Genomic DNA, 56,771 nt, shown 5'->3' with positions numbered 1-56,771 from the left:
GAAAATTAGCATCTGATTTATCTATTAGATAATCACCTACGTGTAAAGGTCTAAGAAAATTATTTTCTCCTCCAAGGTTGACCATTTGGAAGCCTGTAATGTAGTTGATTCATTCTTGTTACATAATTAATTTTTTAAGAATATATTGAAAAAACAAGCCTATATTTATTATAATAACAGAAAGGATTTATAGAGGAGGATCTAATGGACACCCACAGGAGTAAAAGGATATCCAAGTTATACCGAAAGTTGATTACTTCTGATGCAACACAAGCTTTCCTTATTTATAAAGGCCTAGATGAGACAACGAAAGCAGAATTACTCGATTTAGTGGCAGAGATGGGCTCTCAGCACTCAGAAAAACTTTTGAATAAAATAAGCTAACATACATTAACCGAGTTTAAGACCTGGAGATTTATTTCTCCAGGTCTTTTTCTATGAAAAGGGTTGTTGGGGGTAAGGGTAAATAAAAAAGGATTTTCAGGTTTATAAGCGAAATATGAAATATTTCAATGAAGTGAACCTGGGTCATTTATCCTTCAACCAGCACTCAAAGCCAAGTACTATAACATATGTATAAACAAAAGGTGCGGTGTGATTTCGATTATGAAATCCATCGCATTTTTAATTTTTTATTAGATTTGATGATTCTAATTAACTATTTGTTGACTGAAATGATGAAAAAACCTTCTGAACGAAACAAAACATAGTCCAATATTCCTTTTTTTATGAAAATAGGGATAAATTCCTTTTTATTCAAAAAATTGTTGTAATTAGGCGGATTAATATTTATAATATTAAGAAAATTTAATAAATATTTCCTAGGAAAGGGGGTTACTATATGAATGTATATATGTCGGTGGATATGGAAGGAATCACAGGTTTGGTTGATCATACACACGTAGATTCGAGCAAGCATAATTATGAACGTGGGAGAATCATGATGACGGAGGAAGCGAATGCGGTAATATCTGCTGCCTTTGAGTCAGGTTGCGCTGAAGTACTGGTAAATGACAGTCATTCACAAATGAACAATCTATTAATTGAAAAGCTGCATCCAGAAACAAAGTTGATATCCGGAGGAGTGAAACCATATTCCATGGTTCAAGGGCTGGATGAGACGATCGATGGGGCTTTTTTTGTGGGTTATCACGCACGGGCTTCTACGAAGGGGGTGATGTCCCATTCGATGATCTTCGGCGTTCGCAACATGTATATCAATGATGTTGCCGTGGGTGAGCTGGGCTTTAATGCGTATGTTGCAGGATTTTACGGGGTTCCAGTGTTGATGGTTGCCGGAGATGATCAGGCAGCACTTGAGGCAGAAGCATTGATCCCTAATGTGACGACAGCCGTCGTAAAGGAAACGGTATCCCGTTCTGTGGCAAAAAGCCTGACACCCCAGAAATCAGCTCAATTATTAAAGGAGAAAACCGAAGAAGCGATACATAATAAAGAAAACGTAAAACCCCTCACTCCACCTGAACATCCGACATTGCGAATCGAATTTGCGAATTATGGACAAGCGGAGTGGGCAAGTCTTATGCCAGGAACAGAACTGGAAGCAGGCACAACCATTGTACGATTTGAGGCGAAGGATATCCTGGAAGCCTATAGAGCCATGCTTGTGATGACTGAACTGGCGATGCGAACAACATTCTGTTAGAAAGTGTGAGATCAATGGGTACATATTTGCTGAAACGGCTTCTGGCCATGGTGATTACGTTATGGCTGATTGTGACATTAACATTTTTCTTAATGCATGCCATACCAGGGTCACCGTTTAATGAAGAGAGAAATACAAGTGAGATAGTACAACAAAATTTAGAAGCTCATTATCATTTGAATGAGCCTTTGATGGTTCAATATTTTCTCTATTTAAAGTCCCTTGTTTCATTAGACTTCGGGCCATCTATTACACAACCATCACAAACCGTAAATGACTTATTAGGAAGGGGATTCCCTATTTCCTTTGAATTAGGAATGATTACTCTCGTAATTGCAGTATTGTCTGGCATTATTTTAGGGATATTGGCTGCTCTCAGACATAACGGGATCATCGATTACATGGCAATGACCTTCGCTGTACTCGGGATTTCGATCCCAAACTTTGTGATGGCGACATTACTTATTCAGGAATTGGCTGTCAACCGGGGAATCTTCCCTGTAGCCACATGGACGAGCTGGCGTCACATGGTTCTTCCGACCTTGGCACTAGCAACAGGACCAATGGCCATCATTGCCCGTCTGACTCGTTCTAGTATGTTGGAAGTGTTAACACAGGATTATATTCGAACAGCCCGTGCTAAAGGGTTGTCACCGATCAAGATTGTTTTTAAGCATGCCCTGCGAAATGCCTTACTTCCGGTTGTGACTGTACTGGGTACTTTAGCTGCAGGAATATTAACAGGTACATTCGTTATAGAACAAATCTTTGCGATTCCCGGAATGGGAAAGTATTTCGTGGAGAGCATCAATCAGCGTGATTATCCTGTCATTATGGGGACGACTGTATTTTACAGTGCATTTCTCATACTTATGCTGTTTCTAGTAGATTTAGCTTATGGTTACCTTGATCCCCGAATTAAGTTACATAAGAAGGAGGCGAAATAATGGGAGTTCCAAAACACCAAGAACCCAGTGTGACTCCAGAGGTACTGGATGAGTGGTTTACACCCAAGAAGAGGAATAAAGGTGATGCGGAAGCAGTGGTCCGACCGAGTCTTTCCTATTGGCAGGATGCTTGGAAGCGTCTTGTGAAAAATAAGCTGGCAATGCTTGGCTTTGTTTTTTTAATCGGATTAATTGTGATGGCGGTCTTTGGCCCCATTATTTCTCCCCATGACGTAACGAAGCAAACACTTTCGAGCCAAAACCTGCCACCTTCCTCTGATCACTGGTTCGGTACCGACGATATGGGACGAGATGTCTTTACCCGTACGTGGTACGGTGCACGTATATCGTTGTTTGTGGGCTTTATGGCCGCCCTCATTGATTTTGTTATCGGGATTGTATATGGAGGCATAGCAGGTTATAAGGGTGGTAAAACCGATAACGTTATGATGCGTATTGTTGAAATTCTATACGGATTACCTTACCTGCTGGTTGTGATTTTATTAATGGTCGTGATGGGGCCGGGCCTGCTCACTATTATCGTTGCCTTAACCGTGACGGGCTGGATCGGGATGGCCCGAATTGTAAGGGGACAAGTGCTCCAAATTAAAAACTATGAGTTCATTCTTGCCTCTAAAACGTTTGGAACGAAAACAGCCCGTATCATAAGGAAGAATCTCCTGCCTAATACGATGGGACCGATTATCGTTCAGATGACACTGACCGTACCAAGCGCTATTTTTGCCGAAGCATTCTTAAGTTTCCTTGGATTGGGAATTCAAGCTCCTTATGCTAGTTGGGGAGTCATGGCTAATGACGGCTTATCTACGATTCTATCAGGCTATTGGTGGCGATTATTCTTCCCGGCTTTATTTATTTCATTAACTATGTTCTCATTTAACGTTTTAGGTGACGGACTACAAGATGCACTTGATCCTAAGCTAAGGAGGTAATCATCATGAATCAAGTATTATCAGTCCAAGATCTACATGTACATTTCTCGACATATGGGGGAGAAGTCAAAGCGGTTCGGGGAGTGAGCTTTGATTTACATAAGGGGGAGACGCTTGCCATTGTCGGCGAATCTGGATGCGGAAAGAGTGTAACGTCTCAAAGTATTATGAGATTAATTCCGAGTCCTCCTGGGAGAGTGACGAACGGCAGGATACTATTTAAAGGAAAAGACCTTTTAAATGTAACCGAACCGCAAATGAGAAAGATTCGAGGGGCCGATATCTCGATGATCTTTCAGGATCCCATGACGGCTCTGAATCCGACCCTGACAATCGGGGAGCAAATAATAGAAGGAATTCTGCAGCATAACGATGTTTCCAAGAAACAGGCCAGACATAGAGCTATTGAGATGCTGAAACTCGTTAGTATTCCAAACCCGGAAGAACGATTAAAGCAATATCCTCATCAATTTAGTGGGGGAATGAGGCAGCGGATTGTTATTGCGATGTCACTCGTATGCGAACCAGACGTGTTAATCGCTGATGAGCCAACGACAGCTCTCGATGTTACGATTCAGGCGCAGATTTTGGAATTATTCAAAAAAATCCAGCAGAAAACAGGAGTCTCGATTATTTTGATCACCCACGATTTGGGTGTAGTGGCTCAAGTTGCTGATCGGATCGCCGTCATGTATGCCGGGAAAATTGTTGAGGAAGGAAGCAGGAGAGAGATTTTCTATCACCCTCAACATCCGTATACACAGGGATTACTGAAATCAGTTCCAAGACTTGATCTTGATGGGGAAGATCTGATTCCGATACCCGGTTCACCGCCTGATTTATTTTCACCACCTGTTGGATGTCCTTTCGTTCCCCGGTGTGAAAAGGCGATGGAAGTGTGCGACCGTGTATATCCATCGAAAACACAGGTATCAGTTGATCACCGCGTTGACTGCTGGCTTCAGGATAAACGTGCCAAAAAAGCGATGCTTTCATCGATTAGCTTAACCATCCGTTAGGTTAATTGTTTGATAGATAAAAAGAATAAGAGGGGGAAGAACATGAAGAAGCTATTATCAGTTTTTTTAGTAGGAATGCTCTTGTTTGTGTTGGCAGCTTGTACAGCTACGAAGGATGCAGGCAGTGAGTCAAGCAGTGGAGACAATAAGAAAGAAAATGCAGGAAAGGTTCTTCACTTGAATAATGGTGCTGAACCCACGTCTTTTGATCCTCCCATTGGATTCGACTCTTATTCCTGGACAGCATTAAACAACTTAATGGAAGGGATGACGCGTTTAAACGCCAATCATGAACCCGAAGCGGCAATGGCAGAAAAATGGGATGTGTCTGAAGACGGAAAAGTATACACATTCCATATTCGTGACAATGCCAAATGGTCTAATGGAGATGATGTAACCGCTGGAGACTTCGTTTTTGCTTGGAAACGTCTGTTGAATCCGGAAACGGGATCACCGGCTGCCTTCTTAGGTTATTTCATTGAAGGTGGAGAAGCCTTCAATACAGGTAAAGGATCGGCTGATGAAGTGAAAGTAGCAGCGAAGGACGAGAAAACATTTGAGGTCACTCTGACTAGTCCACAAGCATATTTCTTAAGTGTCATTGCGAATCCTGCGTTCTTCCCAATCAATGAGAAGGTTGCTACTGAAAACCCTGAGTGGTTTGCAGAAGCTGATACATTCGTTGCAAATGGGCCTTTTAAATTGACTGAATGGGAGCATGACAGCCACTTTGTTATGGAAAAGAATGATCAGTATTGGGATAAAGATTCAGTGAAATTGGATAAAGTTCACTGGGCCATGGTGAACGATACAAACACGGACTATCAATTATTCAAAACAGGTGAGCTGGATACAGCAGACGTACCAGCCGATTTAAGTAAACAGTTATTCGAAGAAGGCAAAGTGAATGTAGAAGATCAAGCAGGAACCTACTTCTACCGTTTCAATTTAGAAAAAGAGCCTTTCCAAAATCAAAACATCCGTAAAGCCTTTGCCATGGCGGTAGATCAACAGCAAATGGTCGACTTTGTGACAAAGAATAAGGAAAAAGCAGCTTACGGCTTCGTATCAAAAGGGTTCAAAGATCCTTCTGGAAAAGATTTCAGGGAAGCAAATGGAGATTTAGTGAAAACAGATATCGAAGAAGCGAAAGCACTTCTGAAAAAAGGAATGGAAGAAGAAGGATACGATAAGCTTCCTGAAGTAACTTTAACGTACAGCACTAGTGATACACATCAGAAAATCGCTGAAGCCCTCCAACAAATGTTCAAGGAAAACTTAGAGGTTGACGTTAAATTAGCCAATATGGAATGGAACGTATTCCAGGATGAGCAAAAAGCATTGAAGTTCCAATTATCACGAAGCTCATTCCTGGCAGATTACGCTGACCCGATCAACTTCCTGGAGAACTTCCAAACAGGCCACTCAATGAACCGAACAGGTTGGAGTAACGAAAAGTTTGACAGCTTAATCAAAGAAGCCATGAATGAAGCCGATGAAGCGAAGCGCTTCGAATTAATGTATGAAGCAGAGAAAATCTTAATGGATGAAATGCCGATCATTCCAATCCACTTCTACAACCACGTGTACTTACAAAATGAAGATGTGTCCGGCATCGTACGTCATCCAGTTGGATACATGGAATTAAAATGGGCAGACAAGAAGAAATAAGTACTTGAACTAATAGTGAGTGGAGAAGACGCAAGGTTCCTTGAAGCCTTGCGTTTGCTCCCTCTTTTTCTACGAAAGGGGAAGTGAATGGTGATAAAAGCTTCAAAACTCAAAGTAGGGGATACAATAGGAGTCATTGCTCCTGCAAGCCCTCCTAAACCTGAACCATTAAAAAAAGCCTTATCATTTCTAGAAGAATTAGGTTTGGACATAAAACTGGGGAAATCTGTCCATAAGAAATATGGATACCTGGCAGGTTATGATCAAGAGCGGATAGAAGATATACATATGATGTTCAAAGACAGTGATGTTAAAGCCATCATTTGTGCCTGCGGCGGTTTCGGCACCGGTCGGATTGTTTCTCAATTGGATTACAACTTGATAAAGGAAAACCCGAAAATCTTTTGGGGATATAGTGATATCACCTTTTTACATACAGCCATTCATCAAAAAACAGGAATCGTGACTTTTCATGGTCCCATGTTAAGTTCTGATATTGGTCTTTCGGATGTACATAATTTAACTAGGAAGTCTTTTGAACAGTTGTTTCATGCGAAAGACATCCAGTATACAAACAAGCTATCGCCGTTGGAAACAGTTGCAGAAGGCATAGCAAGCGGTCCTGTAGTCGGTGGGAACCTTACCTTATTGGTAAGCACATTAGGAACTCCTTTTGAAGTAGATACAAAAGGTAAAATCCTATTTATCGAGGATATCGATGAAAAACCTTATAAAGTGGACCGAATGATGAATCAGCTGAAAATGGCGGGGAAATTTGATGACGCATCTGGAATCATAATCGGTGATTTCAAAAACTGTGTGGCAGAAAAACACGAACAATCTCTGACTCTTGATGAGGTGCTCAAAGAACATATTTTAGATGCAGGTAAACCTGTTTTAAAAGGATTTCATATCGGCCATTCTTCCCCAAGTATCGCCATACCATTAGGAAGCATGGGACGAATGAATACTTATAACCAAACATTTATCGTAGAAACCGGCATAAGAGAGGATGAGAATAATTGAAAATCCATCAACTGGAAACATCCCGAATAGCTGTCCCGCTGCATACCCCTTTTAAAACTGCGTTACGCACCGTTGAAGTGGCAGAAGCCATCGTTGTGAAATTAACGTGTGATGACGGGACTGTTGGATGGGGAGAAGCACCGCCAACAGCCGTCATTACAGGGGAAAGCTTATCAAGCATTGAATGGGCCATCCAACAAGTGGTTAAGCCGGCCATCATTGGTAAGAGTCTCTTGAATTATGAACAGCTTTTTCAACACTTACATTCCTTACTTGTCCGTAATTCAAGCGCAAAGGCAGCTGTAGATATGGCTTTATATGATTGCCTTTCTAAGTACTGCAAACTTCCACTCTATCAATTTCTTGGAGGGTACCGTCATGAGCTGGAGACCGATTATACTGTAAGCGTCAATAGCCCACAGGAAATGGGTGAGGACGCAGAAGCCTATGTGAAGAAAGGCTTTAACGTATTGAAGGTCAAAGTGGGAAAAGATGATATAGAGTCGGATATTAAAAGAATCCATGAGATCCGCCAACGAATCGGGTACGATATCAAAATTCGACTGGATGCCAATCAAGGCTGGGAATCGAAAGCTGCTATTAAAGCGATTCGTAAACTGGAAGACCTTGATCTTAATATTGAGTTAGTCGAGCAGCCTGTACCCGCTCATGACATTGAAGGGCTGAAGAGAGTCACGGATGGAGTGGATACACTGATTATGGCAGATGAGAGTGTTTTTACACCATATCAAGCATTTGAGGTACTAAAAACCCGAAGTGCAGACCTGATCAATATCAAGCTCATGAAAGCCGGGGGCATTTATTACGCTCAGAAAATTAATGATCTTGCGGAGGTTTGTGGTGTCGAATGTATGGTAGGGAGCATGATTGAAACGCGTCTCGGAATTACGGCGGCAGCTCATTTTGCAGCAAGCAAGAAAAACGTGACGCGATTTGATTTCGACGCCCCTCTTATGTTGGCAAAAGATATTGTAATGGGAGGCATAGAATATAACGGTCGAAAGATCACGATGCCCACCCAACCTGGATTAGGGATAAAAGGAGTACTAGTTTAAATGAATGCGAGGGGGAAGTAATATGACGACAAAAGCACTAATAGCAGTACCTGTATCAACCGTTTGGACATCCAAGGACTCCGCCCGTGATTTGGATTCACCTGCCATTTCCAATCCCGTGCAAATCAACGAATGGTTAGATTCCTTGACACATGAAACCCGGTTGGCTCTCTGTGATGAAAACCGAATACAATCTCAAGCTTTATTCGGCCAGGAAGTTTTGGTGATGGAAGAGGAGGACGGTTGGTCTCATGTGATCATTCCAGAGCAAGCTACATCTAAGGACAAGCTAGGATACCCTGGTTGGGTCCCAAGCGCTCAACTTTCCCACGGGGAGTTACCTCAAACGGATACATATGCCATAATCACAAGCAAATTTGCGGATTTAATCAATATAGATAATGAGATAGAATTGGAACTAAGTTTCCAAACGATTTTACCCGTTGTGAAAGAGCATGATCATGTTATCGAAGTTATGACTCCGTTAGGTCCACGCTTCTTAAAACAGAAAGATGCAATCATTTCAACCACGAAGGTTAAAGACCAAAAGGGTGGCGGCCAAGACATCGTCACTTCAGGAGAAGCTTTTCTTGATCTTCCTTATCTGTGGGGAGGGATGACGAGCTATGGGTTTGATTGCTCAGGCTTCAGCTATACCATGTGCAAGGCGAATGGTTATCTGATTCCCCGTGATGCAAATGACCAGGCAAAAGATGGAAAAGAAGTAAAACTGGATCAATTAGAGCCTGGTGATCTCTTATTCTTTGCATATGAAGAAGGCAAGGGGAGCATTCATCACGTTGGAATCTATCATGGTGACGGACAGATGATCCACTCTCCCAATACTGGGAAAACGATTGAAATTCTTTCCCTGAAAGGTACCTACTACGAGAAAGAGTTGTGTAAAGCAAGGCGCTACTGGGAGGAAACGGAGGAATCATCATGACGATTGACAAACTACTAGAAGTAAAGGAATTAAAAAAATACTTTCAGCTTGAAAAAGGCAAAACCTTAAAGGCAGTGGATCGTATTTCATTTGATATATATAAAGGTGAGACATTCGGTTTAGTTGGGGAATCCGGTTGCGGGAAGTCGACTACCGGCCGCACCATTATCGGTTTGTATGACAGGACAGAAGGGGAAGTCCTGTATGACGGGAAGAACGTTCATACACTCTCTGAAAAAGAAAAGCTATCCTTTTATCGAAACATGCAGATGATTTTCCAGGATCCGTACGCTTCTCTTAACCCACGTTCAACGGTACGTGAAATCATTGCAGAACCGATGGAGGCCCACAATTTATACCGGGATAAAAAAGAGCAGATGGAACGTATTTATCAGCTCTTGGAAGATGTCGGGCTGAATAGGGATCATGCTAATCGCTATCCCCATGAATTCAGTGGCGGACAGCGTCAGCGAATTGGCATTGCACGAGCCCTTGCCCTTAATCCAGATTTCATCATCGCCGATGAACCTATTTCTGCTCTTGATGTTTCCGTTCAAGCTCAAATCGTAAACTTATTGAAAAAGCTTCAAAAAGAAAAGGGGTTGACCTTTTTATTCATTGCTCATGATCTTTCTATGGTAAAGCATATCAGTAACCGAATCGGAGTGATGTATCTGGGTCATATGGTTGAATTAACCGAGAGTAAAGAGCTTTATAACAAACCTCTTCACCCTTATACCCAAGCATTACTTTCAGCTATCCCCATCCCTGATCCCGATGTAGAGGATGAGCGTGAACGAATGATCATTCAAGGAGAAATCCCCAGTCCTATCAATCCACCAAGTGGCTGTGTATTCAGAACCCGTTGTCCTGTAGCCATGGAAGCATGCGCGAGCCATAAACCTAAATGGAAGGAAGTGGAAGAAAAGCACTTTGTTGCTTGCCACTTGTACGACAATGAAATTACCAAGGATCATGACGAAGTAGCGGTCACAAAGTAAAGGATGAATAGTGGATGAATGAGAAATTACTAGAGGAAAAGATTCTGGACGCTATTGATAAATGTATAGGCAGGATCAGTGTAGCCATTGACCTGCCTTCACACTCCATCCAAATCAATAGTGACACTCCTTATTCTGCCGCAAGTTTAATCAAGGTTCCGATCTTACTAGAAGGCTTTCGGCAGTCAGAGCAAGGGAAAGTCGATTTAGATGAAACGTTGATGGTGCCTAACGAGTATAGAGTGGGAGGGGCAGGGGTGTTGTCAAAACTATCACAAAAAATTTTTTTGACGGTAGAAGACCTCCTTACACTCATGATCATTGTGTCGGATAACACCGCGACGAATCTCATTATCGACCGTATAGGGTCAGAAGCAATAAATAACCTTTGTAACTCTTTAGCATTAAAACAAACTTATCTTAGTCGGAAAATGATGGATTTTCATGCAAAGGAACAAGGGAATGACAACATCACCTCTGCTTCTGATATCATCACCTGCTTACGTATACTAGACCAGAGCCCACTATTCAGTCAGCAAAGCCGGGAAAAAATGCTATATATATTGCATCATCAGCAATTTGATACTAAGCTCCCTGCTAGGATGGACAAAGAAAAAATCTATATAGCCAACAAAACAGGGGAGTTACCTGGGGTTGAACATGATTGTGCAATTGTTCGGTGTGAAGAGAAAACTGCCTACATAGCTGTATTAATCGACGAAATTGACGACAACGAATATGCGCGAGATACAATTGCCGAAATCGGAAAGCTTTTAAATGATTATTTAACTAAGGCTGATTAAAGTTTTCACTATACCTAAAAACCCTTACCTTAAGAAAAGCATCCTAAATATTCAGGATGCTTTTTGACTTTTGCAAATGTAAAAGCGCCGTATGAAGACTGGCGAACGTCGGAATATGCTTTATTACGATGCCAAGATTGACCATGGTTTGAGCGATTTCCGGCCTTATGCCTGTCAGGATTGCTTGAATACCAGCTAATTTAAGTGCAGCTACAACTTTGATGAGTTGATCTGCTACCATTGTATCCACAATCGATACTCCGGACAAATCAATAATCAGATGATTCAGCTCCAATGAAGATCCTTCTGAGAGTGCCCTTTCCATTAAATCCTTTGCACGTCCTGAATTTATATCTCCTATTAGAGGAAGAATGGCAATCGTTTTTGTCACTTTCACAATCGGTATAGAAAGCTCAGAGCTGACCGTTCCTGCAAAGGAATGAGAATAGGAAACCGTAAGACGATAATTTATTCGATCCAATCCAGAATGAAAAAGAGAAAGAATGTCATAAAACGTTTCTAAGGACAGTTCATTCTCTATTGCGTGAGCTTTAATTATTTTTGCAATTTCATGCCTGAAGTATTGAAGATCTGCCAGCGCGACATCAAGAGAAACTTCCATCTGTTTAAATAAAGTGACAGAAGAACATGCCCATCTCTCAATTGATCCATGACTCTCATGGGAACTCAATGATTGGGCTACAAGCTCAATCAATTCTCCTCTCCATTTCTCCAGCGATACATTTACAATATTCGGGTAAGAAGTATCTCCTTTTGTCCTTTCTTGAATCAATTTCATTTTTGAATCTACTATGTTGTTAATGAATTCAAGATACTTGTTTTCGCCATGAATTGCCTTCATCGACATCTGATAACCTCCCACTATGATCAAAACTGGAGTTTCACATTTATGTAAATATATTTGGAAAAAGGATAGAGGAAACACTGGATATTATGTTATGCTTTTCAATAAGGAGTACATAAGCAATGATACTAAATGAGGACGGATAGATGTCTCATGAAGAGATCACTCTACAATAAGAAGATTCACAACATGATGAAGATAAATGAGTAGATCATTTTTTTAATACTTTCCTACTATTCTATTATATCGAATATAACCATTTGGGAATGTTTCTGTATAGCCACCCTTTAATAGAGTTTATACATTGCTTTTCTGCCATTAAGGTTCAGAAAGGGGTACTGAGGATTGAATAAAAGAACTTGGCTTATTAAGTTGAGAAAAAGGAAGAAGATGACCCAACAGGAAGTGGCTTCGAAAGCTTTTATTGAAAGGTCCTACTATGCTCAGATCGAGAACGGGATCCGCAAACCGAGCAGCGAGGTCACCGCCAAGCTAGGAGAAGTATTGGACTTTCACGCATCCAGCTTTAATCTCGAGGAAAATCCATTCTCGATTGCCTTAAAAAATGCACCTGTCGTGCTCGCTCATTGTGATACACAATTACGCTATACATGGATTTTCAATACTCCTGATCTTGTTCCAGATGAACACATTGGAAAAACCGACATAGAGCTTGATAATAATGAAGGGAATAGGGCATTAATGAAGTTGAAACAGGATGTATTAGAGGAAAAGGCACCCATTAATCGAGTGGTGTCGATTCCTTTAAAAACAGGAACGATTTCCTATAATGTATATGCCCATCCCTTATTGAATGAAGAAGGCACCATTATCGGTGTCGCCACTGCCTCTACTGAAATATATACCTCCAACCCAAAAGAGGGCCTCAATAAGCATACATAATGATAAGATTTTATAGGCGTGGATCCCAATATGGTGACACGCTTTTTTAAATAAATCAGATTCCTTTACATACCATAATGGGGTATAGTATATTGAAAGCGAGGAGGTGGGATGATGACCACTGAAAAGTATGAGACAGATACTGAGATTAAACCATCCGTGATTCAAGAAGAAGAGCGTGTGATGGACCATGCTGCATGCTCTGATGAAGGTGCTCGGAAAAGCCATCACTCTGATAAAGTTAAGAAAAACCTTGTAACGCGATTAAATCGGATTGAAGGTCAAATAAGAGGAATTAAAGGCTTGATTGAGCGCGATACGTATTGTGACGACGTCATTACGCAAATATCCGCCACTCAATCAGCCCTCAACAGCGTAGCTAAAATTCTATTAGAAGGTCATATGAAAACGTGTGTTCTTGATCGGATTCAAGAAGGAGACACCGAAGTATTAGATGAAGTTTTGGTTACAATCCAAAAACTCATGAAAAAATAAAGGGGAGTTTACAGATGCAAAAAGAAACGTTAACAGTGGAAGGCATGTCTTGTGGACATTGTGTTAAAGCGATTGAAGACAGTGTGGGGAAATTAGACGGTGTGAAATCGGTGCAAGTAAGTTTGGAAGACAAGAAAGTAGAAGTTGAATTCAATGGTTCACAAGTAATGCTAGATGACATCAAAGAAGCAATCGATGATCAGGGATATGATGTCATGTAAGGATACTGTGCTATCTCAGCACGGTTTTCTTTTACAATAACGCATACCCCATATAGGTATGGAGGGTTGAGAAATGGTTCAGTATAAAGAAACCAATATAGATATAACAGGAATGACTTGCGCTGCTTGTGCGAATCGAGTCGAAAAAGGTTTAAATAAAATGGACGGTGTAGATAATGCAGCGGTCAACTTCGCGATGGAGAAAGCAGCGGTAAAATACAATCCGGAAGTAGTGAAACCAATTGAACTTCAAAAAAGGATTCGGGATCTAGGTTATGACGTACAGCTTGAAAAAACCGAGTTTGATATTACCGGAATGACCTGTGCTGCGTGTTCTGCAAGAATCGAGAAAGTATTGAATAAGCAAGATGGTATACAACATGCAACGGTTAATTTAGCCTTAGAAAAAGCAACCATTGAGTATACCCCTGGGACAATCACGACAGATCAAATCATTAAAAAAGTTGATTCGATTGGCTACGGTGCAACGGTAAAAAATAATAATCAAGAAAAACAAACCGATCATAAACTTCAAGAGATTCAGAAGCAAAAACGTAAATTCATATGGTCACTATTATTATCGCTTCCCCTATTGTGGTCAATGGTCAGTCATTTTGAATTCACCTCATTCATCCCAATACCGGATGTATTAATGAACCCTTGGGTACAAATGGCTTTAGCGACACCTGTACAGTTTATTATCGGGAAACAATTTTACCTAGGTGCTTATAAAGCATTAATAAATAAGAGTGCCAATATGGATGTTTTAGTCGCACTTGGTACATCGGCTGCTTACTTTTACAGTGTGTTTATTGCCTATCAGTCGATCGGATCGGGAATGCATATGGTTGAGCTGTATTTTGAAACTAGCGCCATTTTAATCACACTCATCATTCTCGGGAAATTGTTTGAAGCGAAGGCAAAGGGGCGTTCTTCTGAAGCAATAAAAAAGCTTATGGGTCTTCAAGCTAAAACCGCAACGGTGGAAAGAGATGGAATTGATGTAGAAATCCCATTAGAAGAGGTAATCACAGGAGATATTGTGTACATCAAACCAGGTGAAAAAGTTCCAGTAGATGGAGAAGTCCTCGAAGGACGTTCAGCACTAGATGAATCGATGATTACGGGAGAAAGTGTTCCGGTGGATAAATCTATAGGTGATACATTAATTGGTGCCACAATGAATAAAAACGGATTTCTTAAAATGAAAGCTACAAAGGTAGGAAAGAATACAGCTTTGGCACAAATTATCAAAGTGGTGGAGGATGCTCAAGGTTCCAAGGTTCCTATTCAACGATTAGCGGATACAATATCAGGTATATTTGTCCCTATTGTTGTAGGAATTGCAGTCCTGACATTTCTTGTCTGGTATATTTGGTTTGACCCGGGTAATTTTGCCGAAGCACTTGAAAAACTGATTGCCGTACTTGTGATTGCCTGTCCGTGTGCCCTTGGATTAGCTACACCGACTTCGATAATGGCAGGATCGGGACGTGCAGCAGAATTCGGGATTCTTTTTAAAGGCGGAGAATATTTGGAATCAACCCATGGAGTTACAACCGTTATACTCGACAAAACTGGTACTGTTACTAACGGTGAACCTGTTTTAACAGATGTAATAGTGGAAGCTGGTATTGACGAAGAGGATTTTCTTGCTTTAGTTGGTGCAGCGGAACGGTCTTCTGAGCATCCACTAGCAGTTTCAATCGTTAAGGGGATTAAAGAAAAAGGGATTACTTTATTAGGTAGTCAAGAATTTGATGCTATACCAGGTTATGGTGTAAAAGCAAAAGTTGGGAATAGTGAAGTGGTCATCGGTACCAAGAAACTTATGGAGCAAAATGGTGCCCAGATCAATCATGTGTTAGAAACAAAGCAAACTCTGGAGACTGAAGGTAAAACGGTCATGCTCGTTTCTATTAATGGAAACTTTGCCGGCCTTGTCGCTGTAGCAGACACTATTAAAAATACTTCTAAACAAGCCATCCAACGCTTAAGAGATATGGGCTTAGAAGTCATCATGATCACCGGTGACAATCAGCGGACCGCTGAAGCAATTGCAAAAGAAGCTCATATCCAACATGTACTTGCGGAAGTATTACCTGAAGGAAAAGCAAAAGAAGTTCAAAAACTGCAGAAGGAAGGGAAGAAAGTAGCGATGGTCGGGGATGGAATCAATGATGCCCCTGCACTTGCGATGGCTGATATCGGAATGGCGATCGGAACAGGTACTGACGTAGCCATGGAAGCTGCCGATATCACCCTTATCCGCGGCGACTTGAACAGCATTCCGGATGCTATCTTCATGAGTAAGAAAACCATTCGCAATATTAAACAAAACCTGTTCTGGGCCCTGGCTTACAACTCGCTCGGCATCCCCATAGCGGCAATGGGATTCTTAGCACCTTGGCTTGCTGGAGCTGCAATGGCATTTAGTTCTGTGTCCGTTGTGTTGAATGCCCTGCGTCTGCAGAGAGTAAAGCTGTGAAATTAAAAGAGATCAAAGGGGACATGACCTTTGATCTTTCTTTTTCACTCGAGAAGCTTGTCGATATTCAACAAATCAATCGGCAGGGATTTTCCTTACCTATTGACCATTCTAAAAATCAATGGATTTATTATTTATATTGATTGATATGTTTCCCTCATTCTTAGAATCCTTCAGCATCTTTTTTGGGAATCCGACTCTATTTCGATTTTGATTCGGAGGACCAATGACTACAGAATCCTTTATTGGTGACAGAGCCTCTGCGATAACTTCCGGGTTGATGCCATAGGATAGCTCGAATACCTCAGGGGGAGTTAGACGCAACGTATCCGATCCCTCTGCCGTTTCAAATTGATCATTATTAAAAAAAAGATGCAGGTGTGCTTTATCTGATACCGGTGTGATCCAGTGCCACCATGCCATAGGAATAAACACCACTTGCCCCGCTTTAGCACTGTACTTATGCAGCTTATTTGTATCGGGATCAATGATTGATATGACGGCTTCACCAGAAACGACAACATCCAATTCCCATGCATTCGGATGCCAGTGAGGTTCGCGTATATGGCCCATTGATAGATATAGATCTACGAATGCACCTCCAACCATAGCCGGCAATTGAGTGGAAGTCACTTCATAGGCGACATTATCGGGGTTTCTCTCAAAGAATACATTCTTTTTCGAATCAAAGAAGAGGTTGGGTGTACCACTCGTTTTCTTAATATTCGTATTATCCGGCACATAACCTGATTTCCCCATTTCATTTCCCCCTTTTGGTAAATAACCAAATAATTCAACTTATAATGTTTATATGATTGATCGAGGGAATGGGTGAATGCGTATAAACGCATTCACACTCTTAGATATGCTATCTAAGAGGTGTGTCCTAGAATGAAAAGAGAACTTTCAATTATCGATCCGTTTCCGTGAATTTGATGTCAATCAGCTTTTCAGTATCCGTTTCAAACTGAATGTCTACAAATACACCAAATTCTTTCCCGCTTCGTTTTAACCATAGCTTAAATTTCTCAGTCGATACCTTCGATCCGTTTTCCTTACCGATATGGAGATAGTCAACGATCGCTGCATCAGGGTATTTCTCTTGCGTCTTTTTTACTGCCAGACTTCCCCATTTAGCATACGAGGGAATTTCTTGTTGAGCGTGCACCTTCTGATTGAACTCAACGATTGTCGTATTGGCAAGAAAAAGCGTGAATAGAATCATTGGAATAAGTCGTTTCATTTTCAATATCATAACCTCTTTTTATCTTGTAGGTTTGTCCAGTCACCATGAAAATATTCTACATTTTCCATTTCTCTTACAATTACATAATTAAATGAAATCTTTTTTCTTGTTAGAATATTCTTTACTTACTACTCATAAAATCTTAAACTGTGGGTGTGGGAAGAAAATATTACCAACAATATGAAAGGAGGCGATGACGATGATGACAATCGTCGACGTAATTCAAAAAATAAATGAGGATGAGGTTCTATATATTAAAACATAGCGTAGGAGGACATTATGAAGACAACTTTGGAGCAAGTGAAAATCGTAGAATATCATGAAGGATTAGCAACAGGAATTGCGAAAATGTGGAATGAAAGCCGTGAAAACTGGGGTGGAGATTCTGTTATCACAACAGAACAAGACGTAAAAGACAAGGAAGCTAACTCCACGAACCTCCACCTGTTTTTGGCTATGGTGGGAGATGAAGTGGCAGGCTACTGCGGATTATCTGAATATCGAGAGGACGAAGGTGCCTTATACATTCCTCTTTTGAACGTGCACCCCAAGTATCAAGGGTTAAAGATTGGCAAACAACTCGTATTGAAAGCTTTAGAGAAGACTGTGGAATTAAAATGGCCGAGACTGGATTTATTTACGTGGGCGGGGAATACAAAAGCCGTCCCTTTATACAAAAAATGCGGATTCTTCTGGGAAGAGCGCGATGACACCGTGCATCTGATGAATTTTATTCCGATGGTGCTTCAAATTGACTGGCTTAAGCCTTTTTTTGAGAAACACGATTGGTATACAACGAGTCAGCGTTTAATTGAAATTAAACCAGATGGACTGAAAGATCGTGATCATACTTATTATGAATACAAATGGGAAGCCGGAAATGAGTTCGTTCGGATTCAATTTGAACGAACTGGGCGAGGAATTCGCTTAGTTGAAACGCAGGATTTTTTAGTGGAAATGACGCTGCCTGACTTTAAGGTGCTCGAGGAAAAAGAACACTATGTTACTTATCATATAGAGAATCGCAAAGAGAATCCGGTTGAAATCTCCCTAAGAGGAGTATCATCTCCTCATGTAAAGCATGAAATCCATGAGAACGTTTTAGTGGCTAAGAACTGGATTGGAGAATTCCCTGTCAGTGTCGCAATGCCAGCTAGTCAACCAAACCCTTGGAAAAAGCACCCAACTGTTGGGGTTACAGTTGAAGTGGATGGTCAGTCAATCCCATTAGCATTAGGGGTCTTCCCTAAACAGGCGGGGAAGCTTCATTTAAGATCGGTAAAAAAGAATTGGAAATCCCATGGTAAAGGAATGCTCTATCTTGATTTGGAAAGCCAATTAGAAGAAGAAACTACCTGGACGATTAAACTGCCTGTAAATAAGATAGTAGAGTGGGAAACGTCAGAAGTGTTGGTGAAAATCGAAGGGAAGAGGAGAGTTTCGATTCCACTTCCGATCCAGCTATTGAAAAATGGCTTTTTGTCAGAATCGGTGAATGTAGCTGTTAAACGTAAAGACGGGAAGGCGACTACTTTTTCCACTCGGCTTTCATTGGCTCTACCGGGTTTTGGGGCGAAATTTGGTGGTGAGACAGATGAGAGTTGGATCGCATTTAACGGTCCGAACTACGTTGAGATTGAAAAACGAAACCATATCGTCAAAGTAGGCTCTATGAATGCAACCCAAGACCCGATCACTTTCTTTACACCAAAATTCGGAAAACCATATAGTGAAGAGTTTTCTAAAAAAGAAGCTTCTACTGTAGAATATATTGAGCTTTCTGAAGCATTCGTGATGAAAACAACACTAAGGTCTGATGCATTTTCCTCCATGCTTCTGAACACCTATTTTAAGATTTACGGTGATGGTTTAGTGGAAATCAAACATGAAGTGGTGAATGCCGGAGAAGAAGACAGGAAGCATATTTCCCTTATTCAGCCCGTTTTTATTAACTTCGAAGGAATGGCTATCCCACAAAGGAATGGGGTCTTGATCGGGAATGAGTCACTGGTTCCTTTTATGGAGTATATTAATGATAAAGATATGACTGAACGTTGGATTTTCACACGTTCTTCAATTGGAGATACTATTTGCCTTGCTTGGTCAGAGGGAGCTATTGGAAGAAAAGATGATTGGCGAATGGCTCTTGAATATGAAATCGACCTGATACAATCCCAGGAAAAAACATGTTTTGGCCCTATCCAGGTCGGGATCAATACGTCCAACCACTGGTCTAAGTGGCGGGAGTTGGTGTTGGGTGATGAAGGAGACATGAAAGAGCTGCCCCTGTATACTTTGGAAAAAACAGGTGGAGATATTATTTCTTCTGTTGGTGAAAGGGAAGATTATTCATTCCATTCCATGCTTACTCCTTATATTCATGGTAAATTAACCGTTCATTCAGAAAATAAAATTATCATGAAAGAAGTGGATAAAGCTGAGTCAGTTACCCGTTTGAATCTTGGACTTGAGCATTCTTCACCAGGCTTGAAATGGTTAGATGGGCAATTCGAATCCAAAAGTCACATCGGAAAAGTAGAAGTAATCCAACTTGTTAAAGGGAATAGGAAAGTAAAGGTTGAGAGGGACGAAGATGTTTGGTCTGTAGATAATGGCGTCATTTCATTTAAAGCATCATCTGCTTATTATCCTGGTATCTATTCCTTATCGATTGACGGTAAGGACTCGTTGGATCATCTATATCCAAACCCGGGTCCACGGGCGTGGTGGAATCCTTGGGGTGGAGGTATCAGATACTCTTTCCAATCCGTTAGTTCCTATTCAATGTTGAAAGAGAATACTGCAATCGGATCTGTAACAAAGTTGGATCAACAAGGCCATCAGTGGGCAGGGATTTGTTTAACGACAGAATTTAAGGAACATGAAAAGATGAAGGGTATTGTTCTTCGTCAATATGCTTTAACACTTCCAGAAGTGCCGGTACTGGCTGTATTCGCAGAGATTCAGCAGGATTCAGGAAGAACGTATACGAAGGAGTTGCTGGATTTAGAGGCTTTCTTCATGACTGGAAAAACATTAACATCCAGCTTCGTTAAACTTCCAACACAAGGGATGGTTCATAAATACTATGCAGGCCTCGAGGAATTCGTATTGAGAGATACACCATTTATTACGGTTGGATCGGATGATCACCAAGACTCTGTGACTTTAGTTCACCCAAGCACCAGAAAACGGTCAGAAGCTTACTTGAACCAAGATGTTCTTCTGGTAGCATCAACAAACGAATGGTCTGCAGCAACGGGAAAAACCATCGTAATCGAACCAACTATCCTATTCTACGGTGAAACTCAGTCTGCACAAGCAATCAAACCACTACAAAACATTCGATTCACCTAAAAATCCCGCGAACCTACCCCTGCTGTAGGTTCGTGTTTTTAATTGGGGAGGGACGGACCTTCAAATGTAAGGATTGTTCGATAAAGGGCTAAAGAGTTTGAATAAGTACATATTGGAGGTCCGTCCCTCAGAAAAGAACATATTCGATGAACCTTTTCACTCCCTCATTGGTATAGCTTATGAGAAGAAAAGAAAGAGGAGTGATCGTATGGATCAAGGATGGATAATTTCCCTTATTGTGTCGGGGGTTTTAATGGTGTTTATATTAGCCGTTGCGATTCCAATGGAAAGAAAATATATTGTCAGGGAAAATGGAAAGATCAATTATAAAAAAACGAAGATCTTTTTAAGGTGGAATATGTTTGATACTATGTCTCTTGGATTGGCGATATATACGGTAATCTGTGTACAAATATTAAATGTGCTGATTATTAATGGAGAAACTGTAGAGAATGGCTATGTACAATTTTTCACCAACCAATCCCAGGCATGGACATTGGTTTCGTTTATTTATTTGATTGTCCGGATTTCCAACACACTGAAAGCGATTAAAGAACGTTGGGGCGATTCAATTGAATGATTCAGTAGAAGACTGGATGCTTGCGTATCAAAGAGGAGATCAAGAGGCGCTGGAAAAGTTGTACCGTCTTTATAAACCTTCACTGTATAGCTTCATTTACCGCTACAGTCGAGATGAGCAACTTAGTATCGATGTGGTTCAGGATACGTTTGTAAAACTCCAGATCAATAAATTGAAATTTGATTCTGTAAAGGGAAAAGTAAAATCATATCTATTCCAAATTTCCTATCGTATTATGATTGATAAATTAAATCGACGTAAGAAATGGCGCTCCCTATTACCATTCTTAACTCCTATAACGGAAGACAGCCTTTCAAAGGATGACAGAATGACCGTACAAGAAGCTGTCGCCAAATTGCCTGACTTGCAACGAGCAGTGATTCTCTTATTCTACTTTCATGATTTAAGCCAAAAAGACATTGCACATATATTGCAAATCCCTCTAGGCACAGTCAAGTCAAGAATGCACCAGGCTATTCAAATATTAAAAAAAGAATTGGAGGATACGGAGTATGACTCAGGATCCCTTTAATAAAGAATACAATCTTCGTAAAAACCTTGACGAATATGGGGTTGAAGTACCCAATTTCCCAATGAAATCATCCAAATGGGATCGCCTAATACATTACTTAGCTTCTCCTGCACTTAACCCATTTGAACGGGTCCTATCCTCCAGTAATGGATACACCCTTTTACGAACTGCACCTGTAATTGGTGTTGTTATGTACGGAGCTGTTCAAGTCTTTATGTGGTAGTAGAGAGGGACGGACCTCCAAATGATCCAATTTGCCAGATTATCATATTTTCAGTCTGTTGGAGGTCCGTCCCTCACAGTTAAGCAGTACTATTGATTTTTATTTATATTCTTTTCACCATTATGGTCTGTATCCTCATCCTCCATCAATCCACTGACCGCATGTTTAAATTCTCTTATAGAAACACCGGCAGCTTTTCCGAGCTCTGGAAGTTTGCTTGGTCCAAAGAATAGTAGTGCTACGAACAAGATAATCGCTATTTCACCAAAACCCAGATTCATTTTTATTTCCTCGCTTTAATATAGAAGTAGTGTCAGTACGTAACTTTGCTTTAATTTACTTCAAGTCGAATATTTCAACAATTTCTCTCCACTTAATCATCATATCCCAAGAGAATCGAGGGACGGATGAGATGATGCTATTTCCACTCACTTCTCCAGATACCAGTATCGTCCCAACAAAGCTAAGTAGTAATAGAGAACAGAAGATATAACAAGAAATAGATTCCTTACGATATTCATAATTTCCCATATGAATGCACCTCGGTTTAATTTAATTTTCAAGGACCCATGTTTATTTTAAATAGGCACTGCAAAAAAACTCTTAACTGCAAAGAGAAAAAAGGGTTTACCATCACATGTATTTTTAGAATGAAAGGAATCAGAGGTAATTTGAATGGGACATGACTACTTCAAGAAAGCCCAATGAGTCTGGAGATATCTCAGTGCTAAATAGACATCCAGCTAAAGGGATTAATTTGAAGTGTAATGTTGGAAGAATGGATTTTTTATTAGAAGTCATACTATCTTGTTTCTGAGCCAGCGAAGGGACCACGTCGATAATCATGTCTGCATCGGTTAAAAACACATGGTCTGAAATAGAAGTCACATCATCAAAACTTAAGAATACCGGGCTTTGATTCTGTTGTTGAACAGGAACTGTCCCTAACACCATGCTCAATATCATCAATAACAACATTCTCATCACAGTCACTTCACCTCCCAAGATAATATTAAAACTAATTATAGCTTAATTTCTCCCTGTGTCTATAACAAGTTAAGAGGGACAAGTTAAGAGGGACGGACCTTTAAAGAAAAGTAAGTGACAAGGAGAGTGATTTTTACCTTTTCGAGGTCCGTCACTCAAGTTATACTCAGAGTTTAACTTTTGTCTTTGCGGGTATAGGAAATTGAATATGTATATTTATGGAAGGGGATTGAAGATGGAAGAGAAGGTTGTTCATTTTTATGAATCTAAGAAAAGGTTAGGTTTGTTAGCGATTGGTAGTATATTATTTGTCCTTGTGTGTTTGTATTTATCGTTTGAATTCTTCTTTGTTGACGTTAACTACTTTATGGGGACCGTTTGTGCATTAGGCGGGGTGTTTTTTCTCTTTTGCTTGATTCAGATCTTTAAAAAGCTCACCTATAACGTGCCTCATGTAAGCCTGACAGAGGAATATCTTATTTTATATGTGTTACCGGAACATCCCGTTAACATCAGCTGGGAAGATATTGAAAGCTATATTCCTTATGAGATTTACCGGAATGCTTTTATCGGGCTGATTCTTTCCAATGAAGAGAAATACCGCGAGAAAATGCCGGATAAGTTAAAACGCATGTCTAAGGTCAATGTGAAAATGGGGTATCCACAATACAATATTGTAAAAAGCAATCTTAAAGAGCCCCAACAATTGCTTGATGAATTAAGCCTTCGTATCCCTCACACAAAAATAATTTCTGAAGGCAAAGGTGTTTCTCATACTAATCCATTATGAAATGAATATTTTCACACAAAAAAAGGTGAGCATCAATTGCCCACCTTTTCAACATTTCACTATTAATATACTTTATCACCATTAAAGATTGAATTCTTTACTACAACATAATCCACTGTTCGGATTGCTTCAAGCTTTGTTCCACCAGCATAGGAGATTGAAGATTGAAGGTCTTGTTCCATTTCGATCAACGTATGCTCCAGTGACCCTTTATGTTCAACAAACATCTTTTTACCTTCAACATTTTTCTTTTCACCTTTTTGGAACTCTGAAGCTGATCCAAAGTATTCTTTAAAGAGCTTGCCGTCTTTTTCGATTGTATCTCCCGGGGACTCTTCATGGCCAGCGAATAGGGAACCGATCATCACCATGGACGCACCGAAACGAATGGATTTTGCAATATCTCCGTGTGTACGGATACCACCATCAGCGATGATTGGTTTTGTAGCGGCTTTTGCACACCAGCGTAGAGCAGCAAGTTGCCAGCCACCTGTTCCAAAACCGGTTTTGATTTTCGTAATACATACTTTTCCTGGTCCGATTCCCACCTTTGTAGCATCGGCACCGGCATGTTCCAATTCTCTTACAGCTTCTGGAGTACCAACGTTCCCTGCAATCACGAAGCTCTCAGGTACGTGTTGTTTAATATGTTGAATCATGCTGATTACCGCATTTGAATGACCATGGGCAATATCGATTGTTATAAATTCCGGTGTCAGCTTCTCTTCTGCTAACTGCTCTACAAATGCATACTCTTCATCCTTAACACCTACAGAAATAGAAGAAATCAATCCCCGGGACTTCATATCTTTAATAAAAGAAATTCGTTTTTCAGGCTCGAAGCGATGCAGGATATAGAAATAATTATTTTCAGCTAAATATACAGCAATTTTTTCATCAATAATGGTTTGCATATTGGCAGGTACGACAGGTAACTTAAATGTATGTCCACCAAGGGTCACACTCGTATCACATTCAGAACGACTGTTAACCACACATTTTGCAGGAATTAATTGAATATCTTCGTAATCAAATACATTTTCCATTATTACACCCCTAAACACGAATATTAAAGTTTGTTTATTTTGTAAATGTTCGTCCATAAGGTAATTTACATCATTTTCTTATCAATGTCAAAGATTTTTATCATTTTAGGGGGAAAGGCTTTAAGTTTTGGCACATAGTCTTGATTCAACAAGCATTTAAGCGTTTGCAAATAAGAGTTTATGAACCACTGAAAGAGAGACTATGTTACAGTATAAGGAAGAAGAGCTTATGAACAATCCGTATGTTAGGAAAGGTGGCTAAGCTATGTACTGGGTAATCGCTCTATTCGATGAAAAGACTGAAGAGTTGATACAAGATATATGGAAGGAACTTACCGTAAAAAATATTTCTTACTATGAGGAAGAAATCAATGATGCGCGTCCCCATATTACGATAGGAAGTTATGAAGAATTAGATAAGAAAAAATACATACAAGCATTAGAGGAGTATTATGAACATAAAAAACCGATCGATATCACTTTCAACACCGTAGGTTCATTTCTAAACTTTGGAACTCTATTTTTCTCCCCGACCATCACAGGAGAACTGCTAAACTTTCATTCGGATCATCATGATTTTTTTCACGAATTCAATGAATCAGCTAATCCTCTCTATCTTCCTGACAAATGGATTCCACACTGCACTTTAGCCAATAAGCTTTCACCGGAAAAATTATCTCAGGGCTTTAAACATTGTTTAGAAAGAGGAGACTTAATTGAAGCGAAGTTAACTGGTATTGCTTTAATTGAATTAGTCGATGATTCAAAGAATTGCATTGACGCTCCGATTGTTTATTCAAAATCATTATTGGAGTAAAATGGAACCTTTTCTGAGGCGTTCTTTGGTTGATTATGGTATCCTGGCGAAGAACGACTCTTCAAGGGGGTATTCCAATGATGGAACTAATCAATATTATTTTATTCCTTTTATTCATCGTATGTAGCATGGAAATATTCGCAATGGGAAAACAACAAAAACGAATGAATGCGACCATCCAAGAGCTGAGAGACGATATTAAGAAATTAGTGAATCACGACAGGTAGTAGAAAGTGCGATGCTTGCTTTAACTCCCTGATTCATATAACACACAAAACGCAATGGAAATCGCTCCATTGCGTTTTGTGACGAGGTTATACGAATTGATTATTTTTCCGGAACTTCTCCATCAGACCTCTGGCATACACGTTCGCTTTCCCCACATCTCCTTTTTCCATATAATAATCAAACAGCAAAACGCCGTAATGCTCCATTGGGAGAACGTAGCCCATTTCCTGAAAATGAGGATAAGCTTTATCTTCCAGGTATTGAAAATACCCTTTTTTGTCTTCATTGACATTCAATTTGTGTAACGTAAAGAAGTGATAGAACGTTTTGTTTTCAGTTTTTTCGGATAAAGTCAAACCTTCCTCAATAATTTGAAGTAACTCATCTTTTGAGGTCCGTCCCTCTTTGGTAAGGGCATTTATGTATCCTTCAAGTGAACCGAGGTAGTTTGGGTCCTGTGGTTGACGGGTGTTGACGGACTTTTTGTAGAGTTCGCTTGCTGACTTGAATTCTCCACTTCTTAGTTGGTGATAGGCGTAGTTATGGTGAAGAAGTGCTCGTTGATGCTCCAATTCGTAAGCTTCTGCCATGTCTATTAATCGTTGGTATTCTTTGCTTTCCACATTGGAATCATCGGATTGTTCAAGTTGGAGCAGCATCAGCATCTCTGACTCGATCATCCGGGAGAAACTGCGCATCTCGACAAAGAATTGCAAGGCTTTATTCGCATAAAAATAGGCTAATACATTTGAATGAATGGAATGGTAGGCAACGGCTAAATCATAAAAACATTCCCGATTTGAATAGTCGTCCAGGCAAATCTTCTTAAGCATTGATATGGCTTTGAAGTAATCGTGGTTTACCCTCATATGATAAATTCCATTAATGTGCAGCAACATATTTTGCTCATATGGACTAAGTCCTGACCACATCTTCATTTCTTCAATAAGACGTTTCGCAAGTTGATTTTCCCCGGAAAATAAATGATATCGAGAAAGAATCAGAGTATACGTACGATAAAAATCCTGAATCTGCAATAAATGAAACCCTTCCAGTCTTTTCTTTATGGAATCTGCCTTGATTTGCAGCTTCTTAATGATTGATTCATGCCATTCTTTAAGAAGGGAATCGATACTCTTATAATTCTCTAATTCCTTTTCCATATGAATTCCTAATCGTTCACTTAATAATTGGATCGTTTCCTTTGAGACCTCAGTAAGTCCTCGTTCTATTTTACTGATATGGGTAGTGGAACAAATACCTTCTCCCAAATCCTTTTGCTTAATCTCTTGTTGTTCTCGATAGAACTTGATAATTTTACCTTCCAGCATGATCTCATCCCCTCCTGCAATCGTTCCAATTCATCCAATATTATCATAACCCCAATTAAAAATTGTCTTTTTAGTAGTTTTTATATTAGTTTCCGACAAAAAATAGGTCTATATCAGTTGATAATGTGATTCCTGTCAGTAGTAAAGACCTATTCAAAACCCCGATAGCTACTGAACTGAAAGCATACTAGAATATAGTTGTACTACTATTGAGAGTACTTGTTAAATAAGAAAAGAAAGAGGTAGGAATTATGAATCCACACTCAATCGCGAAACGATCGGCATTGATCGCCCTTTCCACGGGTTTACTGTTATCTCCGGTCAATACCTTGTCCACCCCCACCGTTACGGCAACGGACTTAAAAGCAGAAGATATAGTAGCTTCTTTAACAGAAGAGCAAAGGCTTGCTTTGAAACGGTTGGAGTTAAACAAATTGAAAGGTCTTCAAGGCTTCAATGAAAGCGAATTGAATTCTGAAGAAGAAATCACAGTCATTGTTGAGTTTCATTCAAAACCATCTGATGTAGCCGTGTTAGAAGCTGCAGTAGAGGGGAAAAAGTTAAAGAAAGAAGAGGCTAAAGCGAAAGTAGACAACGAGCACGAAGTCTTTAAACAAGATGTAGAAAAGCACCTATCAATTCTAAACAAAAAAGAAAAAAAAGCAGTGCCAGAAATCACACAAACATATAAAACCACCTATAATGGGGTGGCTATAAAGCTACCAGCCAATCAGGTAGATCAGCTCCTTCACTCAAAAGTAGTCAAAGCAGTGTACAAAAACCAAACATTTACGGTTGATCCCGTTAAAATGGCATTGCCGACAGATATTGATCGTAACATCACCACATCGGTAGAGAGCCTGCCTTATTTAAAAGTTGACGAATTACATAAAGAAGGGATAACAGGGGAAGGAATCAAAGTAGGTGTCCTGGATACGGGAGTGGATTATAATCATCCAGATTTAAGGGACGCTTATAAAGGCGGATATGACTTTGTTGACAATGACAATGACCCAATGGAAGCAACATATGAAGATTGGAGGGACTCCAGTCAGCCGGAATTAAACCAAGTAGGCTCTACTTATTACACTTCACACGGTACACATGTATCAGGAACCATTGTAGGACAGAACAAGAATGATAGTGAAGTATCAGTTGAGGGAGTAGCCCCTGATGCTGATCTATACGCTTATCGAGTACTTGGTCCATACGGAAGTGGGTCCTCAGAAGGGGTGATAGCAGGGATTGAAAAATCTGTAGTAGATGAGATGGATGTTATCAATCTATCACTTGGCGCAAGTATTAACGATCCTTATTACCCAACGAGCACTGCGTTAAATTATGCTGTACTTAATGGGGTAACCGCTGTCGTATCAGCCGGAAATTCAGGATCTAATGATTTCACTCTTGGATCACCTGGTACAGCAGCACTGGCATTAACCGTTGGGGCCAGTGATGTACCGGTATCACAAACCACTTTTACAGGAAAACTATCAGGTGGATGGTCCACGGATGTCTTCAGCATGGCAAGAGGATTTGCTCACCAATTTACCAGCTTAGATGACAAGTCCCTTGAATTAGTGGATGTAGGCTTGGGGGATATACAAGACTATGAAAATAAAAATGTCGTAGGAAAGATTGCTTTCGTAAAACGAGGCGGTTTTGCTTTAATTGACAAAGTTAGGTTTGCCAAAGAAAATGGGGCTGAAGCAGTCATTATGTACAACAATGCGGAAGGTCACGTTGGTTATAATCTAGGCGAATCCACTCACTTTATTCCGGCTTTCTCCATGACCAAGAAAGCCGGGGAAGAGTTGAAAGAAGCAATTGTGAATGGAGAAAACACTTTCACATTTAGCAACTTAGAAGAATCTTTCTCAGAAGGGGACATGTTGGCAGATTTCAGCTCAAGAGGCCCAGTTAATAAAAACTATGATATGAAACCGGAAATCGTCGCACCCGGCGTTAGTGTTCTATCCACCTTCCCTTCCTATATGGTGAATCCAGAAAATCCGGAAGACTATAAATATGCTTATGCAAGATTGAATGGAACTTCAATGGCGTCTCCTTTTGCCGCTGGTGTGGCCGCGTTACTACTGGGAGAGAATTCTGACCTTGAACCGTCAGATATCAAAACTATCCTTATGAATTCCGCTGATCCATTAAACTCAGATTACAGTGTGTTTGAAGTCGGAGCAGGTAGAATCGATCCTTATCAAGCACTTCACAGTCAAACGAAGATACAAATAAATGATGAAACATTGCTTCCAAACGGAGAGAACCTGATCACAATCAAAGAACAAACCGGCGGCTTAAGCTTTGATAACCAGATCGTTTCAGAGGGTTCTCACATTCGGGTCAAAAAGACACTCGAATTCACAAACGACAGCAGTGAAAAAAAATCATACAACGTAGAGGTTTTAGAAAATGTTCAAGAAGGAACCAATAGTCTAAAGGAAAACGGCGTACAGGTGAATGTTGACAACTCTGTAAAGGTCAATGCAGGGAAGGCAAAGAAATCAAATGTATACCTTACAATGCCGAAGACAGCAAAAAAAGGCATTTATGAAGGATACCTAGTCATTTCCAACAGCAATGATTCCAGTGAAAGCTACCGGGTTCCTTTCAGCGTGAAGAAATCAGAGGAAGGATTCAACTCACTGGATTTACTTACACCAACAATCACGCCATCACATTATAATCATGCATATGATGGATACAGAAAGACGTCGGCAATGGTGTTATTCAATTTAAGCTCACCAGTTGACACGTTGGATGTCATCCTACAAGATGGCAAATCCGGAAAAGACTTGGGCTTGATCGGTACACTGGATATGAATGAAGCAGAAGACAACCGTGATTATTTCTTACAAGCCTTTAACGGCAACTACTATAAATTCACCGGGAATAAAAAGGATCCGGTTGCATCTGAAACGAGTATCGCCCAACCTGGCCAGTATAAACTGAAATTCGTTTCAACCTTACCAAGCGGAAAACAGGCAATCATTATGCATGATTTGTTCATTGATATTGAAGCTCCCGCAGTGAAAAGTTCACTCGACAGTGAATCTCCTTTCATTGAATACAAGCCAGGACAACAAACTGTGCCATTTGAAATGGAAGTGACAGATTCTAACGTAGAATCTATGCAAAATGCCGGATTGGAAATTGAACAATCGTCCAATTTCGCAGTTTATACGTATGGAGTTCCTTTCCCTAACGGTCCTATCTATATGGATGAGAATGGGAAGTGGAAGGAAGAAGTAGAGATGAACGAAAATGCCAAATCCCTTTCATTCAATCTGATCGGTTATGACGCTGCTGGGAATCAGGCGAAATGGAAAGAATACTTCTTCGTGAAAGAAGGTACTCCTGTTACGTATGCAAAACACAATGTGGAAACCGCGAGATCAGGAGACATTTTATCCGCTTCACTCGTGTTAGATAATCTTGATGGGGTGAAAGAAGCGACCTGGTCGTTTGATGATTCAGGAATACAACATGTATACCTTGTTGAAGCTGCCTTATCAAATGAATTAGAGGATTATGCATCCATTGAAGTGGATGGAAATCAAGTGAAAGTGAAATTCGATGAAAATAAAGCATTTGACCAGACAGAAGTGGTTGATGTAAAAGTGAAAGTCCAAGACGAACTATTCTATCCGATTGGATACATCAAACCTACAGCTAAGATCATCAATGCAAACAATGAGGAGCAGACCTTGCTCAGTGCCGGTAATCGCTACAATCTAAAACCTAGATTTAACCGGGTTCAAGGAAACTTGGTACCAGAAGGGTATCTTGTTGAAAGTGGCGGTTTTGCTGGATACAGGGACTGGGCAAAAGTAGGAGCTTCAATCAAGGTAACCAATCCTTCTGGGTATGAACTTGATGCTTCCGACTTGTTTAATGGGAATGCACGTTTTGAAATTGAGCCTCTACCGTTAAGTAATGATGCCTATACATTTGAAGTAAATGTTCCAGGACATTTTATTACAAAATACGATAAAGCATTTGGGTTTGAATACAAAGGGACTCTATACGGAAAATCAGAAACTATCGGTATAAGTTTAGTAGGCGGGGATGTAAACCAAGACCATGTAATCGACATCCATGACGCTATTGCGATTCAGGAAGCCTGGGGTACTGATGACCGTGCGTCAGATATCAATTTTGACACAGTGGTGAATGAAAAAGACTTGAGCATTGTTGAGAAGAACTATTTACAGCAAAACGAAGACGCAACGAGTCCACCAGTACCTGCCGATTCTTGGAATGGAAAGACATTGGAATCCATAAAAAAAGAATTAGGACTTTAATCCATTTACCTTATTGTAAGTTGGCAGGGGGTGTACGAAATGAAGAAGTTATCATATGCACTGCCTGAAGTAAACACCTGATGAAATCCTAAAAAGGAATGACCTCTTTCTGAAGAGGTCATTCCTTTTTCCTCTCAAACGATTCCCCGGTCATCACATTCATAAAACGTTCGAAAAACGCCCCATACTCGAACGAAAAGGCAATCCGATGCTTTTTTGCTTCTTCTTCAAACTGAATGTACGGTCTGATATCAGCAATGCTTTGTCCGCGGTGGATGCCAGTGTTCGAAGTCACCACATGAACGGGTAAATTTCGAAACGTGAACATATCTTCATTGACTGTTGACATCAAGGTGATGGCATCATGAACCGGGCTTCCTTTAATCAATGGATTTCTCTTTTTGTAAAAACCGTAGTAATAGTCTAAGAGGGGCTTAACAAGTTTTGACCGTCCTTTATACTCGATGTAATCAACCATTTCAGGTGTTACGATGGCATGGTCAGTTACATTTAGGGGGATAATGGTAAGGTTACTCGCATAAGTCAAAACAATTTTAACTGCAATTGGATCAGAATGAAAGTTTGCTTCGGATACCGCCGTTACATTTCCAGGTACCCAGAACGCTCCCCCCATAATATAAATCTTTTTTACTTTGTTCATAAGAGTCTGGTATAAAATGAACATATTCGCAAGGGACGTCAGCCTTCCAATGTTTACAATGATCAGTTCATCCCCATATTTCTCAATCAATCTAATAATCTCAAAGAAATTTTCAATAATACCTTCATACAGACCAGGCTTAATTGGTCCAAGTCCATATTCTCCGTGTATTTCAGGATAGAATTTAGGCTGCTCTGCAGTCATCGGAACCTCTGCTCCACCAATAATCGGAATCTGATCTTTAAGGTTCAACAGTTTCATGAGGTAGTGAACACTTGCTACAGCACGGGATCTGGGGACATTTCCATAATCAGCTACGACCCCGACAAGTTCAATTTCTTCACTTAGATAGGAATAGATCAAGGCAATCGTATCATCGATTCCTATATCCGCAAATAACAATACCTTCTGCATGACTCACTCACCACCTCTGCAATATGTATTACTAGTATATGGAAAACAGTATTCTGATTATGTGTATAGGGACCCCTCCCAAAGAACCAAAAACTTTTATAAAAACAGGTTGAACTTTACGTTAACGTCAATGGTAAACTTAAAGTATCAAAATTTTCTAACAAAGAGATGATCACTATGATATTCACGATAACTCAGCTGGCTAAGGAATTTAACGTAACGACACGAACGATAAGGTATTATGAGGAGCTAAATCTATTGCAACCATCAAGGAGCGAGTCAGGAAGGAGGATTTATTCAAAGAGTGATATCACGAAACTGAAATTGATTTTCAGGGGAAAACGGTTCGGCTTCTCTTTGGATGAAATCAAAGAAATGGTCCTTCTATTTGATCAGGATCGTTCTGGAAGAAAGCAATTAGAACGCACGATTGAATATGGAACCAAACGAATCGAGGAGGTGACAACATTTATTGAAGAGCTCGAAGCCATGAGAAAAGAGATGGAAGAACTAAGGGATGAGTTTACAAGAAAATTAAATGAGACAGGGGAGACATCAGATTGAATATTTCACGTTTATTGTCACGAAATGCCCGTAAATATCCAACACATCAAGCCATAGTTACAGAAGGAGAAGTGTTAACCTACCAAAAACTTAATGAAGCAGTTAATCAATTTGCCTCAAGTTTACATCATCGCGGTATCGGTCTTGGAGATAAAGTGGTGTTATTCATGCCAAACACGAAGGAATTCGTGATCAGCTATTTCGCCGTTCTCAGGCTAGGGGCCATCATTGTCCCTGTCAATGCGAAACTGACACAAATTGAGCTTCAATACATAGTGGATCACAGTGATGCTAAAGCCATTCTCCTTCACGAATGGTTATGGGAAACCTGTAAGGATTTAAGAACTAATGAGCTATTGTGCGTGAAAACAGGAAATGCCCAAGACTCATGGAAGTCCTTTGAAACCTTACTAAAAGAAGGAAAGACTGATGAAATCGATTGTCTATTAACTGAAGATGATGAAGCGACAATCCTTTATACATCCGGCACTACAGGTCAACCCAAAGGCGTCCTGTTCACTTATCGAAACATACTTGCTGTCTCCATCATGATGTGCGTTGAATTTGAAATGAAGCCAGAGAGCAGAATTCTACATATGATGCCTCTCAGTCATTCTGCACCCCTTCACCTTTTTCTTGTTGCCGGCACGTATGTGGGAAGTACCCACGTCCTATCACCAACCTTCACACCAGAGAGCTTACTCACGCTTGTCGATCAGGAACGGATTACCCACTTCTTCGGCGCACCTGTTGCCTACCTATTCACTGCCAAAATGCCGAACATCAACTTCTACGATCTCACATCCATGAAATACTGGGTCTACGGCGGAGCACCCATATCACCCGAAGAAATTAATTATATTAAAGAAAAATTAGGGACGGACCTCCTTCATTGCGTATACGGTTTAACCGAAGCTGGCCCAAGCGGGACTTTATTAACCGCTCATGAACACCAAGAAAAAGGGGGAAGTATCGGGAAGAGAGGAGCCTTGGGAACCGACATCATCATTGTCAATGAAGCTTTAGAACCGGTAGGTGTCAATGAGGTAGGAGAAATTCTCCTTTACGGGGAAGGAAATATGAAAGAATATTACAAAGACCCTGAAAAGACAAAAGAGACTTACATGAACGGCTGGCTGAAAACGGGCGACCTCGCAAGGATGGACGAAGATGGATACATCTGGGTGGTCGACCGGAAGAAGGACATGATTATTTCAGGTGGGGTCAATGTTTATCCTAACGAAATTGAAGAGCAATTGATCAAGCATCCAGCAATTTCTGAGGTGGCAGTAGTCGGTGTCCCCCATCCAGAGTGGGGGGAGACAGTAAAAGCATATGTTGTAAGTTCATTTGATGGTGAAAAACTTGCCCGAGAATGTAAAGCTTATCTAACTGGAAAACTGGCAAGCTATAAAATTCCGAAACTGTATGAAGGAATTCCGGCTCTGCCGCGTAACGCCACAGGGAAGATTTTGAAACAAGTACTGCGCGACGAAATTCAGGAGGTGAAATCATGAATAAAATTAAAAACTTCTATTATGAGGATCCTCATTTTCAGGAACTCATGAAGAGATATCTGGACAACGATTTTTTCGGCTGGGCTGATCAAGAGCTGGACGCATTCGGTGGATTGTGTGCAGGGGAAATTGATGATCGAGCTGTACACACTGATCGTGAAGGGCAGCCAAGGCTCATCAAATATAACCGATTAGGGGAAGAAATCTCTGAAATCTGGGTCAATGAAGGCTATAAGAAAACGGTTGAACAAACGTACAACAGGGGAATCGTCGGATATATTCATAAAGACATTCCTGCACTCGGTCACAAAGGAAACTATGTGTATTCCTATGCACAAGGCTACCTTCTATCTCAAACAGAGCCTGGGTTCTATTGCCCGGTCACTTTATCCATGGCTACAGCACTGCTTCTTGAAAAATACGCGTCAGACCAGGTCAAAAAGAGATTCCTGCCCCATGTGCTCTCAACAGGAGAAGTGGAACTATATGAGGGAGCTACATTCTTAACGGAACGACAAGGAGGGTCTGATGTTGGCGCCAATGATACAAAAGCCTTCAAAAATGGTGATACTTATCAGCTTTTTGGTGAAAAATATTTTGCATCCAATTCAGGAATGTGCGGAGTGACCATGGTGCTTGCCCGTATCGATGGTTCTGGTGATGGGACGAAAGGGCTCAGTCTGTTTGCGGTTCCTTGGAGGAATGATGATGGTTCACTGAATGGCATTCACATTAGAAGATTGAAAGATAAACTCGGTGTCCGGGCTGTCCCGTCAGCAGAAGTGGAATTCGATGGAGCTGAAGCCTATCTTGTAGGGGAGCCGAATCGCGGCATCTATTATATGTTGGAGGCACTGAATCTTTCCCGGGTCTGCAATGCCGTTGCCTCGATCGGCATCATGAGAAGAGCCTTTCTGGAAGCAAGAAATTATGCATTCTATCGTGAAGCATTTGGTCAGCCGTTATCCCAATATCCGATGATCAAAGAAACATTGTCTCGTCTTGCAGCCAAGCAAGAGGTAGAAACAAGTGCAGTATTTCATCTCGTTCATTTATTTGATCGCGTCGTATCAGATGATATCCCGACGATAGAAGAAGAGTCAGTCTTCAACAGATTACTTATCGCGATTTTGAAAAAGGAATCAGCAGAACAAGCCATTCATTTCTCCCACGAAGCCATTGAAATGCACGGAGGAAACGGCTACATCGAGGATTTTGTTTTGCCTCGTTTACTTAGGGATGCCCAGGTATTGACGGTGTGGGAAGGAACAGCGAATATTTTAGGACTTGAAGTATTAAGGTTAATGAATAAGCATCGGGCTCATGAGTACTTTTTGGTGAAAATGAAAGAAGAGCTATCCAATTTGCCAGAAGAGCTTCTGTTGTTTAGCACCCCAGTTACAGACGGTATCGCAAAACTTGAACAATTATTGGAAAAAGTAGCAGGGGGAGACGTCGACACGCAAACTTATCATTCAAAACGAATCGCTGAATTAATGGCCAATATATTCGAAAGTGTCATCGCACTAAAGGATGCCCATACAATGGGAGGAGATAGGAAGCGAATGATCGCTGAAGTGTTTATCCAGCATACATGGAAACAAACCGAATGGATTGATGAGGAAATGAAATCAGTACAATATTTCGATGAAATTGTTGGTGTAAGTGTAAAAGTGTAAAATAATTGGCCCCTAAGCTCGGCTGGAGTTTAGGGGCTTGTTTTATTTTTCGCAACAACAAGGACAATCACATTCCTTTTTCGTCTTACACTTACAGCGTTCACATGAACACTCTTTTTTCACCAAGAAAATCACCCCCAAATATGACTTTTATTAATAATCATCGTAACCAAAACTTCAATTTTAATACATTCAGGATAAGGTTAGAGGATGTTCTTATAAATTTTCAGGAAAACAATAATAATCGCGATTTCTTGTTAAATATGAAAATTTAAACATATTTGTGGTCATATGGATTGAATAACACGAAAGGTAAAATGGACCAATTAGTATTTTATTATAATATTGTTATGGTAACTAACAATTCCGACAGAAATTGAGTTATTTACAAATAATACAAAATATTATCCATTTGTTTACATATTTAATTCAATAAGGTAATATATGTAATTGGAATAACATAATTATTTGGGGGAGGAATTAATCATGAAAAAATTATTGGTACCATTTCTTTTGCTTTCTATGAGTTTATTTATTGCTGCGTGCAGCAGTGAAGAAGGAAGCACAAATGAAAAAGACAAAGAAACGGACAGTGCTGCAACAGAGGAAACTTCAGAATCAGATGAAATGGAAATGAAGAGTGCTCTATTAGACTATCAGATGGAGATCATCAACACAGTGAATGCAAATGACTCTGCTATTTATGCATTTGAAACAGCCAAGGCGAAAGAAGAGGACAAACCTTCTGATGAAGAGATCGCTAAAATGAAAACTGATGCAGAAGCGGCAGCTAATACCGTGGCAGAAGACGTTCATGCCCTGGAAGTTCCTGCTGCACTTGATGGTAAAAAAGAAGAAATCAAAGGTGCGTTAGATGACCTTGCAAAATCGTACGAAACTAGAGCTGCCAATCTTTCAGATGAGGCGAACGCCGAATACACAGAATCAGATGAACAATTCGCTGCGTTTGAAGAAAAAATGGCCGCCGTTTATGAAGAAGCTGGTCTGACAAAACCAAGTTTTTCTGCTGATATTGTAGATTAATGGCAAAAGATTTATAGAAATCAATATTTAGGACCAAATAGGATTGCACTTGCAGTCCTATTTTTTTATGAACTCATAAAAGTTTACTCAACAAAACATTTTTAACCCCTTCATAATAAGATAGCTGGACTAAAGAAGGTTGCTATAGACCCACATGAGTGGTGATTGATATGATAAGCACAATTAAAGTATGGAGGATTCAACCTGTGGACCAAGAAAAATATGAACAGTTAAAATTAGGTGAACGCGGAGCCATCATCAGTATCCTTGCCTACATCGTATTATCAATAATAAAATTCATCATTGGCACCACGGCCAATTCAGAAGCCTTGCAGGCAGACGGCTTGAATAATGCGACAGACATTGTGGCTTCTGTTGCTGTCCTTATTGGACTTAAATATTCCAGAAAACCTGCAGACCAGGATCATCCCTATGGTCACTGGAAAGCAGAAAGCGTTGCCTCTCTAATTGCCTCATTCATCATGATGATTGTAGGAATTCAAGTACTATATAATGCCATACAGTCTGTATTTGATGGAAAGACTCAATCACCCGATCTTCTTTCAGCATGGACAGGGGTGGGTGCAGCTATCGTCATGTACCTGGTTTATCGCTACAACAAAAGATTGGCTGAAAAAATAAACAGCCAATCTCTTATGGCTGCTGCAAAGGATAATCTTTCAGATGCATGGGTGAGTATCGGAACAGTAGTGGGAATTATTGGAGCTCAATTCTATCTTCCTTGGTTAGACCCTTTGACGGCCGTTTTTGTAGGTCTCTTGATTTGTAAAACCGCATGGAATATTTTCCGGGAAGCTTCACACTATTTGACAGACGGGTTTGATGAACAATTGATTCAAGCATATGGGGAGACCATTCAAACTATACCGGGTGTAAAAGGGGTTAAAGATATACGGGCGAGAAACTACGGGAACAACACTGTCGTTGATGTCGTTATTTTAGTAAGGTCAACACTTGATATTAAACAGGCACATAACATTTCAAGCGTAGTAGAGGAAAAATTGATGAAGAAGCATGAAGTGTACGATGTGCATGTACATGTGGAGCCGAATTAATGGGTAGGAGGTTCCTCATATACTTTTTATTGGCTGCAATAATAAACTGAATAATTTAGTAATCATTAAAAAGACCCGACATGGGTCTTTTTTTGATGAAAGTCAATTCATCTTAAATAACAGCAAAAATAAGGTTCACCCCGATGACAATCAGCATCCAGTAAAGAATTCCTAGGAGGAGGGATGTTGCTTTTTGATAAAACCCATTACTTTGACGTGAAAGTATTGGATGATAATGGTAAACTATGAGAATAGTACAATCAATCCTAATTCCCATGGCGTTTAGAATGTATTCTGGCATATTCGTATAATATTTGGATATTTCAAACAAGCAGGGCATAAAGCTGAAAGTCAAAAAACAGCAAATAAGGGGATGAATATATAATGAAATTTCGTTCTAAAATTGATCGATTTTTTATTTCTGTGATTTTCATATCATTGCTTCTTATCTCTATTGTATTTTTGATTCCACTTATTTTAATGGGTCGTCCATCCATATTGGACATCATTGTCGTTGTAAGCTTATATGCTTTTTCAGCAGGCATCATTATATGGACAGGATTCTTTCAGAGATATGAGTTGTGCCCAGATTACCTATATATTAAAGGAGGCCCGTTCAGGAGCCGAATTTTCTATGGTGATCTTACCAGAGTGAGAGCTACCCGGGATATTTCCACTGGATACAGAATCTTGTCTTCCAGGGATGCTCTTGAAATCTATTACCGAACCGGGTTTTGGGGGAGTGTTAAGATTTCACCTCTGGACAAGGAGCTTTTTTTATCTGAGCTTGATAAACGCTGTTCCCATTTGTTTATTCAAAGTTCACCCCGAATCGATTCTAAATAATCTGAAACCTTGTTTGATTCATTACCGTATACTATATCAAGAGGTGATGACCATGACAGGAATATTATTCATTATACTAATCCCAATCGTCTTCACAATGATTGCTTTAAATCTTTCCCATTCATCCAAAAGAAGCGGCAGGAGTGGGGATGGGGGCTATTATGGTCCTTATGATGGGGGCCATGATTCAGCAAGCAGCTGTGACACCGGATTTGGCGGTGGGGATAGTGGAGGTGGTGGAGGAGGCGAATAACTTGCTTCCTTCTGTTTTTTTGCTCGTGACGATATTTGTAATACATAGGAGATGAACACCGTTGAAGCGTTATTTTATTCAGCACAGAAATTTGGACATTCATATTACAGAATGGGGGGCCTCTTCAGATTCCGTGATATTTTGCCTGCATGGACTTGGTAGTACCAGTCTCAGTTTTATAGAAGTCGCTGAGGAATTGAAAGAACATTACAGGATCATTTCAATTGATGCACCTGGCCATGGTAAAACCCCACCTTTTGAAAATGAAAAAGACTATGAAATGGATAAGATGGCTGATTGGATAAATGAAGTAATTGTTCTTCTTGAAATAGATTCTTTTTACTTCTTATCTCATTCTTGGGGGAGCTTTGTCGCTCTTTACTACGCAGCAAAATACCCCAATAGGGTACGCGATAGCATATTAATTGATGGAGGCTATCAGGGAAAACGTCATTCTAACCAAAGTGTAGAAGAGGAAGTTGATTTTTATTACAAAGACTTTGAACAGGTTTGGGAATCTTGGGAAGACTTTCTGGCCCTCGTCAAAAGTGAAACATTGAACTGGAACACATTAAAGGTGGAGGCTGCTGAAGATCTTTTTCTTTATAAAGATAACCGATATTATTGGCATGCACGTGGCAGGACTGCCGGTCACATTATAAGGGCAATGCACAAAGATGAAGTAGAGGATATTTATCACAAGCTGGACAGTTCCATTTTATTATTAAAAGCAACCCTTCCCGAAAACATGGAGGAAAACCGTAATAAGACTGCGGGCATTTTCAAGGAGAAAACCAGGGGGGAAGTAAAGTCGATACCCGAAACCACTCATCTACTGCATTGGGATCGTCCTGAGACCGTAGTGAGGGAAATCAGGAACCGCTGGAATTAAGAGAAAAAAGGAGGCACTCATTCAATGATTCTATTACAACCAATGAAAGACCATGAATATACTCTTTGGATTAAAGAATCTATTAAAGAGTATGCAGAGGAAAAGACGAAAGCCGGTAACTTCCAAAAGGAAACTTCATTAGAGCAGGCCGAAAACGAATTTAATCAATTACTGCCGGATGGGTTGGAGTCAAAGGATCATTATTTATTTACTTTAATTAATGGTAAAAATCAGGAAGACGTAGGGACTTTATGGATTAATGTACAGGAGGACGGTAAGGAAGCCTTCATTTATGATATTAAGATTCATGAAAGCAAAAGAGGCAGGGGCTATGGAAAAGAAGCCTTAAAGTCCCTGGACTCACTTGCCAGGGAAAAAGATATATCAAAAATATCGCTGCATGTATTTGGTCATAACAAAGTGGCTCTTTCCTTATACCAGAATACAGGGTTCGAAGTGACCAATGTCTTGATGTCAAAGACTCTTTAAGTTTGAACAAAGGACACCCAGGTGTCTTTTTTCTATGTAAGGGAGGTCATGCAACTTGACTTCATCAAATGAAATATACCGTTACGATGACAGTTATTTTTTAATAGGAAACGCCGGAATACTAATCATTGGAATGATTGTACTCATCCTGATCATCGTATTCCTTTCCATATTTCTAAAGAGGAGAAAGTAGGAGCGCTATGAGAATCGTAGGATATGCACAAATAGACGATTTGCAATCTCTTATACAAATTGATTATCAAGTGATTGGAAACGAAAGCAGACATGATCAAATTCAGGAGGCAATAGTAGAAAAGAGATGCTTAATCGTAAGAGAGGGAGAGACTACTGTCGGGTTTCTTATATTTAACAACCACTTTTTCGGAAACACGTTCGTCTCTCTCATCATTGTTTCACCGGAGGACAGAAGAAAGGGCAATGCATCTTTACTGTTGAAATATGTTGAAGAAATTTCGCCGTCTGATAAAATATTCTCGTCTACTAATCGATCAAACGAGCAAATGCAAAAAACATTTCAAGTAAACGGCTATTCTCAAAGTGGAAAGATCGAAAACCTGGACCCAGGGGACCCGGAAATTGTTTACTATAAAAAAAGAAGATAAGAAAGGGAGGTCATGGTGTGGTTATCATTTTAGCCATTTTTCTATTAATCTTTTCATTTGATTTCACCAAATTCAGAAAGCAAAATCAAACCATGATTGAGCAAAATGAGAGAATTATTAAGCTTCTCGAGGAAATCAAGAATAAATAATACATATGGAGGAAGGCTCCCTAATAAGGAGCCTGGCTTCAATCAATTGTAATGTAATCCTCATCCAGGCTTTCTACGCCTTGATCGAACGTCAACTTCGTTTTAAAGAGGTAGCGAACCCCGTTTTCTTCGGAGTATGGCAGAGAGTTAGGAATCCGGTAGGTGAAGGATAATTTGTTTCTTTCTTCAGCCTTAATGCTATCAGATTTTAAAACGGTAGTTGAATCGATGACTTTTTCTTCCTTTCCATTATTATCAAGCATCACCAGGTCACATTCCACCCGCCTCAGCTTTTGTTCAATAATACCTCCTTCTAAAAAGAAGTAACCATGTAAAAGTTCTCCTTGCCTGAACGAGTTTTTAGTTAGTACAAGATCAATCTTCGCAGAGCCTATACCAAAGAGAGACATATATTTTCGTAAAATCATTATGCATTCTCCTTTTTTGTTGAAGTATATTTATTATCTATTTTTTCTTCGATTTTGTTCATCTCATTTTTATCGTTCAAAATTTCATTTTTGTTTTGTTCTATTAGTTGAGAGAGATTTGTTTTTAATTTTTTCATTACCGTTAACTTCCTTTCAAAATGAAGTGACATAGAAAAAGACCTTTACCGGAAATGGTAAAGGTCTTTTTAGACATATATAAACCTTCACCAACTGGTAAAGGTCTCGCTAACAACAAGGTTGTCAATAAAGCCGAGAGTGAAACACTCTGTAATGACGACTTTACTGTTACAGCTACTCCCCTTTAGGAGAATATTAAATTATGAGACTATCATAAAGGATGGGTGGAGGGTTGTCAATGAATTTGGATGTCGGGATGAAGTGGCGAGATTTTATGTCCCGTTACTTAGTCAATGTTTTCACTCAACTCTTCATACCACTCCTTAGTTTCCCCAGGGTTTGCACCATTCAAAAAGATATGTTGATCATTCACCCGGATATAAACATAAGGAGTTTCCTTGTGTATAAACAACAAGCTTTTTCCATATCCTTTCACTTTGAATTGTCCTTTAGCCATGGTGGAAAGACCGAATCCATTGATTTTCCAAGTGACTTCTGGCATATCCTCCATTAACTCAACCGTTTCAATCTCATCAAGCTGCCACACTTCTCCATACAAACCAGTGACCTCAAATTCCTCATCCTTCACAACCAAATCATATTTTTCATACCCGAGATAAGTGAGTACACTCACAAATCCTAAAACAACCACAAACAAAGTAGAACTAATCCAGAAACTTCTTTTCCTTTTGCCTGAAACCTCAAATTTGGATAGATATATGAAACCCCCCATTAAAAACACAAGCATAAAGCCAAATTGAACCTCAATTACAAATGGAAAAGAGGTGAAAGCAAGGGGCAGAAAAATAAGCATTCCGACCGCAGTATAAATCAATAATGACCCGGTCTTTTGAGGATAGCCATTTTCAATCAACTCATCTTGTTCTTTCTTATTTCGCGTCACATAGCCCGAAATCAGCCAATAATTTTCTTTTACTCGAATCGCCCATCCCAATAATGAAAAAAGAACTATAACAATTAGTTGAATCCCAATCAGGATTCCCATGCACGTTCCTCCACTCAGTTTATAGATAGTATATTTACGATTTTCTATTGATATGGTTTCAATTATTTGGTGTTTATCTATACGATAACTGAATTAATACTCAATCAATTCATTTTCGATTAACCAATCCAGTGAATGATACATTCTTAACTTAAAGCTGGAAGCAGGAAACGAGCTGGAAAATAGAGAACTATGTGGGTATAGGTAGAATGCATTGTGAGAATCAGAAAGGGGCAGTCGAATGTATGAATTAAAAACAAAACAAAATGACAGCAGTGTGATTGAATTTATCGAAGCAGTAGAGAACGCAAAAAAACGTGAGGATGCCTTTAAATTGCTGGACATTTTCACAGAGACGACGGGGTTTGAAGCGAAAATGTGGGGACCAAGCATTATCGGGTTCGGATCTTATCATTACAAATATAAAACCGGACACGAAGGGGATGCTCCGTTAGTCGGGTTTTCCCCAAGGAAAGCGAAAATAAGTCTATATTTTGCTCCAGGGGATCCAGATAGGGAAAAGGTTTTGGATTCATTCGGTAAGCACACAACAGGAAAAGCGTGTGTGTACATAAACAAAGTGGCAGATATCGACCAAGACGTTTTGAAACAATTGATTATTCAATCTGTGAGCTTTCTTCAAAAAACATATCCTAATCCTTAATTAGGATAATAAGGAGGAATTAGTCTATGTTTCATGACTAATTCCTTATTTTTTTTACGATGAGGCTTTATATTTGATATTAAAGAGAATATCCTATAATATTAATCTCGAATTAAAACTATTTCAGTTCGAGGTAATAAAGGTCATTTCATTGAACTGGATGATGAAATTCACAATCAGAAAGGGACGATTCAACATGACAAAGGTTTTATACATTACAGCACATCCGCATGATGATACTCAATCCTATAGCATGGTAGTAGGAAAAGCATTTATTGACGAATATAAAGTGGCAAATCCAACTCATGAAGTTGTGAATGTAGACTTATATAAAGAAAACATTCCACAAATTGACGCTGACGTATTCAGTGGCTGGGGAAAATTGCAATCCGGGCAAGGATTTGAAGAGCTTTCACAAGAAGAACAAGCAAAAGTAGGACGACTTGGTGAATTATCAGATCAATTTGTTGAAGCTGATAAATATATCTTTGTTACTCCATTCTGGAACTTCTCCTTCCCTCCAGTAATGAAGGCATATATTGATTCTGTGTCCGTTGCAGGGAAAGCATTTAAATATACTGAACAGGGACCTGTTGGGCTTTTAACTGACAAAAAAGCTCTTCATATACAAGCTCGCGGAGGTATTTACTCTGAAGGCCCAGCTGCAGCAATGGAAATGGGACACCGCTATCTTGACGTGATGATGCAATTCTACGGAGTTCCTTCGTTCGAAGGCTTATTCGTTGAAGGTCATGCAGCAATGCCTGACAAAGCTGAAGAGATCAAAGCAAATGCCATTGCAAGAGCTAAGGATTTAGCACAAACTTTCTAATAGTAAGAAAGAGTCAACTTCAGTTGGCTCTTTTTTTCTGTGAAAATGAAACTATTTTCTCTATGAATTCGTATTAGAACATACAAAAGGAAGAATAGAGGAGGAAAAAGAATGAAAGAACAATTTTTTATCGATATTGAGGCTTCTGATTCATTATCAGAAACCTTACAAAAACTTATTGATACTAAAAGAGCTGAAACGGGATCTCACAATGTTTTCATCCAAAATGTCATTCCATTAGGGGACAAACGTTTCACGGTTATTTTAGAAGTCGTTCAGGAAATCTATTAATCTTAAGTGAAAGTACTTCACCGTATTATTCTTCTCAAAAGCTGTAAAAAAAGAGAGAGACCCTCCATAACTATCGAGGGTCTCCTTGTTTTATCTCTTTATAAACATTTGCGTCCAATAATGACCGTACGATCCACCCTTCACATAACCTATTCCGATTTCTGTATATGTCGGAGAAAGGATATTTTTTCTGTGTCCTTCACTGTTCATCCATGCTTCAACTACTTCTGCTGGTGTTCTTTGCCCAGCGGCAATGTTTTCACCTGCTGCTTGATAGGAAATTCCGAAATCCTTCATCATCTGGAAAGGAGATCCGTATGTTGGGGATGTGTGGCTGAAATAGTTCTTCGCAATCATGTCTTCTGACTTATAACGTGCCACACGTGATAATTCCCAATTTTCTTTCAGTGGAGGCAAACCCACTTTTGATCGTTCCTGGTTTACCAGTTTAACCACTTCGTATGTATAACTTTCAGCGGTGTGATTTGTTCCTGGTATGTTAAGGGTTTGTCCAGGATAAATCATATTCGGGTTGCTGATATTCGGGTTTGCCGTGATCAACTCAGATACACCCACCTGATGCTTTACGGCAATCTTCCACATTGTGTCTCCATAACTCACAGTATACGTACCTGCTGCGGAAACCTTAGATGCTTGACCAAAACCAATGACAAAAGTGACAGACAACAATAAGATAGATAAAAGTTTTAAAGTTTTCATAGTTCTATTGAAATATAATTCTGTTAATTTTGAAACAGGTAGTTGTTACCACCTTTCCGATAATCCCATAAAATCAACATATAGTAAATATTACTAGGATATTTTCAAAGTGAAAGATGGTGACTATGTAATCAGAGCTAATTTAATTCCAAATCATGGGCTTTTTTCGGTATAATGGAAAATAGTAACTATAAGAGATACATATGATTACTAAAAATATTATGTAAGTTTATACCTTTTAAGGGGGCAACACTATGACAGTTTCATTATTCGAAAGTTTATTAAATGATGTGGAAAAACATTTTTCGGGATGGGACTTTTCCTTCGTCACCGAAACCGGCCGTATGGGAACTGGTATGATTTCCTGGTCGTATGGAAGTTTGGCCATCCCGCTGATAAGGAATGCGAAATCGCTGCTTGATATGGGAACAGGGGGAGGAGAATTGCTTTCTAAACTCCAACCCTTTCCACCATCTGTTTGTGCAACAGAAGGGTACACTCCTAACATACCTGTGGCTAAGAAATGCCTGGAGCCATTAGGCGTTAGAGTAGAAGGTATCGACGGAGACGAAAACCTTCCATTTAAGACAAACCAATTCGACTTGATCATCAACAAACACGAATCCTATTCTCCTGGTGAAGTGAATCGAATATTATCTCCAGGGGGCACCTTCTTAACTCAACAGGTGGGTGGAGAGGATTGTAATGATATCAATAGAGCTCTCGGTGCTCCCATCAATGAAGAGTTTCTACATTGGAACCTGGAATATGCCCATAAGCAATTGAGAGAAGAGGGTTTTGATATTCTTTTGTCTCAAGAAGAATTTTCTACCCAACGCTTTTATGATATTGGTGCATTGGTCTATTACTTGAAAGCCATCCCTTGGCAGGTTCCGGATTTCAGTATTAAAAAATACCATGATTCATTGTTCAGCATTCATCAATCCATCGAAGAAAAGGGGTTCTTTGAAGCAAAACAGAATCGTTTCATCCTGAAAGCGCAAAGTCAGGATTAATGGAAAAAAATGAAACCTTAACTTATATATAATCGTAAAACAGAAAAGGAAGATACCGAAAAGCACCAATCCTAACTCTTCCCACGTTCACTTCAAAGGGGGACTTCATTATGTGGATCAACTTATTCTTCAGCGTTATCTTCATCATCGGAATCGTGTATCTCATACGGTTTCAATTAAACCTTAAATATTCCGCAGAAAAAGCAGTCAATGCCCTGTATCCAATCAACGAAGAAGATATGAACAGCATTGTGATTCCAAGCGAATTCAAGGTGATGCAGCCTTTAACAAAGGAAACAAAATCTTATCAGTGGGTAAAATGGGGGACGGTAGGTGTCATTGGCCTGTTAACTGTTTTATTAGCGGTTGTATACTGGACCGATATGCTTCATCAATCCATTTTTAGCATTGTCTATCTCTTTTTCATTCTGATCAGCTCCATTAAACACCGAGGAAATTTTTATTTGTTAGCTGGAGGCCTTATACTGAATGGCTATTATTTTCCATGGGCCAGGGTTAAAGGATATGAAGTAGAAAAGATTATTAAGTGGCACGAGCTGTACGGACTGGATGACAAAATCAATCAAGGCTACAAATTAGAGGTGAAGGTAAACAAATGGATTCAACCACAGTTTATAGTGGTTAGAGATCAGGCCCATTTAGATAGGATTCTTTCATTGTTAGAAAATCAAGGAGTGCAGAACATAAGGGAAAGATCCCACACTCCAGTTTCTAAAAATGTATAACGTTACTCATAAACGGAAATGACACTGACATTTTCAAGCCATTTACTCGGATTCTTACCGTCTTTTTCAGCCAGCCAAACGTCTCGATGCTCATCTGTGATCGACTTTCCCCTGAACCATAACAACTGGCGACTGGAGGGGAGATATTGTGGATTGTAATCTCCAAATAGCTTTGGCGGTTCTGTAATTTGCTCTTGAACTGTCGTTTGTAACGATATTTGATATAGGGAAGGTAAAGGGTGCAGAGAGAAGTCATTGGACCATTCCTTCTCCTTTACCCTGGACGTTACAAGGGTCTCTTTGTTCACCCAGGTAAAATCAAGCTCTGAAAAAGTTTTCGGAGTGATTCCTCGAAATGCAGGGAATTCTTTTGTCTTTAGTTTCTTATTTTTAAATCCGAACACAATTCGTCCACCACCGGCAATATAAGCAAGCGTATCTTCATTAGGAGCCCATTTCGGCTCACCTACACCAAAGATCACTTCACCCAATACTTGAAATTCTTCTCCTTTATGTGAAATCACACTCAGCATATTGCTATCCATGGACCAGGAAGCAGTAGGAGAGACGATAAATGAAATCCACTTTTGACTTGGTGAAAAGCGAATGTGAGAAGCATCAATAGACTCGATTACGCTGTTCTTGTCACCAACATTCTTAGGAATTGTGAAAAATGGTTTCACATTTTTCGTTTCAGACAGATTATCTAATGGAAAAGATATTGTCTTCATATACAGTTTAGGATTGGACCACCCATCAGGGTGCAATGTTGCCTGAGAAGATAGGAGGAATCCGGATCCATCACGAAGCCAACTATAGCTGCTGACACCAGAGGCGATATTATAGAAAGACTTCAAATCGGATACATCAAGCGTATCCCGTTGTAAAAATGAAACCATGTTAGTAATAGGGGACCATTTGGGTTCATATCCATCATAGAAAATCTTTTTGTAGATACGGTTTGCGATATTGTACACCCAGAGTTCGTTTTGTACTTCCTTTCCAACTTCAGATGGAGCAGTTAGTTCGTATAGGATCCACTTACCATCATGAGACCATTGTGGTGTCCCATGTACAGTACCTGATGAAGTGATTTGCATTTCCTTACCATCCAATAAGGTGAAAACATTACCATCCCTGACAAATGCAGCTCGACTTGGTGTACTTCCCTTAACACCATCTGGAAAAAGCAAAAAGAATGTGATTGACAAAATCATGATTCGACGCACTGTGTCACACCTCCTGTTCCTGTTTCACCTTATAATGCACGAACAACCGGGTCCCTATGAACTTCCCAAGATAAAAAAGGACCCACAAAAAAACATGGAAGTTCTTTGCCGGAATATGGCTATTTACTCTAATCGAAGACAGTTAGTAGTAAAAGTAATACAATCAATATTTAAGGAGATGGCAAAATGAGCTGGTTAAATTGGAATGACTTATTAGCACCTTCCAACCCGTACGCTGCAGTGTTCTTTGGAATAATCCTCACCCTCGTGGTTGCAAGTAGCATCTGGTATGAAACCAAACAAAAACGAATATTGTTTATTGCAATCGTAACAGGTGGTTTGACAACCGTAATTGGAGTTGGGCTGCTCACAATGATTGGATTCTATTAGAAAGGAAGGCGAATACATATGAAATCACTTTTATTCGTTATTGTAGGTGCACTTTTAGGATGGGGAATCACCGGCTTTTTCACCAATGGATTTGAAACGGATTATTTATTCATACTTGTTATCGGTATTGTTGTTGGGTACAGTATCGGGCGAAGAAAGGAAAAAAAAGGCTTTACAGAATCGCTTTAAAGTTATTGGATATTTCTAAGGGAATGGACTTGATTATTTATGGTATGTGCGTCCCCAAGAACGGCCGGATTATACGTTAAAGTGTCTATTAGATTTGAAAGAATTAATAATGAAAGTGGGCTAAAAATGAAAAGACCGCCTGCAAATGAAGCTGCCAAGAAATTTGTATTAGAAACCTTCCCGACATGTCAAGCGGCACTTCTCGGTGGGAGCGTAGTCAGGGGAGAGGAAACAAGTACATCCGATTTAGATATTGTCATCATTGACGGAACCCTTTCTTCAGAATACCGGGAATCTTTCCACTCACATGGATGGCCAATTGAAGTATTCGTCCACACGAGTCAAACAATTCGGGACTATTTCCAAAAAGACTGTCAAAGAGCCCGTCCTTCATTGCCAAGAATGGTTTCAGAAGGAACCCCCATCATCGATCACCCCATCATATCGAACCTCAAAGAAGAAGCAAATAGACTTTTGAGGGACGGACCTCCAAGATGGAACAATCAAACGATTGATATGAAAAGATATTTCCTTACAGATGCATTGGTTGATTTTATTGGATCAAAGGAAAGGGGAGAGAGCATCTTTATCGCGGGTTCCATTGGGGAATCCCTTCATGAGTTTGTACTCAGAACCCAAGGTCAATGGATTGGTGCATCGAAATGGATTATACGGGCATTGAAGGAATATGATGAAAGCTTTGCAAAAGAATATATAGAAGCCTTCGACCAATATTATCAAAAAGGGAACAAACAACCTATTGTAAGATTGGTGGACTCTGTATTGGAACCATACGGAGGACGATTGTTCGAAGGATTTTCTTTAGGAAAGAAATAAAATATAAAAGCCCTTCAAAGATAGAAGGGCTTCATTTTCAATTCTGACATTATACTACTATCTGAAACTCATCGTGATCGACACTGTTTACACCATCGTCGAAGACCAGTCGGGTGACAAATTTATAAGAAACATTGTCACTACTCGGTGGGAATGAATCTGACAGTCTGCACGAAAAGTGAATGGTGCGTTGTTCGTTTGCTTTCATCGTTGATGAGCTTAATATAGTATTGTGATGAAGAACAGATGAGCGATCACTATTCTGATCGTACTGTAAAAGGTCGGTCTCAATCCTTTTTAACTTCTGCTCCACCCGTCCGCCTGTAAGTTCATATTCCCCTTTAATGACGTCTCCCGGGCAGAACTCTTTTTTGTTCAACACCAAATCAATCTTTGTTGCACCAATACCGAATCTGCACATCAGTTTACTAAACATAACAGCCATTCAACCTCTCATTCATCTAGTTACCAATTCTACGCAATAAGGAGAGCTTTGGTTTCATTTTTCTACACCTTTTCTACGACTATATTCTAAAAGAAAAGAAGCCTTTTTGTCTATAACCCTTCTTCGACATATTTCGCGTTTGTCATAAGCATTATGTTAATTTTCCAACGCTCAACCCTCAAACACTTTTCTCCAGATAATGAATCATACCCCAGATGAGTATACTAATTGGAATTTATACCATAAAGAGGTAGAAATATAGTCTGAATTTCTATAAAATAGGACTAGAACATTATCATATTTTGGTAAAATACTAGCTTGTGAAGGGGTCATTCAATTGAAGGAAAAGAAGAAAAAGAAAAAAACCCATGTGCCTTTGAGAATGAATTTACTGTTTATTACGGTATTTTTTCTATTTTCACTTCTGATTCTTCGTCTTGGGATTGTACAAATCGTGCAGGGAAACCATTATGAAGCGGAAGTGGCGAGAACCGAAAATGTGAAATCACATAATGGAACACCTCCAAGAGGGAAAGTCTATGATCGTTATCGGAATGTAATCGTAGACAACGTACCTTTAAACGCAATCACATACACCAGAACGCAAACGACAAAGCCGGAGGAGATGCTGAAAGTAGCAAAAAGCCTGGCAGAATTAATCGAAATGAAACAAGACAAAATTACAGACCGAGATCGAAAAGATTTCTGGTTATTGAGTAATCCTGAAAAAGCAGAGAATCTGGTTTCAGAGGATGAATTGAAGAAACTTGAAGATGATGAAGATCTTACAAAAGATGATGTCAACAAAAAGGTTTATGAAATGCAGCTCGAGAGGATCACCGAAAAAGATATTGATTCTTTTAACAAACAAGAAGAGGAAGTCTTGGCGATATTCCGCGAATTTAACACCGGTTACGCCCTTACTCCTCAAATCATCAAAAACAAGGATGTTTCCATGGAAGAAATGGCCAGAGTCAGTGAACGCCTGTCAGAATTGCCTGGAGTGAACGTTACCACGGACTGGGAAAGAAAATATGTGAATGATAGCACGTTGAGAACGATTCTGGGTAGAGTCTCAAGTTCACAACAAGGGCTTCCAAGTGAACTTGTCAATGAATTTAAAGCTCAGGGATATGCACTTAACGACCGTGTTGGAACTAGTTATTTCGAATCACAGTATGAAAACGTCCTAAAAGGACAAAAGGAAGAAATCGAATACATCACTAAAAATGGAAGTGTCCTTGATTCACAACTTATCAGCGAGGGTCACAGTGGAAAAGATGTCGTACTGACCATTGACCTTCAGCTTCAAAAAGAAATCGAAAAAATCGTAGAAGAAGAGCTGAGCAAACAGGCGTCCCAATATTGGGAATCCCCATTCCTGGATCGTGCATTTGTTGTCATGATGGATCCACACACAGGTGAAATCCTTTCCATGGTCGGAAAGAAATATGGCAAGGATGCTGATGGAAAGACGGAGATGCAGGATTATGCTTTAGGTACTTTCACTTCTGAGTATGGGGTGGGGTCTGCGGTTAAGGGAGCTACTGTATTGACGGGGTATATGACTGGAGCGTTGAATGTAGGGGATGTGCTTTATGATGAACCGATTCGGATAAAGGATACACCAGTAAAAAAATCTTGGTTTAATGGATCGAGGTATCTTAGCGATATACAAGCTCTTGAAATTTCATCTAACGTCTATATGTTTAAAACAGCAATAAAAATTGCAGATGGAACTTATCGTCCTAATCAACCTTTGGACATTAACACTGATGCTTTTGATACTATGAGAAATTACTACAGTCAGTTTGGCTTAGGAGTAAAAACAGGAATAGATTTACCAGGAGAAGTAGAAGGGCTTAAAGGGAACGAACGGAAACCAGGTATGTTAATGGATTTTGCCATTGGGCAATATGATTTATACACACCGATGCAACTTGTCCAGTATGCTTCCACCATTGCTAATGGAGGCTATCGCATGAAGCCACATATCATGAAAGAAATTCGTGAACCCAGCCAAGAGAGAGATAAAGTTGGACCTCTCCTATATGAAAACGAATCCCAAGTTTTAAATCGTATTGATGCTACAGAAAGAGAAATACAGCAGGTACAGAGAGGATTTTATCAAGTCGCTCATGGAAGTAATGGTACTGCCAATAACTTTAGAAGTGCACCTTATGATGCTGCAGCAAAATCAGGAACGGCAGAAGCTTTCTATTATAGCCCTGAAGAAAAAAGACAATATGAAACATTCAACACCACTCTAATCGGCTACGCACCTTACAACAATCCTGAAGTAGCCTTTTCAGTCGTGTTACCATATTCACACCAGAACAAAGATCCTTACGTGAACAAAACCATCGCCAAACGTGCAATGGACAAATACTTCGAGTTGAAGAAGCAATACGAAAAAGACGGATACTTTGACTCATCCACAGAAGAAGAGGTCCGTAATGCCGATCAACTTGAAGAGACGGAAGAACAAGGAACTGAAGAGGAATAATATGAACGCAATCCTTTGTACTGAAGGGTTGCGTTCATCTTTCAAGATCTCATGTCCTATTGATTATTAAGCTAAGTTGTCTGTAGTGAGCCACCATTTCTTTTGCCAATATTTAAGGATAAATGAAACTTATCCATTCTTTAAACGTACATATATATATAGACATCCTCATTCAATGGGAGGTAAACGTATGTTATGGTGGATCATCGGTATTGCAGTGGTATTCGGAGTACTAAATGGGCTTCTAAGAAGAAAGTTATCCAAGAACTCCTTTGAAGCAGGCAATCAAAACGAAAGACAGATCCAGGAAGAAGAAAGAGTAAAAGCCGGCAGCTGGTTTACTGGCGGTCAGTAAGTAACATTGTCAGGGGGAGCCTCCTGGCATTTTCTATGAGAAAAAACCCTCAGCTAATCTAGGATGAAAGAAATTTTCAAAGTTCATACTATTGTAAATTAGTTAGATGAATTTCAAAGTACATAGAAGAGGGACGGTCCTCTATTTTACTGACATTCAATGTTAGAACACTTGTATCCAGGGTTTCTCAGTTGAGTAGAAATAATTCAAGGTCCGTCCCTCTAGAAAAGAAAAGAGGAAATTAATGTCAATAAAGTATTGGTCTCAGATAGGTGTTGGTTTGTTGGTTTTTGGGTTCACGGCATTGTTTTCCTGGTATGAAGGGAGTGCGCTGTTGGATAATCCTTGGGAGTGGAGGTATTCAACACCGTTCAGTGAGATGGTTCACGGAACCGACTTAACGCAGGATCAGATAGTGGATCTTGATTTCTTTGTGTACGCTGCCAAGTTTTCCCCGTTGTTCCCAAGCTTCATGATTATGAGTGCCAGTTATCTTTTGGTTCTCCTTGGATACAGGTTTCTTAAACATCGTCGATTTACAATATTTCTGACATTGTTTGGTATGGTTTTTCTTTTGATGAGTGCTTTTATTGCATCATCTCCCACAACTGGAGGGAACATTCTTGTTTGGCTATTTGTCTTAATAGGACTCTTATTGTTCATTCTCGCCTTTCTTTTTAACCGCTCTCCTTCTCTACGAATAAAGGAGCATTCCAACCAAACATGATAAAAGGGGAGAGAACTTAATGAAGTGTGTGATACTGTTCAGTAAGTATAGAAAGATGAAAATTCTTTAATAATACACTCTTTATACCATTTTACATAAAACCATAACGTTTAACTGTACGGTTTACCTTAAATAAAGTATACTACTCTAGAGGTGATGTCCTTGGGAAGTTGTATCGAATAGGAGAACTATCAAAACACAGTCAAGTGTCCAAGAGGACGATTGATTATTATACAAAAATAGGTTTATTGGAATGTGATCGATCACGTAATAATTATCGGTACTATCACGAAGATGCGTTAGCTGACTTAAAGATGATTGAACAATGTCAGCAGATGAAAATGACATTACATGAAATCAAAGATCGAATAACGTTAATGAAATCTGAGGATGTAGATCCCTCTATTTTAGAAAAACAAGTAGACCATATTCGAAATGAAATGGATCATTTGCATAACGAGTTACATGAGGTCCTACAGGCTATGGAAGCCCTAGGTGATGACGAACGAAAACGCATGTTAAAACAAGTATCCCCACAGGCTTTGGCCTTATTCCAAACATTAATGGTTTTTTCTGGTTAATCCAGCATAATAGATAAACAACTACAGGAGAGTGACTTTTTTTTGGACGATATACCACTGAATTCATTAGTATTATTAGGAGCATTAATACTTTTATCTGCCTTTTTTTCATCGGCGGAAACGGCTTACTCAAGCGTGAATAAGATTAGACTTAAGAACTTTGTAAGTGAGGGAAGAAGAGGGAGCATTAAAGCTCATTATATTGCCGAAAACTTTGATAAAGCACTGTCTACGATATTAGTTGGAAACAACATCGTGAACATTGCCGCAGCCAGTATTTCAGCAAAGCTTGCGACAGATATTTTCGGAGGTAACACGGGTCTTGTCATCAGTACTTTTGTCATGACTTTATTAATTCTGATTTTTGGTGAAATCCTGCCTAAATCATTGGCAAAAGAAAATGCTGAAACCTATTCTTTGACGATATCAGGCGTTCTCTTTTTCTTAATTAAAGTTCTTACACCGATTAACTTCTTTTTTATCAAACTAAAAGAGTTGGTATCGAAGTTCTTCTCTAAAAATCACGAGATGCCGTCTGTCACAGAGGAAGAATTAAAAGTGATGCTTGATATTAGTGAAGAAGAAGGAGTCATCGATAAAGAAGAAAGAGAATTGATTCACCGCTCGATGGACTTTGATGATATCCTTGCAACTGAGGTTTTGACACCCCGGATCGATGTCAAGGCTGTTGAAGTGAATCAACCGATTGAAGAAATTAAGGAAATGTTCTTTGAAGAGCGATTTTCTCGAATTCCGGTTTACGAGGATCATATTGATAATGTGATAGGAATTCTTTCAGAGAAAGAGTTCTTTACTCATTTGATCAAATTCGGTGAAGTAAACATCCGGGAATTGATTCGGGAACCAATGTTTATATTTGAATCTGTCAAAATCTCAACTCTTCTTACTAAGCTTCAAAAGAACAATGTGCATATGGCCATTGTAGTGGATGAATTTGGTGGAACAACCGGAATCATCACCCTTGAAGATATCCTGGAAGAGATTGTAGGGGAAATCTGGGATGAGCAAGATGAGAAAACTCATTCCATGAGGAAAATCAGTGAAAAAGAATATCAATTCGATTCCCAATATCAATTGGATGAATTTACAGAGTTACTCGATGTACCAGAGCCTGAAAGTTCTTACCATACAATCGGTGGATGGGTCGTAGAAAGCTTTGAAGACCTTCCATCAGAAGGCGACAGCTTCGACTATGAAAACTTGAAAGTTAGCGTAGAAGAGGTGGATAATCGTCGGGTACGTACGATTAAAGTGGAAATACTAGAAGAAAAAACCGAAGATATTGTTCAATAAGCAGGAAATAACAGGCTCATCATTGCCTGTTATTTTTTTGATTCATTATTGATAGAAGGAGGCGGCTGTTATATGCATGAGACAGAAACAAGAGAAGCTCTTTTAATGGAGCTGGAAGTTGTAAACAAATGGGCAGAAGACCAAAAAGGGCTATGGTTTTGGGAGAAGCTGGGGCGCATTCCCTTTATGATCCTTGACCGGATCACTCCTCAAATGGTGCATAACAAGATTGGACAAGCACTGGATGAATTAGGAAGCTACATACAAAAGGGCGGAAGTTACCTTACAAGCGAGAAAGAAGTCGTTAAGCGATTTACTAAGAGAACAGCCAATCCTCATTTAACAGTAGGAGATATCGCAAAGCTGCCCATTGCTGATATGGATGAAGTAAGCGAAGGGATAGTGGGTATGAGGAAAAAGGTTGCGATGACCCAGGGGGCGACGACCGGAATCGGTGGCTTCCTGACTCTAAGCATTGATATACCTTTCATCCTCGGCATATCCCTTAAGACCCTTCAGGAAATCGCAATAAGTTACGGATACGACCCAAATGATCAACAGGAGCGTATTTTCATTATTAAATGCTTACAATTCGTTTCTTCAGATATTGTCGG

64 protein-coding genes (1 of these 64 only partly in view) are annotated in these 56,771 nt (G+C 39.7%); 49 read left to right on the top strand and 15 right to left on the bottom strand.

What is annotated here, in order from left to right:
* Positions 1-204 precede the first annotated feature (204 nt).
* The 11 genes from ACQKFO_RS05055 (at position 205) to ACQKFO_RS05005 (ending at position 11,108) form a co-directional block, all read left to right on the top strand.
* Positions 205-384: a hypothetical protein gene (locus tag ACQKFO_RS05055; protein WP_044337098.1), complete on the top strand. Its 180-nt coding sequence runs from the start codon at positions 205-207 to the stop codon at positions 382-384.
* A gap of 457 nt (positions 385-841) precedes the next feature.
* Complete coding sequence (locus ACQKFO_RS05050; protein WP_427597216.1) at positions 842-1,666, top strand: M55 family metallopeptidase; 825 nt, start codon at positions 842-844, stop codon at positions 1,664-1,666.
* Between the two features lie 14 nt (positions 1,667-1,680).
* Complete coding sequence (locus tag ACQKFO_RS05045) at positions 1,681-2,613, top strand: ABC transporter permease (protein ID WP_427597215.1); 933 nt, start codon at positions 1,681-1,683, stop codon at positions 2,611-2,613.
* Positions 2,613-3,566: an ABC transporter permease gene (locus ACQKFO_RS05040; protein WP_427597213.1), complete on the top strand. Its 954-nt coding sequence runs from the start codon at positions 2,613-2,615 to the stop codon at positions 3,564-3,566. The genes ACQKFO_RS05045 and ACQKFO_RS05040 overlap by 1 nt, the downstream gene beginning before the upstream one ends.
* 5 nt (positions 3,567-3,571) lie before the next feature.
* A complete protein-coding gene (locus ACQKFO_RS05035) occupies positions 3,572-4,585 on the top strand; it encodes an ABC transporter ATP-binding protein (protein WP_427597211.1) in 1,014 nt (337 codons plus the stop codon).
* A gap of 42 nt (positions 4,586-4,627) precedes the next feature.
* On the top strand, positions 4,628-6,256 hold the full coding sequence (locus ACQKFO_RS05030; RefSeq protein ID WP_427597210.1) for a peptide ABC transporter substrate-binding protein: 1,629 nt from the start codon (positions 4,628-4,630) through the stop codon (positions 6,254-6,256).
* Between the two features lie 87 nt (positions 6,257-6,343).
* A complete protein-coding gene (locus ACQKFO_RS05025) occupies positions 6,344-7,282 on the top strand; it encodes a S66 peptidase family protein (RefSeq protein WP_427597209.1) in 939 nt (312 codons plus the stop codon).
* Complete coding sequence (locus ACQKFO_RS05020) at positions 7,279-8,358, top strand: dipeptide epimerase (RefSeq protein ID WP_427597208.1); 1,080 nt, start codon at positions 7,279-7,281, stop codon at positions 8,356-8,358. Before ACQKFO_RS05025 ends, ACQKFO_RS05020 begins: the two co-directional genes overlap by 4 nt.
* A gap of 22 nt (positions 8,359-8,380) precedes the next feature.
* The gene (locus ACQKFO_RS05015; RefSeq protein WP_427597207.1) at positions 8,381-9,304 is read left to right on the top strand and encodes an NlpC/P60 family protein; all 924 of its coding nucleotides are present in this window, start codon (positions 8,381-8,383) and stop codon (positions 9,302-9,304) included.
* Positions 9,301-10,305: an ABC transporter ATP-binding protein gene (locus tag ACQKFO_RS05010; RefSeq protein WP_427597206.1), complete on the top strand. Its 1,005-nt coding sequence runs from the start codon at positions 9,301-9,303 to the stop codon at positions 10,303-10,305. The genes ACQKFO_RS05015 and ACQKFO_RS05010 overlap by 4 nt, the downstream gene beginning before the upstream one ends.
* A 14-nt stretch (positions 10,306-10,319) precedes the next feature.
* Positions 10,320-11,108 (top strand): serine hydrolase, encoded by a 789-nt coding sequence (locus ACQKFO_RS05005; RefSeq protein ID WP_427597205.1) that lies wholly within the window; start codon positions 10,320-10,322, stop codon positions 11,106-11,108.
* A gap of 43 nt (positions 11,109-11,151) precedes the next feature.
* Here the strand turns inward: ACQKFO_RS05005 and ACQKFO_RS05000 are convergent, their stop codons facing one another.
* A complete protein-coding gene (locus ACQKFO_RS05000) occupies positions 11,152-11,976 on the bottom strand; it encodes an STAS domain-containing protein (protein WP_427597204.1) in 825 nt (274 codons plus the stop codon).
* A 342-nt stretch (positions 11,977-12,318) separates the two neighbouring features.
* Between ACQKFO_RS05000 and ACQKFO_RS04995 the strand changes: the two genes are divergently transcribed.
* The 4 genes from ACQKFO_RS04995 to ACQKFO_RS04980 all read left to right on the top strand — a co-directional run bounded on the left by ACQKFO_RS04995 (position 12,319) and on the right by ACQKFO_RS04980 (position 16,080).
* Entirely contained in the window at positions 12,319-12,876 is a 558-nt protein-coding gene (locus tag ACQKFO_RS04995) for a helix-turn-helix domain-containing protein (RefSeq protein WP_427597203.1), read from the top strand.
* Between the two features lie 183 nt (positions 12,877-13,059).
* Positions 13,060-13,371, top strand: a complete 312-nt coding sequence (locus ACQKFO_RS04990) for a metal-sensitive transcriptional regulator (protein WP_427597797.1) — start codon at positions 13,060-13,062, stop codon at positions 13,369-13,371.
* Between the two features lie 14 nt (positions 13,372-13,385).
* The gene (gene copZ / locus ACQKFO_RS04985; RefSeq protein WP_427597201.1) at positions 13,386-13,592 is read left to right on the top strand and encodes a copper chaperone CopZ; all 207 of its coding nucleotides are present in this window, start codon (positions 13,386-13,388) and stop codon (positions 13,590-13,592) included.
* 73 nt (positions 13,593-13,665) lie between these two features.
* Positions 13,666-16,080 (top strand): heavy metal translocating P-type ATPase, encoded by a 2,415-nt coding sequence (locus ACQKFO_RS04980; protein ID WP_427597200.1) that lies wholly within the window; start codon positions 13,666-13,668, stop codon positions 16,078-16,080.
* Between the two features lie 111 nt (positions 16,081-16,191).
* Here the strand turns inward: ACQKFO_RS04980 and ACQKFO_RS04975 are convergent, their stop codons facing one another.
* The gene (locus tag ACQKFO_RS04975) at positions 16,192-16,839 is read right to left on the bottom strand and encodes a cupin domain-containing protein (RefSeq protein ID WP_427597199.1); all 648 of its coding nucleotides are present in this window, start codon (positions 16,837-16,839) and stop codon (positions 16,192-16,194) included.
* Positions 16,840-16,990: 151 nt separating this feature from the next.
* Entirely contained in the window at positions 16,991-17,323 is a 333-nt protein-coding gene (locus tag ACQKFO_RS04970; protein WP_427597795.1) for a DUF3889 domain-containing protein, read from the bottom strand.
* A 282-nt stretch (positions 17,324-17,605) separates the two neighbouring features.
* Between ACQKFO_RS04970 and ACQKFO_RS04965 the strand changes: the two genes are divergently transcribed.
* From ACQKFO_RS04965 to ACQKFO_RS04950, 4 genes are all read left to right on the top strand, one after another.
* Positions 17,606-20,683 (top strand): GNAT family N-acetyltransferase, encoded by a 3,078-nt coding sequence (locus tag ACQKFO_RS04965; protein ID WP_427597198.1) that lies wholly within the window; start codon positions 17,606-17,608, stop codon positions 20,681-20,683.
* A 208-nt stretch (positions 20,684-20,891) separates the two neighbouring features.
* Positions 20,892-21,263: a group-specific protein gene (locus tag ACQKFO_RS04960; RefSeq protein WP_427597197.1), complete on the top strand. Its 372-nt coding sequence runs from the start codon at positions 20,892-20,894 to the stop codon at positions 21,261-21,263.
* The gene (locus ACQKFO_RS04955; protein WP_427597196.1) at positions 21,256-21,795 is read left to right on the top strand and encodes an RNA polymerase sigma factor; all 540 of its coding nucleotides are present in this window, start codon (positions 21,256-21,258) and stop codon (positions 21,793-21,795) included. The genes ACQKFO_RS04960 and ACQKFO_RS04955 overlap by 8 nt, the downstream gene beginning before the upstream one ends.
* The gene (locus ACQKFO_RS04950; RefSeq protein ID WP_427597195.1) at positions 21,776-22,018 is read left to right on the top strand and encodes a hypothetical protein; all 243 of its coding nucleotides are present in this window, start codon (positions 21,776-21,778) and stop codon (positions 22,016-22,018) included. Before ACQKFO_RS04955 ends, ACQKFO_RS04950 begins: the two co-directional genes overlap by 20 nt.
* 89 nt (positions 22,019-22,107) lie before the next feature.
* Here ACQKFO_RS04950 and ACQKFO_RS04945 read toward each other — a convergent pair whose 3' ends face one another.
* From ACQKFO_RS04945 to ACQKFO_RS04935, 3 genes are all read right to left on the bottom strand, one after another.
* Positions 22,108-22,299, bottom strand: a complete 192-nt coding sequence (locus ACQKFO_RS04945) for a twin-arginine translocase TatA/TatE family subunit (RefSeq protein ID WP_427597194.1) — start codon at positions 22,297-22,299, stop codon at positions 22,108-22,110.
* A gap of 55 nt (positions 22,300-22,354) precedes the next feature.
* Positions 22,355-22,549: a hypothetical protein gene (locus tag ACQKFO_RS04940; protein WP_427597193.1), complete on the bottom strand. Its 195-nt coding sequence runs from the start codon at positions 22,547-22,549 to the stop codon at positions 22,355-22,357.
* A 129-nt stretch (positions 22,550-22,678) separates the two neighbouring features.
* Positions 22,679-23,011, bottom strand: coding sequence for a hypothetical protein (locus ACQKFO_RS04935; RefSeq protein ID WP_427597192.1), 333 nt, complete (start codon positions 23,009-23,011; stop codon positions 22,679-22,681).
* A gap of 229 nt (positions 23,012-23,240) precedes the next feature.
* Between ACQKFO_RS04935 and ACQKFO_RS04930 the strand changes: the two genes are divergently transcribed.
* On the top strand, positions 23,241-23,795 hold the full coding sequence (locus tag ACQKFO_RS04930; protein WP_427597190.1) for an STM3941 family protein: 555 nt from the start codon (positions 23,241-23,243) through the stop codon (positions 23,793-23,795).
* Between the two features lie 62 nt (positions 23,796-23,857).
* Here ACQKFO_RS04930 and guaC read toward each other — a convergent pair whose 3' ends face one another.
* Positions 23,858-24,841, bottom strand: a complete 984-nt coding sequence (gene guaC / locus ACQKFO_RS04925; RefSeq protein WP_427597189.1) for a GMP reductase — start codon at positions 24,839-24,841, stop codon at positions 23,858-23,860.
* A 265-nt stretch (positions 24,842-25,106) separates the two neighbouring features.
* Between guaC and ACQKFO_RS04920 the strand changes: the two genes are divergently transcribed.
* Both ACQKFO_RS04920 and ACQKFO_RS04915 read left to right on the top strand, forming a co-directional pair.
* On the top strand, positions 25,107-25,658 hold the full coding sequence (locus ACQKFO_RS04920) for a 2'-5' RNA ligase family protein (protein ID WP_427597188.1): 552 nt from the start codon (positions 25,107-25,109) through the stop codon (positions 25,656-25,658).
* 77 nt (positions 25,659-25,735) lie between these two features.
* Positions 25,736-25,885: a hypothetical protein gene (locus tag ACQKFO_RS04915; protein ID WP_427597186.1), complete on the top strand. Its 150-nt coding sequence runs from the start codon at positions 25,736-25,738 to the stop codon at positions 25,883-25,885.
* An 87-nt stretch (positions 25,886-25,972) separates the two neighbouring features.
* On the opposite strand, the gene ACQKFO_RS04910 is transcribed toward ACQKFO_RS04915, so the two are convergent.
* On the bottom strand, positions 25,973-27,217 hold the full coding sequence (locus ACQKFO_RS04910; RefSeq protein WP_427597184.1) for a helix-turn-helix domain-containing protein: 1,245 nt from the start codon (positions 27,215-27,217) through the stop codon (positions 25,973-25,975).
* A 251-nt stretch (positions 27,218-27,468) separates the two neighbouring features.
* Between ACQKFO_RS04910 and ACQKFO_RS04905 the strand changes: the two genes are divergently transcribed.
* Positions 27,469-31,536, top strand: coding sequence for a S8 family serine peptidase (locus ACQKFO_RS04905; RefSeq protein ID WP_427597183.1), 4,068 nt, complete (start codon positions 27,469-27,471; stop codon positions 31,534-31,536).
* A gap of 118 nt (positions 31,537-31,654) precedes the next feature.
* Here the strand turns inward: ACQKFO_RS04905 and ACQKFO_RS04900 are convergent, their stop codons facing one another.
* Positions 31,655-32,611 carry a nucleoside hydrolase gene (locus tag ACQKFO_RS04900; protein WP_427597182.1) on the bottom strand — a complete coding sequence of 319 codons (957 nt, stop codon included), beginning with the start codon at positions 32,609-32,611 and terminating at the stop codon, positions 31,655-31,657.
* Positions 32,612-32,788: 177 nt separating this feature from the next.
* Here ACQKFO_RS04900 and ACQKFO_RS04895 point away from each other — a divergent pair, with 177 nt between their 5' ends.
* From ACQKFO_RS04895 to ACQKFO_RS04840, 12 genes are all read left to right on the top strand, one after another.
* Positions 32,789-33,175 carry a MerR family transcriptional regulator gene (locus ACQKFO_RS04895; protein WP_427597181.1) on the top strand — a complete coding sequence of 129 codons (387 nt, stop codon included), beginning with the start codon at positions 32,789-32,791 and terminating at the stop codon, positions 33,173-33,175.
* Positions 33,172-34,692: a class I adenylate-forming enzyme family protein gene (locus ACQKFO_RS04890; RefSeq protein ID WP_427597180.1), complete on the top strand. Its 1,521-nt coding sequence runs from the start codon at positions 33,172-33,174 to the stop codon at positions 34,690-34,692. Before ACQKFO_RS04895 ends, ACQKFO_RS04890 begins: the two co-directional genes overlap by 4 nt.
* On the top strand, positions 34,689-36,371 hold the full coding sequence (locus ACQKFO_RS04885) for an acyl-CoA dehydrogenase family protein (protein ID WP_427597179.1): 1,683 nt from the start codon (positions 34,689-34,691) through the stop codon (positions 36,369-36,371). The genes ACQKFO_RS04890 and ACQKFO_RS04885 overlap by 4 nt, the downstream gene beginning before the upstream one ends.
* A gap of 486 nt (positions 36,372-36,857) precedes the next feature.
* On the top strand, positions 36,858-37,415 hold the full coding sequence (locus ACQKFO_RS04880) for a hypothetical protein (protein ID WP_427597178.1): 558 nt from the start codon (positions 36,858-36,860) through the stop codon (positions 37,413-37,415).
* A gap of 206 nt (positions 37,416-37,621) precedes the next feature.
* Entirely contained in the window at positions 37,622-38,491 is an 870-nt protein-coding gene (locus tag ACQKFO_RS04875) for a cation diffusion facilitator family transporter (protein ID WP_427597177.1), read from the top strand.
* Between the two features lie 384 nt (positions 38,492-38,875).
* Positions 38,876-39,337: a PH domain-containing protein gene (locus ACQKFO_RS04870; RefSeq protein ID WP_427597176.1), complete on the top strand. Its 462-nt coding sequence runs from the start codon at positions 38,876-38,878 to the stop codon at positions 39,335-39,337.
* A 52-nt stretch (positions 39,338-39,389) separates the two neighbouring features.
* Positions 39,390-39,590 (top strand): hypothetical protein, encoded by a 201-nt coding sequence (locus ACQKFO_RS04865; RefSeq protein WP_427597175.1) that lies wholly within the window; start codon positions 39,390-39,392, stop codon positions 39,588-39,590.
* A gap of 61 nt (positions 39,591-39,651) precedes the next feature.
* Positions 39,652-40,482 (top strand): alpha/beta fold hydrolase, encoded by an 831-nt coding sequence (locus ACQKFO_RS04860; RefSeq protein WP_427597174.1) that lies wholly within the window; start codon positions 39,652-39,654, stop codon positions 40,480-40,482.
* 24 nt (positions 40,483-40,506) lie between these two features.
* Entirely contained in the window at positions 40,507-40,971 is a 465-nt protein-coding gene (locus ACQKFO_RS04855; RefSeq protein ID WP_427597173.1) for a GNAT family N-acetyltransferase, read from the top strand.
* A 55-nt stretch (positions 40,972-41,026) separates the two neighbouring features.
* A complete protein-coding gene (locus ACQKFO_RS04850; RefSeq protein ID WP_427597172.1) occupies positions 41,027-41,164 on the top strand; it encodes a hypothetical protein in 138 nt (45 codons plus the stop codon).
* Positions 41,165-41,171: 7 nt separating this feature from the next.
* Positions 41,172-41,594, top strand: coding sequence for a GNAT family N-acetyltransferase (locus tag ACQKFO_RS04845; protein ID WP_427597171.1), 423 nt, complete (start codon positions 41,172-41,174; stop codon positions 41,592-41,594).
* Positions 41,595-41,611: 17 nt separating this feature from the next.
* The gene (locus tag ACQKFO_RS04840) at positions 41,612-41,743 is read left to right on the top strand and encodes a hypothetical protein (protein ID WP_262371695.1); all 132 of its coding nucleotides are present in this window, start codon (positions 41,612-41,614) and stop codon (positions 41,741-41,743) included.
* Positions 41,744-41,781: 38 nt separating this feature from the next.
* Here the strand turns inward: ACQKFO_RS04840 and ACQKFO_RS04835 are convergent, their stop codons facing one another.
* The 3 genes from ACQKFO_RS04835 to ACQKFO_RS04825 all read right to left on the bottom strand — a co-directional run bounded on the left by ACQKFO_RS04835 (position 41,782) and on the right by ACQKFO_RS04825 (position 43,315).
* Positions 41,782-42,171, bottom strand: a complete 390-nt coding sequence (locus tag ACQKFO_RS04835) for a sporulation protein (protein WP_427597170.1) — start codon at positions 42,169-42,171, stop codon at positions 41,782-41,784.
* Entirely contained in the window at positions 42,171-42,308 is a 138-nt protein-coding gene (locus ACQKFO_RS04830) for an FbpB family small basic protein (protein ID WP_427597169.1), read from the bottom strand. The genes ACQKFO_RS04835 and ACQKFO_RS04830 overlap by 1 nt, the downstream gene beginning before the upstream one ends.
* Before the next feature lie 287 nt (positions 42,309-42,595).
* Positions 42,596-43,315 (bottom strand): DUF3784 domain-containing protein, encoded by a 720-nt coding sequence (locus tag ACQKFO_RS04825; protein ID WP_427597168.1) that lies wholly within the window; start codon positions 43,313-43,315, stop codon positions 42,596-42,598.
* A 241-nt stretch (positions 43,316-43,556) separates the two neighbouring features.
* On the opposite strand from ACQKFO_RS04825, the gene ACQKFO_RS04820 reads away from it, so the two are divergent.
* The 3 genes from ACQKFO_RS04820 (at position 43,557) to ACQKFO_RS04810 (ending at position 45,102) form a co-directional block, all read left to right on the top strand.
* Entirely contained in the window at positions 43,557-43,979 is a 423-nt protein-coding gene (locus ACQKFO_RS04820; RefSeq protein WP_427597167.1) for a DUF1801 domain-containing protein, read from the top strand.
* A gap of 196 nt (positions 43,980-44,175) precedes the next feature.
* Positions 44,176-44,811: an FMN-dependent NADH-azoreductase gene (locus tag ACQKFO_RS04815; protein ID WP_427597166.1), complete on the top strand. Its 636-nt coding sequence runs from the start codon at positions 44,176-44,178 to the stop codon at positions 44,809-44,811.
* A 111-nt stretch (positions 44,812-44,922) separates the two neighbouring features.
* Entirely contained in the window at positions 44,923-45,102 is a 180-nt protein-coding gene (locus ACQKFO_RS04810; RefSeq protein ID WP_427597165.1) for a hypothetical protein, read from the top strand.
* Between the two features lie 90 nt (positions 45,103-45,192).
* On the opposite strand, the gene safA is transcribed toward ACQKFO_RS04810, so the two are convergent.
* Positions 45,193-45,822, bottom strand: coding sequence for a SafA/ExsA family spore coat assembly protein (gene safA, locus ACQKFO_RS04805; protein WP_427597164.1), 630 nt, complete (start codon positions 45,820-45,822; stop codon positions 45,193-45,195).
* A 254-nt stretch (positions 45,823-46,076) separates the two neighbouring features.
* Between safA and ACQKFO_RS04800 the strand changes: the two genes are divergently transcribed.
* Together ACQKFO_RS04800 and ACQKFO_RS04795 are read left to right on the top strand one after the other, a co-directional pair.
* Positions 46,077-46,838: a class I SAM-dependent methyltransferase gene (locus tag ACQKFO_RS04800; protein ID WP_427597163.1), complete on the top strand. Its 762-nt coding sequence runs from the start codon at positions 46,077-46,079 to the stop codon at positions 46,836-46,838.
* Positions 46,839-46,948: 110 nt separating this feature from the next.
* Positions 46,949-47,584 (top strand): hypothetical protein, encoded by a 636-nt coding sequence (locus ACQKFO_RS04795; protein ID WP_427597162.1) that lies wholly within the window; start codon positions 46,949-46,951, stop codon positions 47,582-47,584.
* Positions 47,585-47,586: 2 nt separating this feature from the next.
* Here ACQKFO_RS04795 and ACQKFO_RS04790 read toward each other — a convergent pair whose 3' ends face one another.
* Positions 47,587-48,813 (bottom strand): TolB family protein, encoded by a 1,227-nt coding sequence (locus ACQKFO_RS04790; protein ID WP_427597161.1) that lies wholly within the window; start codon positions 48,811-48,813, stop codon positions 47,587-47,589.
* Positions 48,814-48,999: 186 nt separating this feature from the next.
* On the opposite strand from ACQKFO_RS04790, the gene ACQKFO_RS04785 reads away from it, so the two are divergent.
* The 3 genes from ACQKFO_RS04785 (at position 49,000) to ACQKFO_RS04775 (ending at position 50,229) form a co-directional block, all read left to right on the top strand.
* Positions 49,000-49,203 (top strand): hypothetical protein, encoded by a 204-nt coding sequence (locus ACQKFO_RS04785; protein WP_427597160.1) that lies wholly within the window; start codon positions 49,000-49,002, stop codon positions 49,201-49,203.
* Positions 49,204-49,221: 18 nt separating this feature from the next.
* Positions 49,222-49,392: a tRNA U-34 5-methylaminomethyl-2-thiouridine biosynthesis protein gene (locus ACQKFO_RS04780; RefSeq protein ID WP_427597159.1), complete on the top strand. Its 171-nt coding sequence runs from the start codon at positions 49,222-49,224 to the stop codon at positions 49,390-49,392.
* 126 nt (positions 49,393-49,518) lie between these two features.
* Positions 49,519-50,229, top strand: coding sequence for a nucleotidyltransferase domain-containing protein (locus ACQKFO_RS04775; RefSeq protein WP_427597157.1), 711 nt, complete (start codon positions 49,519-49,521; stop codon positions 50,227-50,229).
* Between the two features lie 49 nt (positions 50,230-50,278).
* Here ACQKFO_RS04775 and ACQKFO_RS04770 read toward each other — a convergent pair whose 3' ends face one another.
* A complete protein-coding gene (locus tag ACQKFO_RS04770) occupies positions 50,279-50,674 on the bottom strand; it encodes a sporulation protein (protein WP_148969021.1) in 396 nt (131 codons plus the stop codon).
* 382 nt (positions 50,675-51,056) lie between these two features.
* Between ACQKFO_RS04770 and ACQKFO_RS04765 the strand changes: the two genes are divergently transcribed.
* The 6 genes from ACQKFO_RS04765 to ACQKFO_RS04740 form a co-directional block, all read left to right on the top strand.
* Positions 51,057-53,180 (top strand): peptidoglycan D,D-transpeptidase FtsI family protein, encoded by a 2,124-nt coding sequence (locus ACQKFO_RS04765; protein ID WP_427597794.1) that lies wholly within the window; start codon positions 51,057-51,059, stop codon positions 53,178-53,180.
* A gap of 190 nt (positions 53,181-53,370) precedes the next feature.
* Positions 53,371-53,535, top strand: coding sequence for a hypothetical protein (locus tag ACQKFO_RS04760; protein ID WP_427597156.1), 165 nt, complete (start codon positions 53,371-53,373; stop codon positions 53,533-53,535).
* 244 nt (positions 53,536-53,779) lie between these two features.
* Positions 53,780-54,262, top strand: coding sequence for a YjdJ family protein (locus tag ACQKFO_RS04755; RefSeq protein ID WP_427597155.1), 483 nt, complete (start codon positions 53,780-53,782; stop codon positions 54,260-54,262).
* A 170-nt stretch (positions 54,263-54,432) separates the two neighbouring features.
* Positions 54,433-54,843 carry a MerR family transcriptional regulator gene (locus ACQKFO_RS04750; RefSeq protein ID WP_427597154.1) on the top strand — a complete coding sequence of 137 codons (411 nt, stop codon included), beginning with the start codon at positions 54,433-54,435 and terminating at the stop codon, positions 54,841-54,843.
* Positions 54,844-54,885: 42 nt separating this feature from the next.
* Complete coding sequence (locus ACQKFO_RS04745) at positions 54,886-56,157, top strand: hemolysin family protein (RefSeq protein WP_427597153.1); 1,272 nt, start codon at positions 54,886-54,888, stop codon at positions 56,155-56,157.
* A gap of 72 nt (positions 56,158-56,229) precedes the next feature.
* Positions 56,230-56,771 carry the 5' portion of an EcsC family protein gene (locus tag ACQKFO_RS04740; RefSeq protein ID WP_427597152.1) on the top strand. The gene runs 283 nt beyond the window's last position, so the window shows 542 of its 825 coding nt (coding positions 1-542); the start codon lies at positions 56,230-56,232; the stop codon falls past the right edge of the window.

Origin of the sequence: Rossellomorea sp. NPDC071047, assembly GCF_050270195.1 — a bacterium.
GTDB lineage: Bacteria > Bacillota > Bacilli > Bacillales > Bacillaceae_B > Rossellomorea.
The sequence above is the reverse complement of the archived record's forward strand: the minus strand, read 5'-3'. Positions and strand labels throughout refer to the sequence as shown.

What these genes read in the sequence shown, in the direction of transcription:
- ACQKFO_RS05055 (WP_044337098.1), top strand. Translation starts at nt 205, where the DNA reads ATGGACACCCACAGGAGTAAAAGGATATCCAAGTTATACCGAAAGTTG.
- ACQKFO_RS05050 (WP_427597216.1), top strand. Translation starts at nt 842, where the DNA reads ATGAATGTATATATGTCGGTGGATATGGAAGGAATCACAGGTTTGGTT.
- ACQKFO_RS05045 (WP_427597215.1), top strand. Translation starts at nt 1,681, where the DNA reads ATGGGTACATATTTGCTGAAACGGCTTCTGGCCATGGTGATTACGTTA.
- ACQKFO_RS05040 (WP_427597213.1), top strand. Translation starts at nt 2,613, where the DNA reads ATGGGAGTTCCAAAACACCAAGAACCCAGTGTGACTCCAGAGGTACTG.
- ACQKFO_RS05035 (WP_427597211.1), top strand. Translation starts at nt 3,572, where the DNA reads ATGAATCAAGTATTATCAGTCCAAGATCTACATGTACATTTCTCGACA.
- ACQKFO_RS05030 (WP_427597210.1), top strand. Translation starts at nt 4,628, where the DNA reads ATGAAGAAGCTATTATCAGTTTTTTTAGTAGGAATGCTCTTGTTTGTG.
- ACQKFO_RS05025 (WP_427597209.1), top strand. Translation starts at nt 6,344, where the DNA reads ATGGTGATAAAAGCTTCAAAACTCAAAGTAGGGGATACAATAGGAGTC.
- ACQKFO_RS05015 (WP_427597207.1), top strand. Translation starts at nt 8,381, where the DNA reads ATGACGACAAAAGCACTAATAGCAGTACCTGTATCAACCGTTTGGACA.
- ACQKFO_RS05010 (WP_427597206.1), top strand. Translation starts at nt 9,301, where the DNA reads ATGACGATTGACAAACTACTAGAAGTAAAGGAATTAAAAAAATACTTT.
- ACQKFO_RS05005 (WP_427597205.1), top strand. Translation starts at nt 10,320, where the DNA reads ATGAATGAGAAATTACTAGAGGAAAAGATTCTGGACGCTATTGATAAA.
- ACQKFO_RS05000 (WP_427597204.1), bottom strand. Translation starts at nt 11,976, where the DNA reads ATGTCGATGAAGGCAATTCATGGCGAAAACAAGTATCTTGAATTCATT.
- ACQKFO_RS04990 (WP_427597797.1), top strand. Translation starts at nt 13,060, where the DNA reads ATGGACCATGCTGCATGCTCTGATGAAGGTGCTCGGAAAAGCCATCAC.
- copZ (WP_427597201.1), top strand. Translation starts at nt 13,386, where the DNA reads ATGCAAAAAGAAACGTTAACAGTGGAAGGCATGTCTTGTGGACATTGT.
- ACQKFO_RS04980 (WP_427597200.1), top strand. Translation starts at nt 13,666, where the DNA reads ATGGTTCAGTATAAAGAAACCAATATAGATATAACAGGAATGACTTGC.
- ACQKFO_RS04975 (WP_427597199.1), bottom strand. Translation starts at nt 16,839, where the DNA reads ATGGGGAAATCAGGTTATGTGCCGGATAATACGAATATTAAGAAAACG.
- ACQKFO_RS04970 (WP_427597795.1), bottom strand. Translation starts at nt 17,323, where the DNA reads ATGAAACGACTTATTCCAATGATTCTATTCACGCTTTTTCTTGCCAAT.
- ACQKFO_RS04965 (WP_427597198.1), top strand. Translation starts at nt 17,606, where the DNA reads ATGAAGACAACTTTGGAGCAAGTGAAAATCGTAGAATATCATGAAGGA.
- ACQKFO_RS04960 (WP_427597197.1), top strand. Translation starts at nt 20,892, where the DNA reads ATGGATCAAGGATGGATAATTTCCCTTATTGTGTCGGGGGTTTTAATG.
- ACQKFO_RS04950 (WP_427597195.1), top strand. Translation starts at nt 21,776, where the DNA reads ATGACTCAGGATCCCTTTAATAAAGAATACAATCTTCGTAAAAACCTT.
- ACQKFO_RS04945 (WP_427597194.1), bottom strand. Translation starts at nt 22,299, where the DNA reads ATGAATCTGGGTTTTGGTGAAATAGCGATTATCTTGTTCGTAGCACTA.
- ACQKFO_RS04940 (WP_427597193.1), bottom strand. Translation starts at nt 22,549, where the DNA reads ATGGGAAATTATGAATATCGTAAGGAATCTATTTCTTGTTATATCTTC.
- ACQKFO_RS04930 (WP_427597190.1), top strand. Translation starts at nt 23,241, where the DNA reads ATGGAAGAGAAGGTTGTTCATTTTTATGAATCTAAGAAAAGGTTAGGT.
- guaC (WP_427597189.1), bottom strand. Translation starts at nt 24,841, where the DNA reads ATGGAAAATGTATTTGATTACGAAGATATTCAATTAATTCCTGCAAAA.
- ACQKFO_RS04920 (WP_427597188.1), top strand. Translation starts at nt 25,107, where the DNA reads ATGTACTGGGTAATCGCTCTATTCGATGAAAAGACTGAAGAGTTGATA.
- ACQKFO_RS04915 (WP_427597186.1), top strand. Translation starts at nt 25,736, where the DNA reads ATGATGGAACTAATCAATATTATTTTATTCCTTTTATTCATCGTATGT.
- ACQKFO_RS04910 (WP_427597184.1), bottom strand. Translation starts at nt 27,217, where the DNA reads ATGCTGGAAGGTAAAATTATCAAGTTCTATCGAGAACAACAAGAGATT.
- ACQKFO_RS04905 (WP_427597183.1), top strand. Translation starts at nt 27,469, where the DNA reads ATGAATCCACACTCAATCGCGAAACGATCGGCATTGATCGCCCTTTCC.
- ACQKFO_RS04900 (WP_427597182.1), bottom strand. Translation starts at nt 32,611, where the DNA reads ATGCAGAAGGTATTGTTATTTGCGGATATAGGAATCGATGATACGATT.
- ACQKFO_RS04895 (WP_427597181.1), top strand. Translation starts at nt 32,789, where the DNA reads ATGATATTCACGATAACTCAGCTGGCTAAGGAATTTAACGTAACGACA.
- ACQKFO_RS04885 (WP_427597179.1), top strand. Translation starts at nt 34,689, where the DNA reads ATGAATAAAATTAAAAACTTCTATTATGAGGATCCTCATTTTCAGGAA.
- ACQKFO_RS04880 (WP_427597178.1), top strand. Translation starts at nt 36,858, where the DNA reads ATGAAAAAATTATTGGTACCATTTCTTTTGCTTTCTATGAGTTTATTT.
- ACQKFO_RS04870 (WP_427597176.1), top strand. Translation starts at nt 38,876, where the DNA reads ATGAAATTTCGTTCTAAAATTGATCGATTTTTTATTTCTGTGATTTTC.
- ACQKFO_RS04865 (WP_427597175.1), top strand. Translation starts at nt 39,390, where the DNA reads ATGACAGGAATATTATTCATTATACTAATCCCAATCGTCTTCACAATG.
- ACQKFO_RS04855 (WP_427597173.1), top strand. Translation starts at nt 40,507, where the DNA reads ATGATTCTATTACAACCAATGAAAGACCATGAATATACTCTTTGGATT.
- ACQKFO_RS04845 (WP_427597171.1), top strand. Translation starts at nt 41,172, where the DNA reads ATGAGAATCGTAGGATATGCACAAATAGACGATTTGCAATCTCTTATA.
- ACQKFO_RS04835 (WP_427597170.1), bottom strand. Translation starts at nt 42,171, where the DNA reads ATGATTTTACGAAAATATATGTCTCTCTTTGGTATAGGCTCTGCGAAG.
- ACQKFO_RS04830 (WP_427597169.1), bottom strand. Translation starts at nt 42,308, where the DNA reads ATGAAAAAATTAAAAACAAATCTCTCTCAACTAATAGAACAAAACAAA.
- ACQKFO_RS04825 (WP_427597168.1), bottom strand. Translation starts at nt 43,315, where the DNA reads ATGGGAATCCTGATTGGGATTCAACTAATTGTTATAGTTCTTTTTTCA.
- ACQKFO_RS04820 (WP_427597167.1), top strand. Translation starts at nt 43,557, where the DNA reads ATGTATGAATTAAAAACAAAACAAAATGACAGCAGTGTGATTGAATTT.
- ACQKFO_RS04815 (WP_427597166.1), top strand. Translation starts at nt 44,176, where the DNA reads ATGACAAAGGTTTTATACATTACAGCACATCCGCATGATGATACTCAA.
- ACQKFO_RS04810 (WP_427597165.1), top strand. Translation starts at nt 44,923, where the DNA reads ATGAAAGAACAATTTTTTATCGATATTGAGGCTTCTGATTCATTATCA.
- safA (WP_427597164.1), bottom strand. Translation starts at nt 45,822, where the DNA reads ATGAAAACTTTAAAACTTTTATCTATCTTATTGTTGTCTGTCACTTTT.
- ACQKFO_RS04800 (WP_427597163.1), top strand. Translation starts at nt 46,077, where the DNA reads ATGACAGTTTCATTATTCGAAAGTTTATTAAATGATGTGGAAAAACAT.
- ACQKFO_RS04795 (WP_427597162.1), top strand. Translation starts at nt 46,949, where the DNA reads ATGTGGATCAACTTATTCTTCAGCGTTATCTTCATCATCGGAATCGTG.
- ACQKFO_RS04785 (WP_427597160.1), top strand. Translation starts at nt 49,000, where the DNA reads ATGAGCTGGTTAAATTGGAATGACTTATTAGCACCTTCCAACCCGTAC.
- ACQKFO_RS04780 (WP_427597159.1), top strand. Translation starts at nt 49,222, where the DNA reads ATGAAATCACTTTTATTCGTTATTGTAGGTGCACTTTTAGGATGGGGA.
- ACQKFO_RS04775 (WP_427597157.1), top strand. Translation starts at nt 49,519, where the DNA reads ATGAAAAGACCGCCTGCAAATGAAGCTGCCAAGAAATTTGTATTAGAA.
- ACQKFO_RS04770 (WP_148969021.1), bottom strand. Translation starts at nt 50,674, where the DNA reads ATGGCTGTTATGTTTAGTAAACTGATGTGCAGATTCGGTATTGGTGCA.
- ACQKFO_RS04765 (WP_427597794.1), top strand. Translation starts at nt 51,057, where the DNA reads ATGAATTTACTGTTTATTACGGTATTTTTTCTATTTTCACTTCTGATT.
- ACQKFO_RS04760 (WP_427597156.1), top strand. Translation starts at nt 53,371, where the DNA reads ATGTTATGGTGGATCATCGGTATTGCAGTGGTATTCGGAGTACTAAAT.
- ACQKFO_RS04755 (WP_427597155.1), top strand. Translation starts at nt 53,780, where the DNA reads ATGTCAATAAAGTATTGGTCTCAGATAGGTGTTGGTTTGTTGGTTTTT.